60 protein-coding genes and 4 tRNA genes (1 of these 64 running past the window's edge) are annotated in these 57,671 nt (G+C 28.8%); 31 read left to right on the forward strand and 33 right to left on the reverse strand.

What is annotated here, in order from left to right; translation table 11 throughout:
* Positions 1 to 55 precede the first annotated feature (55 nt).
* Positions 56 to 286: a hypothetical protein gene (locus tag L8X27_RS05205; protein ID WP_133319264.1), complete on the forward strand. Its 231-nt coding sequence runs from the start codon at positions 56 to 58 to the stop codon at positions 284 to 286.
* A gap of 2,427 nt (positions 287 to 2,713) precedes the next feature.
* Here the strand turns inward: L8X27_RS05205 and L8X27_RS05210 are convergent.
* Together L8X27_RS05210 and L8X27_RS05215 are read right to left on the reverse strand one after the other, a co-directional pair.
* A tRNA-Met gene (locus L8X27_RS05210) sits at positions 2,714 to 2,789 on the reverse strand.
* 13 nt (positions 2,790 to 2,802) lie between these two features.
* Positions 2,803 to 2,877 (reverse strand) — tRNA-Gln (locus L8X27_RS05215).
* A 105-nt stretch (positions 2,878 to 2,982) separates the two neighbouring features.
* On the opposite strand from L8X27_RS05215, the gene L8X27_RS05220 reads away from it, so the two are divergent.
* Entirely contained in the window at positions 2,983 to 4,005 is a 1,023-nt protein-coding gene (locus tag L8X27_RS05220; RefSeq protein ID WP_263671488.1) for a bifunctional 3,4-dihydroxy-2-butanone 4-phosphate synthase/GTP cyclohydrolase II, read from the forward strand.
* Here L8X27_RS05220 and L8X27_RS05225 read toward each other — a convergent pair.
* The 5 genes from L8X27_RS05225 to L8X27_RS05245 are packed head-to-tail and all read right to left on the reverse strand — an operon-like array spanning position 3,995 to position 9,362.
* Positions 3,995 to 4,945 carry an SAM-dependent methyltransferase gene (locus L8X27_RS05225; RefSeq protein WP_318529409.1) on the reverse strand — a complete coding sequence of 317 codons (951 nt, stop codon included), beginning with the start codon at positions 4,943 to 4,945 and terminating at the stop codon, positions 3,995 to 3,997. The two genes, L8X27_RS05220 and L8X27_RS05225, sit on opposite strands and share 11 nt — an antisense overlap.
* A gap of 2 nt (positions 4,946 to 4,947) precedes the next feature.
* Complete coding sequence (locus L8X27_RS05230; protein ID WP_220566771.1) at positions 4,948 to 5,754, reverse strand: M23 family metallopeptidase; 807 nt, start codon at positions 5,752 to 5,754, stop codon at positions 4,948 to 4,950.
* Entirely contained in the window at positions 5,751 to 7,745 is a 1,995-nt protein-coding gene (glyS, locus tag L8X27_RS05235; protein WP_263662175.1) for a glycine--tRNA ligase subunit beta, read from the reverse strand. The genes L8X27_RS05230 and glyS overlap by 4 nt, the downstream gene beginning before the upstream one ends.
* A 34-nt stretch (positions 7,746 to 7,779) precedes the next feature.
* Positions 7,780 to 7,920 carry a hypothetical protein gene (locus L8X27_RS05240; protein ID WP_164717489.1) on the reverse strand — a complete coding sequence of 47 codons (141 nt, stop codon included), beginning with the start codon at positions 7,918 to 7,920 and terminating at the stop codon, positions 7,780 to 7,782.
* A complete protein-coding gene (locus L8X27_RS05245; RefSeq protein ID WP_133319269.1) occupies positions 7,920 to 9,362 on the reverse strand; it encodes an alanine/glycine:cation symporter family protein in 1,443 nt (480 codons plus the stop codon). Before L8X27_RS05245 ends, L8X27_RS05240 begins: the two co-directional genes overlap by 1 nt.
* A 223-nt stretch (positions 9,363 to 9,585) precedes the next feature.
* Between L8X27_RS05245 and L8X27_RS05250 the strand changes: the two genes are divergently transcribed.
* Together L8X27_RS05250 and L8X27_RS05255 are read left to right on the forward strand one after the other, a co-directional pair.
* Positions 9,586 to 10,338 (forward strand): amino acid ABC transporter permease, encoded by a 753-nt coding sequence (locus L8X27_RS05250; RefSeq protein ID WP_133319270.1) that lies wholly within the window; start codon positions 9,586 to 9,588, stop codon positions 10,336 to 10,338.
* The gene (locus tag L8X27_RS05255) at positions 10,331 to 11,059 is read left to right on the forward strand and encodes an amino acid ABC transporter ATP-binding protein (protein ID WP_263681116.1); all 729 of its coding nucleotides are present in this window, start codon (positions 10,331 to 10,333) and stop codon (positions 11,057 to 11,059) included. Before L8X27_RS05250 ends, L8X27_RS05255 begins: the two co-directional genes overlap by 8 nt.
* Here L8X27_RS05255 and L8X27_RS05260 read toward each other — a convergent pair.
* The 4 genes from L8X27_RS05260 to L8X27_RS05275 all read right to left on the reverse strand — a co-directional run bounded on the left by L8X27_RS05260 (position 11,056) and on the right by L8X27_RS05275 (position 13,527).
* Positions 11,056 to 11,523, reverse strand: a complete 468-nt coding sequence (locus L8X27_RS05260) for a tRNA (cytidine(34)-2'-O)-methyltransferase (RefSeq protein ID WP_257928077.1) — start codon at positions 11,521 to 11,523, stop codon at positions 11,056 to 11,058. The genes L8X27_RS05255 and L8X27_RS05260 overlap by 4 nt on opposite strands.
* Positions 11,524 to 11,537: 14 nt before the next feature.
* Positions 11,538 to 11,614, reverse strand: a tRNA-Arg gene (locus tag L8X27_RS05265).
* 42 nt (positions 11,615 to 11,656) lie between these two features.
* A complete protein-coding gene (locus L8X27_RS05270; RefSeq protein ID WP_220566766.1) occupies positions 11,657 to 12,673 on the reverse strand; it encodes a sensor histidine kinase in 1,017 nt (338 codons plus the stop codon).
* Between the two features lie 2 nt (positions 12,674 to 12,675).
* Positions 12,676 to 13,527: a DUF234 domain-containing protein gene (locus tag L8X27_RS05275; protein ID WP_263660601.1), complete on the reverse strand. Its 852-nt coding sequence runs from the start codon at positions 13,525 to 13,527 to the stop codon at positions 12,676 to 12,678.
* A 58-nt stretch (positions 13,528 to 13,585) separates the two neighbouring features.
* Between L8X27_RS05275 and L8X27_RS05280 the strand changes: the two genes are divergently transcribed.
* Positions 13,586 to 14,851 (forward strand): aminotransferase class V-fold PLP-dependent enzyme, encoded by a 1,266-nt coding sequence (locus tag L8X27_RS05280; protein ID WP_263681118.1) that lies wholly within the window; start codon positions 13,586 to 13,588, stop codon positions 14,849 to 14,851.
* Here L8X27_RS05280 and L8X27_RS05285 read toward each other — a convergent pair whose 3' ends face one another.
* The 6 genes from L8X27_RS05285 to L8X27_RS05310 form a co-directional block, all read right to left on the reverse strand.
* On the reverse strand, positions 14,852 to 15,610 hold the full coding sequence (locus L8X27_RS05285) for a basic amino acid ABC transporter substrate-binding protein (RefSeq protein WP_133319276.1): 759 nt from the start codon (positions 15,608 to 15,610) through the stop codon (positions 14,852 to 14,854).
* Positions 15,611 to 15,800: 190 nt separating this feature from the next.
* Complete coding sequence (gene ftsW / locus L8X27_RS05290) at positions 15,801 to 16,964, reverse strand: putative lipid II flippase FtsW (RefSeq protein ID WP_220566762.1); 1,164 nt, start codon at positions 16,962 to 16,964, stop codon at positions 15,801 to 15,803.
* Between the two features lie 69 nt (positions 16,965 to 17,033).
* The gene (locus tag L8X27_RS05295) at positions 17,034 to 17,840 is read right to left on the reverse strand and encodes an adenylosuccinate lyase (protein WP_263664728.1); all 807 of its coding nucleotides are present in this window, start codon (positions 17,838 to 17,840) and stop codon (positions 17,034 to 17,036) included.
* An 18-nt stretch (positions 17,841 to 17,858) separates the two neighbouring features.
* A complete protein-coding gene (locus L8X27_RS05300) occupies positions 17,859 to 18,578 on the reverse strand; it encodes an arginyltransferase (protein ID WP_263671482.1) in 720 nt (239 codons plus the stop codon).
* Positions 18,575 to 18,838 (reverse strand): hypothetical protein, encoded by a 264-nt coding sequence (locus L8X27_RS05305; RefSeq protein ID WP_263671481.1) that lies wholly within the window; start codon positions 18,836 to 18,838, stop codon positions 18,575 to 18,577. The genes L8X27_RS05300 and L8X27_RS05305 overlap by 4 nt, the downstream gene beginning before the upstream one ends.
* The gene (locus L8X27_RS05310) at positions 18,835 to 20,277 is read right to left on the reverse strand and encodes an acetyl-CoA carboxylase subunit A (protein WP_220566761.1); all 1,443 of its coding nucleotides are present in this window, start codon (positions 20,275 to 20,277) and stop codon (positions 18,835 to 18,837) included. Before L8X27_RS05310 ends, L8X27_RS05305 begins: the two co-directional genes overlap by 4 nt.
* Before the next feature lie 118 nt (positions 20,278 to 20,395).
* Here L8X27_RS05310 and L8X27_RS05315 point away from each other — a divergent pair.
* Positions 20,396 to 20,472, forward strand: a tRNA-Arg gene (locus tag L8X27_RS05315).
* Between the two features lies 1 nt (position 20,473).
* Here the strand turns inward: L8X27_RS05315 and L8X27_RS05320 are convergent.
* From L8X27_RS05320 to folD, 5 genes are all read right to left on the reverse strand, one after another.
* The gene (locus L8X27_RS05320) at positions 20,474 to 21,232 is read right to left on the reverse strand and encodes a CorA family divalent cation transporter (RefSeq protein WP_263671480.1); all 759 of its coding nucleotides are present in this window, start codon (positions 21,230 to 21,232) and stop codon (positions 20,474 to 20,476) included.
* Positions 21,226 to 22,347, reverse strand: a complete 1,122-nt coding sequence (tgt, locus tag L8X27_RS05325) for a tRNA guanosine(34) transglycosylase Tgt (protein WP_220566759.1) — start codon at positions 22,345 to 22,347, stop codon at positions 21,226 to 21,228. The genes L8X27_RS05320 and tgt overlap by 7 nt, the downstream gene beginning before the upstream one ends.
* Positions 22,348 to 22,437: 90 nt before the next feature.
* A complete protein-coding gene (locus L8X27_RS05330; RefSeq protein WP_263671479.1) occupies positions 22,438 to 23,604 on the reverse strand; it encodes a pyridoxal phosphate-dependent aminotransferase in 1,167 nt (388 codons plus the stop codon).
* Between the two features lie 162 nt (positions 23,605 to 23,766).
* Positions 23,767 to 24,615 (reverse strand): signal peptidase I, encoded by an 849-nt coding sequence (lepB, locus tag L8X27_RS05335; RefSeq protein ID WP_220566758.1) that lies wholly within the window; start codon positions 24,613 to 24,615, stop codon positions 23,767 to 23,769.
* Positions 24,612 to 25,460, reverse strand: a complete 849-nt coding sequence (gene folD / locus L8X27_RS05340; RefSeq protein WP_263671478.1) for a bifunctional methylenetetrahydrofolate dehydrogenase/methenyltetrahydrofolate cyclohydrolase FolD — start codon at positions 25,458 to 25,460, stop codon at positions 24,612 to 24,614. Before folD ends, lepB begins: the two co-directional genes overlap by 4 nt.
* An 81-nt stretch (positions 25,461 to 25,541) precedes the next feature.
* Here folD and L8X27_RS05345 point away from each other — a divergent pair, with 81 nt between their 5' ends.
* Genes L8X27_RS05345 through L8X27_RS05375 form a run of 7 tightly spaced genes read left to right on the forward strand, consistent with a single transcriptional unit; the run spans position 25,542 to position 31,386 of the window.
* Complete coding sequence (locus L8X27_RS05345; RefSeq protein ID WP_263665624.1) at positions 25,542 to 25,886, forward strand: c-type cytochrome; 345 nt, start codon at positions 25,542 to 25,544, stop codon at positions 25,884 to 25,886.
* The gene (gene hemL, locus L8X27_RS05350; protein ID WP_263671477.1) at positions 25,883 to 27,160 is read left to right on the forward strand and encodes a glutamate-1-semialdehyde 2,1-aminomutase; all 1,278 of its coding nucleotides are present in this window, start codon (positions 25,883 to 25,885) and stop codon (positions 27,158 to 27,160) included. The genes L8X27_RS05345 and hemL overlap by 4 nt, the downstream gene beginning before the upstream one ends.
* On the forward strand, positions 27,157 to 27,435 hold the full coding sequence (locus L8X27_RS05355; RefSeq protein ID WP_039641170.1) for an AtpZ/AtpI family protein: 279 nt from the start codon (positions 27,157 to 27,159) through the stop codon (positions 27,433 to 27,435). The genes hemL and L8X27_RS05355 overlap by 4 nt, the downstream gene beginning before the upstream one ends.
* On the forward strand, positions 27,419 to 27,904 hold the full coding sequence (locus tag L8X27_RS05360) for a hypothetical protein (protein ID WP_263671476.1): 486 nt from the start codon (positions 27,419 to 27,421) through the stop codon (positions 27,902 to 27,904). The genes L8X27_RS05355 and L8X27_RS05360 overlap by 17 nt, the downstream gene beginning before the upstream one ends.
* Positions 27,898 to 29,094, forward strand: a complete 1,197-nt coding sequence (locus L8X27_RS05365) for an MFS transporter (protein WP_133319290.1) — start codon at positions 27,898 to 27,900, stop codon at positions 29,092 to 29,094. Before L8X27_RS05360 ends, L8X27_RS05365 begins: the two co-directional genes overlap by 7 nt.
* Positions 29,084 to 31,093: a flagellar hook-length control protein FliK gene (locus L8X27_RS05370; protein WP_263671475.1), complete on the forward strand. Its 2,010-nt coding sequence runs from the start codon at positions 29,084 to 29,086 to the stop codon at positions 31,091 to 31,093. The genes L8X27_RS05365 and L8X27_RS05370 overlap by 11 nt, the downstream gene beginning before the upstream one ends.
* A 2-nt stretch (positions 31,094 to 31,095) precedes the next feature.
* Complete coding sequence (locus tag L8X27_RS05375; protein ID WP_263681120.1) at positions 31,096 to 31,386, forward strand: FlhB-like flagellar biosynthesis protein; 291 nt, start codon at positions 31,096 to 31,098, stop codon at positions 31,384 to 31,386.
* Here L8X27_RS05375 and L8X27_RS05380 read toward each other — a convergent pair.
* Positions 31,361 to 32,170, reverse strand: a complete 810-nt coding sequence (locus L8X27_RS05380) for a phosphatidylserine decarboxylase (RefSeq protein WP_263660591.1) — start codon at positions 32,168 to 32,170, stop codon at positions 31,361 to 31,363. The two genes, L8X27_RS05375 and L8X27_RS05380, sit on opposite strands and share 26 nt — an antisense overlap.
* Positions 32,171 to 33,301, reverse strand: coding sequence for a metallophosphoesterase (locus L8X27_RS05385; RefSeq protein WP_263681123.1), 1,131 nt, complete (start codon positions 33,299 to 33,301; stop codon positions 32,171 to 32,173). It lies immediately after the preceding gene.
* Positions 33,302 to 33,371: 70 nt separating this feature from the next.
* Here L8X27_RS05385 and abc-f point away from each other — a divergent pair, with 70 nt between their 5' ends.
* From abc-f to L8X27_RS05425, 8 genes are all read left to right on the forward strand, one after another.
* Positions 33,372 to 35,309: a ribosomal protection-like ABC-F family protein gene (abc-f, locus tag L8X27_RS05390; protein ID WP_263681125.1), complete on the forward strand. Its 1,938-nt coding sequence runs from the start codon at positions 33,372 to 33,374 to the stop codon at positions 35,307 to 35,309.
* A 514-nt stretch (positions 35,310 to 35,823) separates the two neighbouring features.
* Complete coding sequence (locus tag L8X27_RS05395; RefSeq protein ID WP_263681127.1) at positions 35,824 to 37,578, forward strand: autotransporter outer membrane beta-barrel domain-containing protein; 1,755 nt, start codon at positions 35,824 to 35,826, stop codon at positions 37,576 to 37,578.
* Between the two features lie 101 nt (positions 37,579 to 37,679).
* Entirely contained in the window at positions 37,680 to 38,867 is a 1,188-nt protein-coding gene (locus L8X27_RS05400) for a M48 family metallopeptidase (protein WP_263671470.1), read from the forward strand.
* A complete protein-coding gene (locus tag L8X27_RS05405; RefSeq protein WP_263664770.1) occupies positions 38,867 to 39,667 on the forward strand; it encodes a HemK/PrmC family methyltransferase in 801 nt (266 codons plus the stop codon). The genes L8X27_RS05400 and L8X27_RS05405 overlap by 1 nt, the downstream gene beginning before the upstream one ends.
* Before the next feature lie 30 nt (positions 39,668 to 39,697).
* Entirely contained in the window at positions 39,698 to 40,177 is a 480-nt protein-coding gene (locus L8X27_RS05410) for a DUF4149 domain-containing protein (RefSeq protein ID WP_263671469.1), read from the forward strand.
* Between the two features lie 20 nt (positions 40,178 to 40,197).
* Positions 40,198 to 40,947, forward strand: a complete 750-nt coding sequence (locus L8X27_RS05415; RefSeq protein WP_263660586.1) for a flagellin — start codon at positions 40,198 to 40,200, stop codon at positions 40,945 to 40,947.
* Between the two features lie 38 nt (positions 40,948 to 40,985).
* Positions 40,986 to 41,861, forward strand: coding sequence for a tRNA 5-methoxyuridine(34)/uridine 5-oxyacetic acid(34) synthase CmoB (gene cmoB / locus L8X27_RS05420; RefSeq protein WP_263671468.1), 876 nt, complete (start codon positions 40,986 to 40,988; stop codon positions 41,859 to 41,861).
* Between the two features lie 2 nt (positions 41,862 to 41,863).
* Positions 41,864 to 42,427 carry a hypothetical protein gene (locus tag L8X27_RS05425; RefSeq protein WP_133319302.1) on the forward strand — a complete coding sequence of 188 codons (564 nt, stop codon included), beginning with the start codon at positions 41,864 to 41,866 and terminating at the stop codon, positions 42,425 to 42,427.
* Here L8X27_RS05425 and L8X27_RS05430 read toward each other — a convergent pair.
* The gene (locus L8X27_RS05430; protein ID WP_133319303.1) at positions 42,407 to 42,592 is read right to left on the reverse strand and encodes a hypothetical protein; all 186 of its coding nucleotides are present in this window, start codon (positions 42,590 to 42,592) and stop codon (positions 42,407 to 42,409) included. The genes L8X27_RS05425 and L8X27_RS05430 overlap by 21 nt on opposite strands.
* Positions 42,593 to 42,600: 8 nt before the next feature.
* Complete coding sequence (locus tag L8X27_RS05435; protein ID WP_133319304.1) at positions 42,601 to 43,125, reverse strand: thermonuclease family protein; 525 nt, start codon at positions 43,123 to 43,125, stop codon at positions 42,601 to 42,603.
* Between the two features lie 53 nt (positions 43,126 to 43,178).
* Here L8X27_RS05435 and L8X27_RS05440 point away from each other — a divergent pair, with 53 nt between their 5' ends.
* Both L8X27_RS05440 and L8X27_RS05445 read left to right on the forward strand, forming a co-directional pair.
* Positions 43,179 to 44,447, forward strand: a complete 1,269-nt coding sequence (locus tag L8X27_RS05440; protein ID WP_263671467.1) for a M20/M25/M40 family metallo-hydrolase — start codon at positions 43,179 to 43,181, stop codon at positions 44,445 to 44,447.
* Between the two features lie 133 nt (positions 44,448 to 44,580).
* Positions 44,581 to 45,975 (forward strand): anaerobic C4-dicarboxylate transporter, encoded by a 1,395-nt coding sequence (locus L8X27_RS05445; RefSeq protein ID WP_263660582.1) that lies wholly within the window; start codon positions 44,581 to 44,583, stop codon positions 45,973 to 45,975.
* A gap of 33 nt (positions 45,976 to 46,008) precedes the next feature.
* On the opposite strand, the gene L8X27_RS05450 is transcribed toward L8X27_RS05445, so the two are convergent.
* The 4 genes from L8X27_RS05450 to L8X27_RS05465 form a co-directional block, all read right to left on the reverse strand.
* On the reverse strand, positions 46,009 to 47,865 hold the full coding sequence (locus tag L8X27_RS05450; protein ID WP_263671466.1) for an aryl-sulfate sulfotransferase: 1,857 nt from the start codon (positions 47,863 to 47,865) through the stop codon (positions 46,009 to 46,011).
* 21 nt (positions 47,866 to 47,886) lie between these two features.
* Positions 47,887 to 48,624, reverse strand: a complete 738-nt coding sequence (dsbI, locus tag L8X27_RS05455; protein WP_263671491.1) for a protein-disulfide oxidoreductase DsbI — start codon at positions 48,622 to 48,624, stop codon at positions 47,887 to 47,889.
* Positions 48,625 to 48,637: 13 nt separating this feature from the next.
* The gene (locus L8X27_RS05460; protein WP_220566743.1) at positions 48,638 to 49,300 is read right to left on the reverse strand and encodes a thiol:disulfide interchange protein DsbA/DsbL; all 663 of its coding nucleotides are present in this window, start codon (positions 49,298 to 49,300) and stop codon (positions 48,638 to 48,640) included.
* A gap of 196 nt (positions 49,301 to 49,496) precedes the next feature.
* Positions 49,497 to 50,147 (reverse strand): thiol:disulfide interchange protein DsbA/DsbL, encoded by a 651-nt coding sequence (locus L8X27_RS05465; protein ID WP_220566742.1) that lies wholly within the window; start codon positions 50,145 to 50,147, stop codon positions 49,497 to 49,499.
* A gap of 169 nt (positions 50,148 to 50,316) precedes the next feature.
* On the opposite strand from L8X27_RS05465, the gene L8X27_RS05470 reads away from it, so the two are divergent.
* Entirely contained in the window at positions 50,317 to 50,697 is a 381-nt protein-coding gene (locus L8X27_RS05470) for a YbgC/FadM family acyl-CoA thioesterase (protein ID WP_087699453.1), read from the forward strand.
* Here L8X27_RS05470 and L8X27_RS05475 read toward each other — a convergent pair.
* Genes L8X27_RS05475 through L8X27_RS05485 form a run of 3 tightly spaced genes read right to left on the reverse strand, consistent with a single transcriptional unit; the run spans position 50,675 to position 52,973 of the window.
* Positions 50,675 to 51,892 carry a hypothetical protein gene (locus L8X27_RS05475; RefSeq protein WP_263660577.1) on the reverse strand — a complete coding sequence of 406 codons (1,218 nt, stop codon included), beginning with the start codon at positions 51,890 to 51,892 and terminating at the stop codon, positions 50,675 to 50,677. The two genes, L8X27_RS05470 and L8X27_RS05475, sit on opposite strands and share 23 nt — an antisense overlap.
* On the reverse strand, positions 51,889 to 52,500 hold the full coding sequence (locus tag L8X27_RS05480; protein ID WP_263662357.1) for a uracil-DNA glycosylase family protein: 612 nt from the start codon (positions 52,498 to 52,500) through the stop codon (positions 51,889 to 51,891). Before L8X27_RS05480 ends, L8X27_RS05475 begins: the two co-directional genes overlap by 4 nt.
* Positions 52,500 to 52,973, reverse strand: a complete 474-nt coding sequence (locus L8X27_RS05485; RefSeq protein ID WP_263671490.1) for a GNAT family N-acetyltransferase — start codon at positions 52,971 to 52,973, stop codon at positions 52,500 to 52,502. The genes L8X27_RS05480 and L8X27_RS05485 overlap by 1 nt, the downstream gene beginning before the upstream one ends.
* Positions 52,974 to 53,114: 141 nt before the next feature.
* Between L8X27_RS05485 and rpmH the strand changes: the two genes are divergently transcribed.
* The 7 genes in view from rpmH to purL are tightly spaced (at most 13 nt apart) and all read left to right on the forward strand, a layout consistent with a single transcriptional unit that may run on beyond the window.
* Complete coding sequence (gene rpmH, locus L8X27_RS05490) at positions 53,115 to 53,249, forward strand: 50S ribosomal protein L34 (RefSeq protein WP_012661270.1); 135 nt, start codon at positions 53,115 to 53,117, stop codon at positions 53,247 to 53,249.
* The gene (gene rnpA, locus L8X27_RS05495) at positions 53,246 to 53,572 is read left to right on the forward strand and encodes a ribonuclease P protein component (RefSeq protein ID WP_082018444.1); all 327 of its coding nucleotides are present in this window, start codon (positions 53,246 to 53,248) and stop codon (positions 53,570 to 53,572) included. Before rpmH ends, rnpA begins: the two co-directional genes overlap by 4 nt.
* Positions 53,560 to 53,943 carry a membrane protein insertion efficiency factor YidD gene (yidD, locus tag L8X27_RS05500; RefSeq protein ID WP_220566776.1) on the forward strand — a complete coding sequence of 128 codons (384 nt, stop codon included), beginning with the start codon at positions 53,560 to 53,562 and terminating at the stop codon, positions 53,941 to 53,943. The genes rnpA and yidD overlap by 13 nt, the downstream gene beginning before the upstream one ends.
* Positions 53,907 to 55,490: a membrane protein insertase YidC gene (gene yidC, locus L8X27_RS05505; RefSeq protein ID WP_263662157.1), complete on the forward strand. Its 1,584-nt coding sequence runs from the start codon at positions 53,907 to 53,909 to the stop codon at positions 55,488 to 55,490. The genes yidD and yidC overlap by 37 nt, the downstream gene beginning before the upstream one ends.
* Entirely contained in the window at positions 55,474 to 56,319 is an 846-nt protein-coding gene (locus tag L8X27_RS05510) for a Jag N-terminal domain-containing protein (RefSeq protein WP_133319314.1), read from the forward strand. The genes yidC and L8X27_RS05510 overlap by 17 nt, the downstream gene beginning before the upstream one ends.
* Positions 56,316 to 57,644: a tRNA uridine-5-carboxymethylaminomethyl(34) synthesis GTPase MnmE gene (gene mnmE / locus L8X27_RS05515; RefSeq protein WP_263671465.1), complete on the forward strand. Its 1,329-nt coding sequence runs from the start codon at positions 56,316 to 56,318 to the stop codon at positions 57,642 to 57,644. The genes L8X27_RS05510 and mnmE overlap by 4 nt, the downstream gene beginning before the upstream one ends.
* A gap of 13 nt (positions 57,645 to 57,657) precedes the next feature.
* Positions 57,658 to 57,671, forward strand: the 5' end (the start) of a protein-coding gene (gene purL, locus L8X27_RS05520) for a phosphoribosylformylglycinamidine synthase subunit PurL (protein WP_263666749.1). It continues 2,164 nt past the right edge of the window; only the first 14 of its 2,178 coding nucleotides appear in the window; the start codon lies at positions 57,658 to 57,660; its stop codon lies beyond the right edge, outside the window.

Here is a 57,671-nt window from a genome sequence, read left to right on the forward strand (position 1 = left end):
TCAGCATCAAGCTTGTGCTAAATTAGGTATTTGTATAAATCACTAAAGGATAATGATGGGATTAGTATATTCTCAATGTTGTAATCAAGTTATTGATACAAGCTTGCGTTATACAGCAAAACCACTATTAAAACTTGAAGAAGCTAAATTTGAACAAGAAAAAAAAGCTGAGAATGATAATACAAAAAAAGTAGAAGCTGAAGCTAAAAAAGAAGAACAAAGTAATTCTACAAATACAGATAAAGCAGACAATAAAAAAGATCAGCTTTTAGATATATCTGTTTAATCTCAATATTAAGCGGCAGACTTTATCCGCTTTCCGTACTACACACTTAGACAACCCTAGCACCCATTTTAGCACAAAACATATGGCACCTATAAGGTGTATTTTATTTAGAGAAGAAAAGGTGCTTCTTTTGAAAACCTTATCTTGCTTCTTCTCTTCTTCATCACGGTGATTGCTATTTAATGGCATTAAAAGCCGTATTTTTAAAAGTGTTTAAAAAAGATTTTCTAAATCATTCATTGGTGTAGTTTCTTTGATATTTACAACCGCACTCCATTTATAGTTTTTTACTTAAAAATTTTATCCTATAAGTTTGATATATTTTTCATAGCATTATTTATGATTTCATTTTTTAACGCAATTGTTTGCTTAAAATAACTAAGTGATGAAAATCTTTATTATGTTGGATTTGTATAAAATTGGATTTTAAAATTAATACTATATATTTATCTCATTGTCATGTTTATCTATAATTATTTTAAAATAATTGATAATTTTTTCAGGATTTTTATTCCATTTCTTCAAATGTTTAAAAATCAAAACTGCTATATTTATTTTAAGCTTCATTGTAGTTGGTTTTAACAAGATCAAATCAGTGATTTACATATAAATATGGCTTAGTTATATCAATCAAGCAATGAAGAAGATTATATTTTTTAAAAAAGAAAGAATTTTACTTGTAGTTCATACTATATAGAAGGCAGTACGGCATACATTATTTCAACATCAAACTTAATCAATATTTTTTAAAGATTATTGCAGTGGTTAGATGTTTATTATCTTTAATATTCAAGAAGAGTATAAAATAAATTTTATTTCATGTTATCAACTTAGAAAACAAGAGTATAATTTATTCTTATATCATTTAATGACTCATAAAAAAAGAGAGAGTAATCATTAAATAAATCTTGATTATTATTACAATAACATAATAATTGCTACAATATACCTTAGAATAATTATACAAAATATTTTAAAATTAATTTCTTATACTTATTTTGTATTGCTTCAATGTGAAGATTAAAAACATCAAGATAAAATATTATCACACAAGTTCGAACACATTTGGCACTTTCTTAGTTAATAAAACTACTATCTTTTATTTACCAATCAAGAAATATTTGATTAATAAAACTAACTAAGGAATATTTATCCAAACAGATTATTTATTTAGATGTATAAAAGGATTTGCTAAATTAAGAGAATATAGTTATATTTTTGAAATAAAACATAAAATAATAGAACAAAAAATAAAAATTTAAAAGCTACTTTAGAAGCTTTTAATATAGATAAAAAGATACTTTAGAAAACAAGAAATTTATCACAAAAAATAATGATAATTTAAATACCCTAAATACAAAATACACTAAAGTAAAAAATATAAGAAAAGCTCTTTTAGTTTGGAAATTACTTTAAAGATTAAAAGACTTAGGCATATTTATATAAATTTAGATAAAAAAAGATTGTATTATTTTTTAAAGCCTACCTCCTAGTGTTTCCACCATAAGAAGAATCATCTCTAAAGATAAAATGAGAATAACACTTACAAGAATTAATTATCTAGGCCAAAATAAAAGCTACAAGAGAGAGTTAAAAATAGATAACTAAAAAAATCTTAAAACAACTCCTATGAATACTTGGGCAATAGATACTATAAAATATGTCGATAATAAAATAAAAATATATACTTACTATGATAAATTTAGTTACAAGAATTGATTATACTGTAGCTTTATCTCCTAAAAAGACAAGATATACTAGCATATCTTAAAAGTTTTGTTATTATCTTAAAAACTAATAATACTCATAAAAGAATTTAGCATACTCACAGATAATGGCTGTGAATTTAAAAAACTATGAATGTTTTATTAAAGAACTTAACACTACTCGTTATTATACTTATCTAAAGAATCTTAGAATGAATATTCATAATGAAATATTTAATAAAACCTTAAAAGAAGCATTTGCTAATCATTATAAAGATTTATTATTTATAGATCTTAAAAAATTTAATCAAGAAATGATTAAGTAGTTAGCAGCTTATAATACTATCTTGTTATATCCGGCTTTAAAATATAAAGTCTCCTCATTTGCACTTCATCAATTAAGAAATATTTTTATTTGTTAGACTTTAAATCAATATTGTTTTTTTCTTGCACTCTAAAAATTTTAATACATTACCTATTTAGCAAAAAATATCATTTTTTTACATTTTTACAATAAAATACAAAGCATGTGCAATAATTTAATTAATAAATCATACGCCTATTAAACTCGCCATTTATTCTTGTTAAATATTATTTTATCTATTTTATTCTTTGTATTGTATTTTTAAAATTTCAATAATTTTAGAAATTTTAAATTAATTTGATTTCAATATTGCTAAAAAACATCTGTTGAAATAGATTATAAGTTATTTTTATATAATGGTTGCGAAGGGGAGATTTGAACTCCCGACCTTCGGGTTATGAGCCCGACGAGCTAACCACTGCTCTACTTCGCGGCATCATATGAAGTGGATGGGGTAAAGGGATTCGAACCCCTGAATGACAGGACCAAAACCTGTTGCCTTACCGCTTGGCGATACCCCAATAGAAATTTTTTATTTAAATTAAAAGTGATATTATATATTATTTTTTATACAATGTCAAGAAAAATGCTATAATATTTTTAAAATATTTTCAAGGAATGATTTTATGGGATATATAAGTATAGAACAAGCTATAAAAGAACTTCAAGATGGTAAGATGTTGGTAATGGTGGATGCAGAAGATAGGGAAAATGAAGGGGATTTGATTTTCCCTGCACAATTTAGCTCACAAGAAAAAGTAAATTTTACCATCACTCACGCAAGAGGTGTGGTATGTGTAGCATTAAGTGAGAACTTAGCTAAAAAATTTGAACTACCTTTAATGGTACCTAAAAACACATCAAATCACGAAACAGCTTTTACCATCACTGTCGATGCAAAAAATGCAACAACAGGAGTAAGTGCCTACGAAAGAGATATGACTATACAAATTTTTGCTGATGATAATGCAAAGGCGAGTGATTTTGTGCGTCCTGGACATATTAATCCTTTGATAGCAAAAAAAGGTGGAGTTTTAGAAAGAACGGGCCATACAGAAGGAACAGTGGATTTATGTCGTTTGGCAGGATTAAAAGAAGCATGCGTAATATGTGAAATTGTTAAAGATAATGGAGATATGGCTAGAAGAAGCGATTTGCTTGAGTTTTGCAAAAAACATGATATTAATATGATTACTATTTCAGATTTAATCGAGTATCGTTTAAAAAATGAAAGTTTGATTTCTTTAATTAAAGAAGAAGAAAGTATTTTAGCAGGTTTTAAAGCTAAAAAAATGACTTTTAAAGATCACAATGAAAATGAACACATAGCTTTTAGTTTTGGCACTTTGAAAGAATGCGAGAATGTTAAATTTTATCTTAGTGGAAGCGACTTTGAGCTTCTAACTTCTAATAAATTTAATGAATTATTAAAACAAATTGAATTTTTAAGTCAAAAAGGTGGTGTAATCATTTTCATGAAAAATGAAAAACAAGAAAACATACAATTTAAAAATTATGGCATAGGAGCGCAAATTTTAAGGTATTTAAAAATTTCAAAAATCAAACTTCTAAGTCAAAATACCGATAAAGAATTTATAGGCTTAAAAGGCTTTGGGCTTGATATTACAAGCAGTAATTTTAAAGCTTAAATTCTAAAAACTTAAACTTATCACCAAAGTTAAACATCAAATTTTTACTTTGGTTGATAAAGTTTCTATAAATTTGGAGATTAGCATTTTTAGCTTGCTCGATAATTTCTTCCAAACCAAAGTCAATTAAGGCTTGATTTTGATTTTTATATTCTAACACCTCAAAGCCCTCTTCTTTTAAAACTTGTAAAAAATGATCAAAATTTACATTATATGTAATATCGCTTTTAGCAAAAAAATCTTTTAAGTTTTCTTCAAAAAGATTATACACTTGGTGATTTTTATACATTCTAATACTAATTTTTTCTTCTTTTTTTGCATAATCAAAACATGCAAAAGTTAGTTTTTCACAGGTTTGTTTTAATTTGGATAAAAAGGGTTTATAAGAAATACAAAGCTCGCTATTAGTGATAGAATATTTTTCACATTCTTTTAAAAGATCCTCATTCATAGCTTTAAAAACAATGTTTAAATCATCATCAACATATGCCATTGTTCTATCTTTTATAAGCTCACACGCAAAACAATCAAATAATTCATTAGCGTAAAAAAAGGCGTTTTTAAAATGACATTCTTCCAAAGAATTATAAATTTTTACATCCAAATCATACTCATCAAAAAGTTTTTTTTGAACACATTTTAATTTTTCATGTGGCTCTATGATAAAACACTCAATCTGCTCTAAAATATCAGCCCTAAGAGTGTATAGAGCTTGTATAAAATCAAGCATTAAATGCCCTTCATTTGCCCCTATTTCTACAACTTCAACCGGTAAAATTAGCTTTTTATCATCTATAAGTTTTAAAAAATGATTAGCTAAAAGTGTTCCAAACAGATTTCCCACGCTAACTGCGGTATAAAAATCTCCATTTTTACCAACACTCACAGCTTGGGAGTAATATTTATCAATCCAATTTTGAAAAAACTCACTAAAAGCTATCATTATAAAGCATTAAATTTAGCTATAAAATCAAGTGGATCAACTTGCACACCATTAACTAAAATTCCAAAATGCAAATGTGGCCCTGTAACTCTACCGCTAGCTCCACTCAAACCTATAAGCTCACCCTTTTTTACCTTTTGTCCTACTTTTACATTAAGTTTTGATAGATGATAATACTGAGAATAAATCCCATATCCATGATCAATTACCACTGAATTTCCTGCATAATAACGATTTGAAGCAATCCTTACAATACCATCATTGCTAGCATAAATTTTTGTCCCACTTGCTGCTCTAAAATCAGTTCCACTATGATAACTTTTAAGAGTATCATTAAACAATCTTGCCTTTCCAAAATCACTTGTAATTTTACTTTCTAAAGGATATGCAAAATTGCCTTCAAATAAAGCCATATTAGTATAAGTATTATAAACCTTAATAGCTTCTTGATATTCTTTGCTAATGCGATCAAGTGTTTCTTTAGGTGGATTAACCTTAGAAGCACTAACTTTTAAAAATTCTTTTTTATAGTTTCCTTCGCTAAATTTTATGTTAATTTCTTCTTTAGAATTATCTTTAAATTCAGCTATTAATTTTCTATCTTTAGGATTTTTATAAGGTATGGCTATACTAACAATGACTTTATTTTTATACTCAAAAAAAGGAAGTTTTTTAGAATTTGAGCTAATTTGTAAAAAATTATTTTTATCAAATTCTAAAAAAACTACTTGCCCTTTTACAAGCTCAATCTCTCTAGCTTCTAATGCAAATACCAAAAAACAAAGTAAAAAAAGAATTTTTCTCATATACTAAGCTCTTTAATATCAGCTATTTTTAAAAACTCACGATAAATTGCACATACTAAAGCTTGACGATTGTTTTTAATATTTTCATCTTTGTCATTAATCATTACTTTATCAAAAAAAGCATCAATTTGTGGTTTTAGTGCAAAAAGGCTTTCTAAAAGCTCTTGGGTGTTATTTTCTTTTGTTTTACACTGCATAAAAGCTTGGTATAAATCTTTTTCCTCTTGAGTGTTAAACAAATTTTCATTAATTTGAACTTCGCTTAATATTGCAATATTTGCCAAACGCTTAAAAGTAGCAAAATTTTGACCAAAATCTGCCTTATTTGCACTTTGTATTAAAGCTTTAATACAAGAATCAATATAAATAACATCATAAGTTTTAGAGCTAAGCACAGCTTTAACAAAAGAAGCATTTACTTCATAAAAAGTATATAAACGCTCTAAGATAAAGTCTAGTAAAATTTTCAAATCAAAGCTTTTATACTCACTAGCTATTGTGTCTAAAAATATCTTAAGATCAAAATTTTTATTTAAAGCTAGAATAATTTTTAAAACACCATTTGCTGCTCTTCTTAAAGCATAAGGATCTTTTGTACCACTTGGTATTTTCCCCATTGAAAAAAGCCCCAAGAGTGTATCAAATTTATAAGCTAAAGCTACAATAGAACTAAATTCATTACTTGGCATAGCTGAATTATCGCCATTTGGAAGATATTGTTCTTTAATCGCTAAAGCAAGCTCATCACTCATACCCATAGCTTTAGCATAATAAGATCCCATAATACCTTGAAGATCAGTAAATTCATACACCATTTGAGTGCTTAGATCAGCTTTTGAGTATTCTATGGCTTTTAAGATTTCATCTTTTTGAGTATTAGCAAAAACTTCACAAAGCTTAGTAGCGATTTTTTGCTCTCTAATAATTTTATCTTTTAAGGTTCCAAGTCCTTCAAGATATACCATTTGGCTTATTTTATCATTATTTAAGCCCTGTGCTAAGTCATTTTTCCAAAAAAACATCGCATCACTTAATCTTGCCCTTAAAACTCTTTCATTTCCATTAATGATTTTAGAATAATCCTCACAAACCGCATTAGAAACTACAATAAAATGATTGCTTAAAGTGTTGTTTTTAAATACTGCAAAATAGCGTTGATTTTCTCTCATAGAAGTAATTATCACTTCGCTTGGGATTTCTAAATACTCTTTCTCAAAATACCCTAATAATGCTTTTGGATACTCTGTGATAGCTACAACTTCGGCTAAAAGCTCATCATCTTTTGCAATAGTAATATCATTTTCTTTTTCGAGTATTTTTAACTGCTCAATAATAAGTTTTTTTCTTTGTTCTTGATCTAAAATAATATAATTTTGCTCTAGAGTTTTAAGATACTCATCAATATTTGAAAAAGGTATTAAATCATAACTAACACTTCTATGAACAAAAGTACTTTTTGCGCTTTTAACGCCATAACTTTCAAACTCAATCAATTCATCATTTAAAATACAGCAAAGCGAGCGGATAGCTCTAATAAATTCAAAGCTACCATCACCCCATCTCATAGTTTTACCAAAACTCAAGCTTTTTAAAAAAGCCTCGATCATTTGAGCTAAAACTGCTTTGCTTTGCAAGCCTTGTACTTGTTTTTGACAATACAATACTTCTTTACCCTTAATTTCTTTAAATTCAAGCTCTTCTTCTTTTAAACCACTTTTTTCTAAAAAGCTAAATCCTGCTTGAGTAAGCTTTCCATCTTTATAAGCTATCGCCTTAGGTGCACCTATAAATTCCACAAAAGAATCATCTTGTTTTTCTTTAAAATTTTCATGGATAAAAACCAATCTTCTAGGAGTATAGAAAAATTTAAATTCAGATTCTAAATGATACTCTTGTAAAATCTTTTCCCATTTTTTAGTAATATTTGGAAGTTCTTTTAATAAAGGAATAGCAGGAAGTTCTTCTGTGCCTATTTCTATTAACAATTTCATTTTACACTCTTTTTTAAAAATTTTTTAGTGTATTTTACCTATTTTTTTTAAAATCTTTCTTTGTTTTTAATTTTTCTTCTCTTTGTTTAGCTTTTTCTTGCATTTGGCGGTTAAAGCCAAACACAAGAAAAACCATAAAAGCTATAAACAAAGCAATAATAATATAATCTATCATTAGTCCCAACACTCTGCGTTTTTAATACCAAGCTTTGAAGCGCTAAACACTGGATCTCTACCTTGTCTTTTTTGCTCGCTAAAATCTTTTAATACCTTTTTCACTATACCACCAAGCAATAAAATAGAAATGATATTAATCGTAGCCATAAACGCCATAGTAGTATCAGCTAAATCCCATGCAAATTTTAAATCCATATTTGCACCAATAAAAATCATAAGCACGGCACTTGCTTTAAAAAGATTAATAATAATAGGATTTTGAGTAAGGTATTTAATATTTGCTTGAGCATAATAGTAATTTCCTATCAAAGAAGTAATAGCAAATAAAACTATACTAACAGTAGTAAAATGTACACCTAGATTTCCATAATATTCTTTCATGGATTCTTGTACTAAAGGTAGTGCTGTTAAAATAGGCTTACCGTCTACACCAATATTATTAGCATAAGCAAGTGAAAATAACACTAAAAATCCTGAACTTGTACAAATAATCACATCAATTAATACAGAAAATGCTTGAATAACCCCTTGTTTTGCAGGGTGAGTTGTAAGAGCAGAAGCTGCTGCATTTGGTGCTGAACCCATACCTGCTTCATTAGAAAACAATCCTCTTTTTATACCTATAACCAAAGCAGAACCTGCAAATCCACCAAAAATAGCTTCAAAATCAAAAGCGCTTTTAAAAATCATAGAAAACACTTCAGGAATTTTATCAAAATTCATAAACATCGCTATAATAGATAAACCAACATAAATCATCGCCATAATAGGAACGATGACCGAGCTTACTTTACCTATTTTAGTATGATCACCAAAAAACATATAAGCAGCAAAAATAGCCAAAATAGCCCCTATTACAATAGGCCACCAACTTTGCGAAAAACTTACTTCGCTAGCATCAACCATACCTTTATAATAAAACTCAAATGCTGAAGTCATAGTTTGACTTTGAAGTCCATTAAATCCATAAGCATAAGTAATGATTAAAATCACCGCAAATATAGCACCAAGCCATTTTAAATTTAAAGCTTTACTAATATAATAAGCAGGGCCACCTTTAAAACTTTTTCCATCACGACTTTTATAAACTTGTGCTAAAGTGCTTTCTGCAAAAGCCGAAGCGCCGCCAAAAAATGCCATAGCCCACATCCAAAACAAAGCACCAGGTCCGCCCAAAACAACCGCTACTGCAATACCTGCAATATTTCCTATACCAACTCTTGAAGCTGTTGAAATCATCAAAGCCTGAAAAGGAGTAATATGGTGTTTTTCATGTTTTTCTTGCTTTTCTGTCAAAATGTCAAACACATAAGGAAGCATTCGAAATTGCACAAAACCTGTCAAATAACTATAATAAAACCCTACAATAATAAGCAAAATAACCAAAATGGAATAATACTGATTATTTACAAAGCCAACAAATTGGGATATTAAATCCATATTTATCTCCTTTTTATAATTTAATCGAGTGTAAATTTATCATAAAAAAATGAATTTGCTACAAAAAAATATAATTTTATATTAATTTTATTTTATTTTTTACAGCTATGTGAAAATTTAACTCACGATATTTACCAAAAAAACACATAAAAATGCTTTTAAGTAAAAAGAAAACTTAATTTTTATACACTTAGTTTTTTTAAAATTTTATAAGGTGTTTAAATTGAAACAAAATACGATGAAAATTTTTGTATTTTTTGCCATTATTGTTTTTTGGGCTTATTTTTCATTTCCTATTGAAATTTTACAAGTTAAAGATCAAAATGGCTTAGCTACAGGAGAATATGCTTATACTATAGAAGCCAAAGCTTATGTTCATAGTTACTTCACAACACTTGGCTTAACAGTGGGTGGAATTTTAATAGGAATAGCACTTGGTTTTTTCCTAGCATTTTTAAGATTTTTAGAAATTCAAAGTTTAAATTTCATCATAGATGAATACATAGACATTATACGCGGAACCCCTCTGCTTTTACAGCTTTTGATTTTCTCAGTAGTGATTTTTGCTACTTGGAGTGATAATTTTTATGTAGCTATTATTGCACTTGGACTTAATAGTTCTGCTTATGTAGCTGAAATCGTAAGAAGTGGAATTCAAAGTGTAGACAAAGGACAAATGGAAGCATCAAGAGCAATGGGGCTTAATTATTCTGCTTCTATGAGACTAATCATCTTTCCGCAAGCGATTAAAAATATCTTACCTTCTTTAATGAATGAATTTATTTCTTTATTTAAAGAAACTTCAATAGTGGGCTATATTAGCGTTATGGATATTACCATGCAAAGTAAAAGCTTACAAGCAATTTATTACAACCCTAAACCTATTATTTTTACAGGGCTTGTATATTATGTAAGCGTTAAAATTTTAACACTGATTGCAAGATTTATAGAAATGAGATTAAACAAACATGATTAAAATAGAAAATTTGATTAAAAAATATGGAGATTTAGAAGTTTTAAAAGATATTAGCATTGAAGTACATAAAGGTGATATTATTGCTATTATAGGGCCTAGCGGAGGTGGAAAAAGTACTTTTTTACGCTGTTTAAATAAACTTGAAACACCAGATAGTGGTAATATTTATATCAATAATATCAATATACTTGATAAAAAAACAGATATCAATAAAATTCGACAAAAAGTAAGCATGGTATTTCAACATTTTAATCTTTTTAATAATAAAAATGTTTTGGAAAATTTATGCCTAGTGCCAGTACAAACAAAAATCATGAGTAAAGATGAAGCAGTAAAAAAAGCACGAGAATTACTCAAAAAAGTTGGCCTAAGTGATAAAGAAAATTATTTTCCTCATAAGCTTTCAGGTGGACAAAAACAGCGTATTGCCATAGCAAGATCATTAATGATGAATCCTGATGTGATTTTATTTGATGAGCCAACTTCAGCTTTAGATCCTGAAATGATAGGTGAGGTTTTAAATATCATGAAAGAAGTGGCTAAAGAAGGTTTAACTATGCTTGTAGTTACACATGAAATGGGATTTGCAAGAAATGTAGCTAATAGAATTTTTTTCATGGATAAAGGCATTATAGCAGTAGATGAATGTCCTAAAATAGCATTTGAAAATCCAAAAAATGAAAGATTGAAAGAATTTTTAAATCAAGTTTTAAATCATTAAAATTTTTCAAAAGAGGCAAAATTTTGCCTCAAAGCCTCATAACTCACTATGCCTACACTTGTAGCTAAATTTAAACTTCTACCGCAATCTTTCATCGGTATAGTAATAGCATTTTCCCATTTTTTTTGCATTAAATCCATAGGCAAACCAAAACTTTCACTTCCAAAAAATAAAAAATCACCTTTTTGATAATTTACATCAAAATAAGCTTGAGTAGTTTTAGTTGTCGCAAAGAAAAATCTATCTTGAAATTTTTCATACTCTTTTAAAAAATCTTCTAAATTATCCCATAAAAAAGGATTTAATTTTTTCCAATAATCAAGCCCTGCTCTTTTAACTGCCTTTTCATCAATACTAAAAAGCGGATTGATAATATGTAAAGCAAAACCTGCATTAAAACACATTCTGCCTATACTTCCTGTATTTTGTGGTATGCGAGGCTCAACTAAGACTATATGAAACATCTTTTTCCTTGAAATGGTGTCCCCAGCAAGGTTTGAACTTGCGGCCTCAGAATTAGGAATTCTGCGCTCTATCCAGCTGAGCTATGAGGACAAATATTTTTATTATTTTAAGAAAAAATTTATTTTATAGAGCTTAAATTTTAAGCTCTATAAAAAAACATTTTGGATTTTCATCAAAACCTAAAACTCCATTATGCGCATCAATAATTTGTTTTGATAAAGAAAGACCTAAACCATTACCTTTTAACTTAGTTGTTTTAAAAGCCTCAAAAACCATTTTTTTATCTTTGATACTTACGCCATTATCATAAACTTTAATAAAAACCCTATCTTCTTTTTGTTCGCACTTAACCTTTATATAACCATCATCATTTTCGCTTTCTTCAATAGCATCTATGGCATTATAAAGTAAATTTTGCAAAACTAAAGCAAGTAAAGATTTATCTGCATTGATTTTTAAATCTAAAAAATCAAATTTAAAATCGATGTTAGCTAGATAATTATAAGCTCCAATAGCTTGCTCACACTCATCTTGTAACTCCTGTAAATTAAACTCATTTAAATTAACATGTACTCCTTTTGTAAAAAGTAAAGTAGAATTTACAATACGCTCTACTCTTGAAATTGCTTTTTGGATTTCTAAAACTATATGCTTATTTTTTAACTCACTTCTTTCAAACAAAGTAGAGCTTAATAAAGAAATAGAACCTATAGGGTTGCGTATTTCATGCGCTAGGTGTGCTGCAACTGTTCCCATGCTAGCTAACCTTTCATTTCTTTTTTCATCACTAATATCTGTTGCATTTACTATAAGTTTATCAGTATGAGAGGTGATTTTGATTAGATAAAATTTATGATCAAACTCAAGCTCATAATGTGTTTTATCAAGATCAATGCATTCTAAAAGCTTTGGCTTTTGTGTAGCTAGGTTGTTTTGCAAAATAATATTTTTATTTGCGTCTAAAATCCACAAAGCCATAGGCAAAACCTCTATAATCTCACTTACCATTTGTCTTAATGCAGTGTAGTTTTCATTAAGTTGCTTATATTCATTTTCTATAACATAGGTTTGCTCTATTAAGGCTTTTAATCCTTGTTGTAAGTTTTCTTTTTCACTAGAATCTAAACTTTTTAAAATATTCTCATCCACACTTAATCCTTAATTAAAAATTGAAAATCTTCTAAAGTATATAAAAGCAAATTACGCTCCTTATTTAAAATAAGCTCTTTACTAAAGCCACTCTTTGAAAAAAGCACATATAAATTAGGTTGAATTTGCAACTGTTTTGCTTTACTTTTTAAAATATTTAAAACATTTTTACATATTTTTCTTTCTTTAAATTTAACTTCACCTAAAACACAAAAATTGTTTTCATGATAATACAAGTCTATTTCATGATAATAATTCCAAAAACTATACACTTGATCCACTTTAAGTTTTTTTGCTAAAAATTCTTTACATAAAAGTTCAAAAGTAAAACTTTGGTATTTTTCCAAATTTTCTTGGATAAGTTCCATTAATTCATTATATTTTTTCATCGCGATTAAATTAAGTTTAGGATATATAAAATAAAAGAAAAATCTTAATCCTTGATTTTTAAAAACAACCTTATCTTGTATATTATAAGAGCGTAACTCTTTTTTAACTTTCTGTCTTTTGTTTTTTATGATTGGCTTTTCTTGACTTTTTTCTAAGATCAAAATATTTTTCTCTAAAAGTTTATTAATAAGTCCTAGAGCCTGAAAATGCGGAATAGATTTATTAATAGAATAGCGTTTTCTATCGTTTTTACTTAAAACACTCAAAGCTTTTAAAGCATTCTCATCTAAATTTAAAGAAGCTAAAATATCAAAGGCTTTCAAAATAAAAACATTTAAGATATTTTCATATAAACTTAATTTCAAATCAAATTCAAACTCATCAAAAATACTATAAAAATCAAAAATACTTTCAAGCTCCAAAGTTTCACAGCGTTTTGAAAAATCACCAAATTTTATAATCACATCCTTAAAATAAATATTTTGTATGTTATAATTTTAACAAAAAATTAGAGGATTTTTTTTGGATATTGAAAAACTAAAACAAGATATTATTTTAAAAAAAGGAATATATTATTTTGATTTTACAGCTAGCGCTTTAGCACTAAAAAGCATAGAAAAAGAAATTAAAAAAATTCTTACTACCTATGCAAATACACATTCAGATAGCTCTTTAAATTCTTTTATCACACAACAGCATTATGAAAACGCAAGAATAAATTTAAAAAAATACCTTGAATTAGATGATAGTTTTGCTCTTATAGCTTGTGGGAGTGGATCTTCAGCAGCTATAAAAAAATTTCAAGAACTTTTAGGTCTATATATACCACCACTTATTAAAGAAAAATATTTTAAAAATACAGACAAAAATACCTTACCTTTGGTTATAGTTGGACCCTATGAACACCATTCTAATGAACTTTCATTTAGAGAAGCTTTGTGTGAATGCGTTCGAGTGCCCTTAGATAAAAATGGAGAATTAGATTTTAATTTTTTAGAAAGATTATTACAAAAATCCAAAAACAGACAAATCATAGCAAGCTTTAATGCAGCTTCTAATGTTACAGGAATTTTAAGTGATTATAAAAAAATTTACACTTTAATCAAACAACACAACGGTATAGTTGCTTTTGATATTTCCACTTTAGCTCCTTATGCTAATTTAGATCCTAAATTTTACGATGCAGTGTTTATTAGCTCTCATAAACTACTTGGAGGTGTAGGATCTTGTGGCTTACTTGTTATCAAAAAAAATCTATGTGGCAATACCCCTAGCTTTGCAGCAGGTGGAACCGTGGGCTATGTTTCAAGAACATCTCAACAATATTTATGCGAAGTTGAAAATTTAGAAGAAGGTGGCACACCTGGAATTATTCAGCTTATTAGAGCAAGTTTGGCTTTTAAAATACGCAATGAAATAGGTTTAAAAAATATAGAAAAAAAAGAAAAAGAACTTTGTGAATATTTTTTCAAACAATGTACAAATTTTCCAAAAATGATCTTATATGCAAAAAATATCACTAATAGATTACCTATTTTTGCTTTTAATATAGAAGGAATTTCTCCTTTTGATTTAGCTTATAAACTAAGTAAAACTTATAAGATAGAAACAAGAGCAGGTTGTGCTTGTGCAGGACCTTATGGGCATGATTTACTCAATCTAAAAGACAATCAAGAATTAAAATCTAAACCAGGTTGGCTAAGAGTGGGTTTTCATTATACGCATACAAAAGAAGATATGGAATATTTTTTTAAAGCCTTGAATATAAGTATCAAGGCTTTAAGTTAATTATTGTAAATCGTATTTTTCTACGATTTTTTGGTAAGTACCATCAGCTTTAACTTTTTCTAAACCTGCATTAATTTTTTGAACAAGCTCACTTTGTTTTCCTTTATCAAAAGCTATACAAAACCCTGAACTTCCATCATTTTCTTCTAAAAATGCTTCTAGCTCTTCATTAGTTTTTAAATAACCTTTACCAATATCTTTATCCGTTAAAACTGCATCTACTTTGCCAGCTTTTAAAGCTAAAATTGCTGCTAACATTTCTTCACTTGCAACTACTTGAGCATTTGGAATAGTCTTAGCAGCACTTTCTTGAATAGTTCCAAGTTGAACACCTATTTTTTTACCTTCCAAACTTTGTTTATCGCTAATACTAGAATCTGTTTTTAATTTTAAATATAAATTTTTAGTATTGAAATAAGTATCACTGAAATCCATACTTGCTAATCTTTGAGGAGTTGAACTCATAGCAGAAGCTATCATATCAATCTTTCCAGCTTTTAAGGCAGGAATTAAACCATCAAAACTCATATTTACCCATTCAAGTTTTAAATTTTCTCTTTTAGCAATTTCTTCCAATAAATCAACATCAAAGCCGGTAATTTTTGCATCTTTAATAAAATCAAAAGGAGGATAATTTGCAGCTATACCTACTTTATAAACTTTTTCACCAGAAGCACTAGCTTGATTTTTATCGCTTGAACAAGCACCTAAAGCTAATATACCAAATAACGCTAAAACAACATATAATATTTTTTTCATTTTTTTCCTTTGTTAAAATTAAAATAAAATTGATAAATGATTATAATGTGTTTAAACGCCTGTATTTCTTCATATCCGCCTCCTTTATAATAAATGTGAGCATAATTATAGCAGAAAAAAGTTTTTTGTAAAGAGTTGTTATAGAATATTTTTTATTTAAGTTAATTTTTATATATTTTAATTAATGAGTTTAAATTTTTACCTTCTTGCTAATCATTAAAACATAACCTATTCCAAGACAAATAGACCACATAGAACTGCCACCATAACTTAAAAGCGGCACAGCAACCCCTTTTAATGGAGTTAAAGAAATAATTCCAAAAGCATTCATAAAAAATGAAAACAATAAAAGTAAAGCTACACCTGAACAAAATAAAAAATGGACCTTATTTTCACAACGCCCAGCAATTCTAAAAATTCTAAGTATGACCATCAAATAAATCAAACATATAATGCTCAATCCCAACAATCCTATTTCCTCAGTAATCCCTGATAAAACAAAATCCGTATGCACCTCACTTAAAAATCCCAATTTAAAAGTTCCAAGACCCAACCCTTCTCCAAAAAATCCACCATGAGCTATAGCATTTAAACTATGTGAAATTTGATAAGGTTCTGAGTTATGGCTTACTCTTAAAGCACTTGCTAGCCAATCAGGAAAAAAAGGTAAAAACGCATCTTGGATATTTCCCCACCAAGCAGAAATACGCTGAATTCTTCTTTGATTACTTAAAATCACCAAAACCCCAATCATTCCAACAATAACCACGCCAAAAGCAAAAAGTCTTTTACTAGCTCCTGCAAAAAATGCTAAAGCAAAAACCAAGAAAAAAGAGATAACACTTTGGCCTAAATCATTTTGTGTCATATAAATATAGCCAATAACAAAAGCAGCTAAAATAAAATAAGGAATTAAAATTAAAACTTCGTGTTTGATTGCTTTTTTGCTATCATCAATTCTTCTTGTATAAGACCAAGCAAGGAAATAAATCAAACCTATCTTAAAAAATTCAACAGGAGAAATAGATAAAGGACCAAGCCTGATCCACCTTTTAGCACCACCTGCTGCAGTAGCAAGAAAGGTCGGTAAAAAAGGCAAAATAAGTATAAATAAAAAAGAGATTAACAAAACACTTATCATTAAATAATGTGCCATTTTACTATCAGGATTTAATCTTGAAACAAAATAAATAATAGCTATACCACTAAGTCCAAAAAAAAGCTGTCTGATAAAAAAATGAAATTCATTATATTCTAAATAAAGCACAGTAAAAGCACTTAAAGAATATGAAAAAAGTATCCCTATAGTTATTAGAATGCAACTTAAAAAAAATAATTTTCTATCAGCAACCAAAATTTCTTCCTAGAATTTTATAAAAATTAATTTTAATAAATTGCAACTTAAAATGATGTTATTTGGAGATTATGTATTGTTTTTATATAAAGATTTTAAACTCTCATAAGCAAGCTGAATTTTTTCAAATTCCTCACGACAATAAGCTTGTTCGATTTTGCTTTTACCTTGATGGCGATCAGGATGATAAATTTTAACCAAATTAAGATAATTTTGTCTAATAGTAGCAAAATCATCATTAGAATTACATCCTAAAGTTTGGAAATAATTCTCAAAAAGTTTAGCCAAAGCATTAAATTTCCAATTAGTATTGGCTTTATTTTTCATTTTATTTCTAAATTCTAAAAGTTGAGTTTCATTGATTGTAAAATCCACACAATATTTTAAATGCTCATTTACGCTTGCTAAAATTTCTAAAAGATTTAAAGTATTATCATCTTTGTATTCTACTGAAAAAATACAATTTTTCTCATCATACATGCTTTTATGATCTTTAAAATATTGCTCTAAATATACAGCAAACATTTTTTCATTAGAACTTAAAGTTATTAAGATATTTTTTTGTGCAAAACCTATTTTAGCAAAGATTACAGGCTTTAAAGTATTTGCTTGAGCAAGATTTAATTTAAAGGTCTTATAATGCGCAAAAGCAAGATTATCGATTTGGTTTCCAGTATTTTTTTTATACTTGTGATTAACAAGTTTTAAAAAATATCTTCTTTGAGGAATTTCATTTTCCACAAAAAAAGATAGGGTTTTATTTTTATTACCTATAACTTTAGAAAAATTTTTACGGATAAGATCTTGAAAATATTTAAACATTAAAAAATCATCAGTATTAACACTAACAGATTCTAAAGTTTGCACTACTTGCATAAAATCCTCTCTATAAACCTAACTCCACAAAAATGCCTGTTCATCTAAAGCACTAGTGTGTTTTAAAATTTCATTTGGACTATAATCGGCTTTATACGATAAAGATTGACACCCTTTTACAAAATATCCTAAATAAATATATTTTAATTTTTTTAATTGTGCAAGCTTGATTTCTGTTAAAAGCGAGTATTTTCCAAGACTTAGATGTGAAAAATCAGGATCATAAAAACAATATATACTAGAAATTCCATCTTCTAAAATATCAATCAAATCAACACACACTAACTTATTATCTATATAAAAATCAAGTTCATATCCAAAAGTACCTGCATTATCTACATAAAGATTGTAATATTTTCTAAAATTTAAATCATAAATTTTCCAATTTCTTTTATCTTTTTGATAATGGTGGTATTTTTCATAAAGCAATAAATGCTCATCACTTAAAGAAGGTTTTTGTAAGATTATTTTAGTAGCTATATTTTTTTTTAAAACCCTACGATAGCTTTTGCTAAAATGGAAATTTTCTACCAAAATACGCAAATTTTGACATTCATTACAATCATTACATATTGGTCTTGAAAAATATGATCCAAAGCGACGCCAACCTCTTGAAACTAATTCTTGATTTTGTGCTTTGTTAATAAAAGATATATAATTATACTCATTTCTACAACATCTATTTTCAAGATAAGGACATTCTTCTTCTAAAGTACAAAAACCAATAATATTATTCATTGGATCTTTTTAATATCACTATTTTTTACAAATTCCATAAATTCATTAGCTAAACGCTCTTCTTTTAAAAACATATCTTCAAATTCTTGTTCTTGCTTTTTATCTTCATTTTGCTTAGCTAAGTCTTTTTGTATAGCATCTAAGTCAGCATTTTTCATACTAACTCCGCTTTTACTCGCTTTAACCTTTTCTTTTTTTGTTTGACCTTGTTCTTTTTGGAGTGCTTTTTTTATATCTTTTAATTCATCTAAAAAACTCATGATTGCCTACTTTCTTTTATCTTTTGTAAGGCTGCAGCTATAGCAGCAATTACTTCTTCTTTATTTTCTTGGTGTCTATCTTCTGTCTTTTCCAAAAGCTCTTCCATATGTGTTTCTATGAAAGAAGTATCAAAATACCCTCTTCTAAATTCTCTTATTTTGGTAATTGCAATCAAAAATGGAACAGTTGTTCTAATATCATCAATCACAAATTCTTTCAAAGCTCTCTCAAGTCTATTAACTGCACTATCATAACTTGAGCCCTTAACAATTAATTTTGCAAGTAAAGAATCATAATAAGGTGGTACAGTATAGTCTTTATATAAATGACTATCCACTCTCACAGATGGCCCTAAAGCTGGAAAATACTCTGTAATTTTGCCTGGACTTGGAATGAAATTTTTCCATACATTTTCTGCTGTAATCCTAGCTTCTATCGCAAAACCTCTTGGTTTTATATCGCTTTGCTCAAGATCTAAAATTTCCCCATTTGCTATACGAATTTGTCTTGTGATAAGGTCAATCCCCGTGATTTCTTCAGTAATTGGGTGTTCTACTTGAATTCTTGTATTCATTTCCATAAAATAAAATCTATTATAATCATCAAGTAAAAACTCAACCGTCCCAACATTCGTATAGCCCACAGCTTTTGCAGCAGCTACTGCAGTAACTCCTATGGTTTTTCTTAGTTTTTCTGAAATACTTGGGCAAGGTGCTATTTCAATGATTTTTTGATGTCTTCTTTGTATTGAGCAATCTCTTTCACAAAGATGAATGATATTACCATAATTATCTGCTAAAATTTGAAATTCAATATGCCTTGGATTAATAACATATTTTTCCATAAAAACTTCATCATTTTTAAAAAAACTTAGTGCTTCTCTTTTGCATGCTTCAAAAGATTTTTCCAAATCCTCTTCTTTATGTACTACGCGTATGCCTCTACCGCCGCCACCACCACTAGCTTTTAAAATTACAGGATAGCCTATTTTTAAAGCTTGAAGTTTGATTTCTTCTAATGTGCAATGATTTAATTTTTCAGTACCTGGAACTACAGGGATTCCATTTTTTTTCATTAAATATCTTGCTATGTTTTTATTGCCCATTTTGCGGATAACATCTGATTTTGGACCTATAAAGATAATCCCTGCTTCTTCGCATTCTTTTGCAAATTCATAATTTTCACTTAAAAAACCATATCCAGGATGTATAGCATCAGCTCCACAAGCTTTAGCAATCTCAACTATTCTTTTACCATCTAAATACCCTCTTATGGCATCAGTTCCTATTCTATATGCTTCATCAGCAACTTTTACATGCAAACACTCATAATCAGGTTCAGTATAAACAGCAACACTTTGTATATGCAAATCTCTACAAGCACGGATCACCCTTACTGCAATCTCACCTCTATTGGCTATTAAAATCTTATGTATCATGACTTTGCCTTAAGCTAAAATATTAAAAAGAAGATTAGCATAAAAATATAAAAATTCTATAAAAATATTTATTTTTGCTAATTTTAAGAATTTTTTGATAGAATTACTCTTTGTTTTTGCGCCCATAGCTCAGCTGGATAGAGCATTTGATTGCGGTTCAAAAGGTCAGAGGTTCGAATCCTCTTGGGCGTACCACTTACTTCTTTTTTACAGAAAATTCATCCAAATCTAATTCTTTTTTATCTTTAAATTGATACCATAAAAATAAAATAAAAAATATCGTTAAAATCACAGCCAAAACATAGTAAGTTCCATATTCATTTTCAGATAAAAATAAATTTTTGGTATTCATACCAAAAAATCCAACGATTAAATTTAAAGGTAAAAAAATTGCAGACATAATACTTAAAAAATAAATATTTTTATTTATTTTTTCATTTCTTGCGGTATTAATATAAGTGTAAATCCCTTCTAATCTTGATATATTTTCTTTAATATTTTTTTCCAAAACAGCTAAATTTAAAATAATTGTTTTTAAACTTTTCTTTATAAAATGATGCTTACTATAACAAATTTTACAAGCCTCTAAAACAGAAGAAACCATGTTATAACTTTTACTAAGCTTGACTTTTAATATAAAATATTTTGTCAAGAAATTCTTTACTTTTTTATTTTCTAAAATCAACTCCTCTCTTTTTTCTATAGAAAGGTTAATGGTATTATTTTTTTCTTTTTCATTTTGCAAAATTTCTTTTAATATAGCTATAAATTCCGTATTAGAAAATAAAATCAAATTTTCATCTTTATACTCAAAAATTTGATTTTCTTTAAAAACAAATACACTTTTAGAATTTTTAGTTATATCTAGAGTGAAAATATCAAAATCATCAAATTCATAATAAGCATTTGATATATTAATATTGCTAATAATTTGTTTTAAAGTATCATTTAACACATTCTTTGCCTATAAAATTCTTTTCTAAAATTTTCAAATTCATCTTTAATAATAGCTTCACGCATTTGCTTGACCAAATTTAAATAATAATGTAAATTATGAATACTTGCAAGTCTAAAAAAGGTTAATTCTTTGGCTTTAAATAAATGATTTAAATAGGCCCTTGAAAAATTCTTACATGTATAGCAAGAACATTTGCCGTCTATAGGAGCATGATCAGTGATAAATTCTGCTTTTTTGATATTAAATTTTCCAAAGCTAGTAAATAAAGTACCATTTCTTGCATTTCTTGTTGGCATCACACAATCAAACATATCCACACCTCTTGCTACATTTTCTACTAAATCTTCAGGCGTGCCAACTCCCATTAAATATCTAGGGCGATTGTTATCCACATAAGGCATCATAGCTTCAACCGTATCATACATAGCCTCATTTTCTTCTCCCACGCTTAATCCACCTATAGCAAGTCCATCAAAATCCATCTCGCAAAGTGCTTGAGAGCAAATTTTTCTAGCTTCAAAATCAGTCCCACCTTGGATAATACCAAAGATATTTTGCCCTATTCCCACACCTTGACTTTGTTTTAACTTATGATAATCAATAGCTTCTTTTGCCCATTTTATAGTGCGTTTTAGAGAAAGTTCTATCCTTTCTTTACTTGCAGGTAAGGCCACTAAATCATCTAAAATCATCATAATATCTGAATTAAAATCATATTGTGCATCTAAAACACTTTGCGGGGTAAAATAGTGCAAACTTCCATCGATATGACTTTTAAATTGAATACCTTTTTCATCAGGTTTTGAATTTTTACTTAAAGAAAAAGCTTGAAAACCTCCACTATCTGTTAAAAAAGAGCCTTCAAATTTACTAAAACCGTGCAGGCCACCCATTTGCTTAATCACTTTAGAACCAGGCCTTAAATACAAATGATAAGTATTTGCTAAAATAATTTTTGCATTTAAAATCTCACTCATATCAACAGCATCTAAACTTTTAATCGCAGCCAAAGTTCCAACGGGCATAAAAATAGGAGTTAAAATTTCACTATGTGTAGTTTTTATACGACAAGCTCTAGCATTTGCACTTTTATATTGAACTTCAAATTCCATTATTTTTCCTGTATTTTTTTGTATAATCATACCAAAGACTTGCTTATAAGTTTTTTTGAAAGAAAGCCTGTTTTTAACAGGCTTAAGAAATTAGTAGTTTTTTACAAATTCAACGATTTTTTCACAACCTTCAATAATATCTTTTTCATTAGTTGCATAAGAGAGCCTAAAATACCCTTCCATGCCAAAACCAATACCTGGCACCAAAGCTACTTTTTGCTCTTCTAGCAGTCTTTTACAAAATCTCATAGAATCATTATCAACTTCTTTGCAAGATATAAATAAATAAAAAGCTCCTTGTGGAATTTGTTCTAATTTTAACTTATCGCTTTTGGCTAAAATTTCACAAGCTAATTCTCTACGCTTTAAAAAGGCTTGTCTCATCATTTCAATATCATTATCTGCTTTTCCAAGTAAGGCTGGTAAAGCTGCGTGTTGGATGATTGAACAAATATTTGATGTACTTTGCCCTTGTAGTTTTTTAACAGCATTATTAAACTCGCTCATTTTACTTGCAATGTATCCAAAACGCCACCCTGGCATAGCACCACATTTGCTAAGACCATTAATACTTACAGTTCTATTTAAAGCATCTTCACTAACTTGTGCAAAAGCACAAAATTCTCCATCATAAACTAATTTTTCATAAATTTCATCACTTAAAACTACTATTTTAGTTCCTTCTAAAACCTTAGCTAAAACACTTATTTCTTCTTTAGAATATATAGCTCCTGTAGGATTTGATGGAGAATTAAACATCAAAACCTTAGTTTTTGAAGTAATAGCTTGTTTTAATTGTTCTGGGGTGATTTTAAATCCATTTTTTGCTTCACCTTCTATAAACACAGGAGTTGCGCCTGCAAATTTTACCATTTCAGGATAACTCACCCAATAAGGACTTGGAATGATAACCTCATCACCTTCTTCAACTAAACACTCAATCGCCATAAACAAAGAATGTTTAGCACCAACATTGGTAATGATTTCACTTGTTTTATAATCTAAATTATTATCATTTTTAAATTTATATTGTATAGCCTCTATAACTTCTTTTATACCCACAACTGGCGTATAAGCTCCACAACCTTTTTCAATAGCTTCAATTGCTGCTTTTTTAATGATTTCTGGAGTATCAAAATCAGGCTCACCTGCCGAAAAACTAATAACTTTCTCACCATTTGCTTTTAAAGTTTTGGCTATATCAGTCATTACTAAAGTTAAGGATTCTCCTAAATTTTGAGATCTTTGGCTTAGCATTTTCTATCCTTTTATCTTATACTAATTTTAATTTTTGTAATTGTTACAACTTGGAGCTTAAAAAATTCTACGAGTAAAATCAAGATTGTATATTTTTAAAAAATTTTGTGTAGAAACTATACATTTTCTACACAAACTATTTTTATTTGTTTCTTTGGGTAATTATTCTAAAGCTTCTATGTCGCTTTCATTATGATGAATAAAGCGTTCATCTTTTTCTATAGTTTCAACTAAACGCCCTACTCTTTCCCATCTAACTTTTTTATTTTCATCCCATGAAAAATAAATAAACCAAGGTTGTCCAACTATATATTTATAATCTACACTTCCCCAAAATCGACTATCGCTAGAATGATCACGGTTATCGCCCATCATAAAATATTCATTTTCAGGTACTTTATAATAATAAGCATTAAAACCATAAATATTATTAGCACCTAATTCATCAAAAGAAGCAGGCTTCATAGCAAATTGCCCCAAATTTAAATAGCGAAAAAATACACTGTCTATATCCACTCTAGAATCATAATGTATCCCTTTTTCCACAAAAGGCTCTTTTACAAAAAGTCTTCCACCTATGATTTTTGTTTTATTAGGATAATAATCTTTCATATATTCATCACCCTCAACCATACGCACATATAAGGTTTTATTTGCAAAAACTACTTCATCTCCACCTTTGGCCACACATCTTTTTACATAGTGAATTTTTGGCTCATGCGGATATCTAAATACCACAATATCCCCTCTTTTAGGACCTTCACCACTTACTAAATGTCCATTTTTATTAAAATCAGGTAAAACAGGAATTTCCACCCAAGGAATATGCGGGGTTGGAATACCATAAGAAAATTTTTTTACAAATAAAAAATCCCCTACTAATAAAGTATTTTTCATAGAACCGCTTGGTATAGTAAAAGCTTGTATAAAGAAAAATATAATCAATAAAACAACTACTAAAGTTCCCGTCCAAGATTGTGTAAATTTATAAATTTTCTTCAAAAATTTCATTTTTTTATCCTATTTTTAGCTGATTTTATAGTATTTTCTAAAAGCATAGCAATAGTCATAGGCCCTACTCCACCTGGTACAGGAGTGATATAACTAGCTTTTCTACTAACATTTTCAAAATCGACATCGCCTACTATTTTTCCATCAACTCTATTAATCCCAACATCAATTACCACCACACCTTCTTTAACCATATCTTCTTTTAAAAGATTTGGACAACCTGCTGCTACGATAACAATATCAGCATTTTTTGTATAAGCTTTTAAATCTTTTGTATAAATGTGACAAATACTCACACTAGCATTAGCATTTAACAAAAGAGTAGCCATAGGACGGCCTACTATATTTGAAGCTCCTATTACAACTACACTAGCTCCTTGTAATTTTATATCATAATGTTCTAAAATTTTCATAACGCCTAAAGGTGTACATGGTAAAAAACCACCTTTTAAATTAAGATTTAAATTTCCGACATTAAAGGGGTGAAAGCCGTCTACATCTTTATTAAAGTTAATACTTTCTAAGATTATATCTTTATTAATATGCGATGGCAATGGAAGTTGAACTAAAATTCCATCTATACTATCATCATGATTTAAAGTATTAATCAAAGCCAAAAGCTCATTTTGGGTTGTATTTACATCAAGTTTATAAACTAAAGACTTAATTTCACATTGCTCGCAAGCTTTTGCTTTAGAACCCACATAAGTAGCACTAGCAGGATCCTCGCCTACTAAAATTACAGCCAAACAAGGCTCTATACTTTGAGCTTTAAGTTCTAATACTTCTTGTTTTAAATTTTCTTTTAACTTATCACTTAGCTTTTTACCATCTAAAAGTGTCATTTCTTTCCTTAAATTTTATAGCTTTCTTTAACTTAAAAAATTGTATCATAACAAAACTTCTTTTTTTGTTAAAGGCAATGAATGAAAATTGTATTATTTTTATTTTTTATAATTTATGGTGCTTGGGCTGAAGATTTTATCTCTCCTAAAGAATACCAAGAGTCCCTTTACAAAAATCCAAGAGGCATAAGTTGTGCTAAATGTCATGGCAATGGAGGTCAACAAATACTAGGTTATTACACTAAAAATGGAGAAAAAATTCCTTTTATTGTGCCAAGTATTAAAAACATTCCTTATACGCGTTTTAGAAAAATTCTAAATCAACCTCAAGAGGCAAAAAGCATTATGCCAACTTACTCGCTAACAGAAGATGAAATAAAATCACTTTATGATTATATTACTAGCAATAAAAGGAGTAAAAAATGAAAAACAATAAAAAAGCCTTTGAGGAAGCTTGTGAGCATATAGCAGGTGGGGTAGATTCCCCAGTGCGTGCTTTTGCAAGTGTAGGTAGCAATCCTTTATTTATCAAACAAGGCAAAGGTGCTTATATTAGCGATATAGAAGAAAATACTTATATAGATTATGTGCAAAGTTGGGGACCTTTACTTTTTGGACATTGTGATGAGGATATTGAAAAAGCTTGTAAAAAAGCATTAGAGCATGGCTCAAGCTTTGGTGCGCCAACTTTAGCTGAAACTAAATTGGCCAAATTTATCTTAAAAGATTGGCCACATTTGGATAAAATCCGTTTTGTAAGTAGTGGCACTGAAGCTACTATGAGTGCTATTCGTCTTGCAAGAGGATTTAGTAAAAAAGATAAAATCATCAAATTTGAAGGATGTTATCATGGGCATTCTGATTCTTTATTAGTAAGTGCTGGAAGCGGTGCAGCTACTTTTAATACCCCAAGCTCACTAGGAGTTTTAGCCGATGTAGCTAAAAATACTCTAGTAGCTGTTTATAATGATATTGATAGTGTTAAAAACTTAATCAATAATGATGATAATATAGCTTGTATCATCATAGAGCCAATTGCAGGAAATATGGGTTTAGTACCTGCTAAAATAGAATTTTTACAAGAGCTAAGAAAACTATGTGATGAGTATCAAATTCTTTTAATTTTTGATGAAGTTATGAGTGGCTTTAGAGCTTCATATCTTGGCTCTTTTGGGATTAATAATATAAAAGCTGATATAGTAACTTTTGGTAAGGTTATAGGCGGAGGTATTCCTGCAGCTGCTTTTGCTGCAAGAGCTGAAATCATGGATTTATTAAGTCCTTTGGGCGGGGTATATCAAGCAGGAACACTAAGTGGCAATCCTCTTGCTATGGCTGCAGGTTATGCGAGCTTAAAAAAAGCAAGAAATTATGAAGGCTTATATGAAAAATTAGAAAAACTAGGCAAAAGACTTACTCAAGGCTTTAAAGAAGCTGCAAATGATTGCAAAATTCCTTTGCAAGTTAATTGCGTTGGTTCTATGTTTGGATTTTTCTTTTGTGAAAACCCTGTTAATAATTATCAAGACGCTTTAAAATCAGATACTAAATTATTTGCCAAATTTCATGCACAGATGCTAAGCAAAGGTGTATATTTAGCACCATCTCAATTTGAAACAGGTTTTATATGTGAATGTATGGATAAAAAAATCATTGATAAAACTATACAAGCAGCACAAGAAAGTTTTAAAGCATTATGAATAAAAGACAAAAAATCATTCGCAAAGGTATAGAAGCTGCAGATGGATTAAGCCTTGGTATATCCATGGTTGTGGCTGTTTTAATCGGAGTTGGTATAGGCTATTTTTTAAAAAACTTAACCGGTATTGTTTGGCTTTTTTGGGTAGGAGTGTTTATAGGGGTAGCTGCGGCGATTTTAAATGTTTACAAAGCCTATAAAGCACAAGTAAAAAGTTACGAAGAATTTAAAGAAGAAAATCGCTATAAAGATTTAAAAAATGATCCTAAAGCCTAAAATTTTATTAAAACTCTTGCTAGGATTAAATTTACTTTTCTTAGCAGGAGTTTTTTTTTACAAAGAATTAAGCTTTAAAACCTTTATAAGCTTTGAATTTGGCTTTTTAGCTCAAAATTTAATCATTCTAATATCTTTTTTAAATTATAAAAATTCTATTTTTAAAGCAGCTAAAAATTATGATTTTACGCAAAGACCTTTACAAATTTTTGCTAAAAAACAATATTCTTTGCCAAAAATTATAAAATTTATCTATATAGATGACGATTTAAAACCAAAATTTAAAAGTATTTTTAAAAACGCGTTAGCTTTTTTTTCTTTATTTAAAATTTTTGCTTATGTGTTTTTAATAGCAGGATTTTTATTTTTAGAGTTTCAAGGTTTAATGAGTATTTTTGCCTTGTTTTGTGCAATGTTTGTCACACCCATAGCGGTATTAATATATAATTTTTTAATAAGAAAATGTTAAGCTCAAAAAGAACGATTAGATCACTAACAGCATTATTTCTTGGTATGATTTTTGTTTTCATAGGAAGTGCTTTAACAGTAAATTCCATAGCTATTATTTTAAAACATAATAATGTTAGTAATTTTTATATAGGCGTAATAGGAAGTTGTTATTTTCTTGGTGCTATGGTAAGTACAATTAGTGCCCATAGAATAGTTTCTAAAGTAGGACATATAAGATCATTTGGAATTTTTGCTATTATTTTTGGTATAGCCACCATGCTTCATAGCTTAAATTCTAATCTTTATTTTTGGATGTTTTTAAGATTTTTGCTAGGTTTTTGCTATTATGCACTTTTAATGGTAATAGAATCATGGCTTAATGAAAAAGCAAAAAACACTATTCGCTCAAGAGTGATAGCCTTTTATGAGGTTGTATTTTACTCATCATCAGGTTTTGGAATTTTACTTATGTCTTTTGACTTTCCAAGTAATACAGTATTTATTTTAAGCGCTAGTTTTATTATGTTTGCTTCCATTCCTTTATTTTTAATCCGCATTAAAGAGCCTATTTTGCCACAAAAAACAAAAATTTCCATTCCTAAGGTTTTTGATATAGTGCCTTTAGCCTTAGTAACAAGTTTTATAGCGGGCATGCTTTTAAATGGCTTTTTTTCCATGGCTTCTTTATTTGTGCTTATACAAGGATTTGGTGCAAAAGAAGCTTCTATTTTTATTTTCTCTACTATGGTAGGTGGCTTTATTTCGCAACTTTATATCGGAACTCTTTCTGATAAAATTAGCAGAAAATTTGCCATTATATTGTGTGCTTTTATTGCTTTAAGCGCTATGCTTTGCATACTACTTTTAGAATATAATATTTATCTAAAATACTTTTTTGGATTTTTGCTAGGCATGGGTATGTGTTGTTTATACGCTCTTTCTTTAGCAAGAGCAAATGATATGCTTGATAATCCTAGCAAAAGAGTTGAACTTGGCAGAGCAGTTCTTTTTACCTATTCTTTTGGTGCTTTATTCGCGCCTGCAGTTTTGGGAACTTTGATGTATTATTTTCAAGCTTATGGCTTTATGTATTTTTATATAGTTTTATTAAGTATTTTGATACTATTTGCCATCGATAAACCAAAATTTAAAAAACTTACCAAATTTAAAAGAAAACCTGGTAATATGGTAATGCTAGATGATAACTAATATCTCTAATAATCAAAATCAGTTTGCAAAAAATGAAACAAATAAAGAAAATAAAAGTGAAAAATCAGACAAAAAAACCTCGCTCAATGAAGCGTTAAAAAATCCTTTATTTTCCAAAAGCGATTCTGAAGTTAAATTACCCAAAGATTATATTAGCAAAATTGATCAAAAACTACAAGAATTACTTAATAAACTTTTAGATCAAATCAAAACCAATAAAGATCCTGATTTGGCAGTATTAAAAAATCATAAAGATTTAAATTTTGCACCTAATTTTGCCAATGAAGTAAAAAAACTCCAAGTAGAGCTTTCAAAAAATCCTGAATTTGAAAAACTGCTTAAAATTTTAGAAGATTTAGTCAAGCCTGCTAAAGATATTAATAATAAAAATCTTTCATCTTTAGTGAAAAATTCAGGCATATTTTTAGAAGCAAAGCTCAATCATTCTTTAAAAGAACAAAATTTACCACAGAGTTTTTTTAATCTTTTAAGTACTATAAAAGGCGCTACAAGTGAAAATTTAAAACACGATATAAGTAATTTAGATCTTAAAAATCTTGATACTACAAGCACCTTAAAAGAGCTTATTCACATCTTACAAAATCACAAAAAAGATAATAAAATTTCTTTGGAAAATACAAACTACAAAACACTTTTTAAGCTATTTGATAAAATAGAAAATTTTAAAAATTATATCAATAAAAACCCAAGTTCTATTAGTCAAGAAAAACTCCAAAATATTGCGGATAATTTTATCAAAAATCTTAATAAAAATTTAACACTTATCAACAAAGAACTAGCTAAACCCGAAAACATAAAAATTCAAAACACTCATATACTAAAAGAGCTTAGCCAAAATATAAAAGATTTTATAATACTTTTAAAAGATATAAAAAATCACAAAAACAAAACCGAAACAACACAAGAAAATTTAAATAAAACTCCACACACTAAAGACATCAAAGAAGAGTTAAAAGAAGAAATAAAAACTCCACAAAAAAGCACAGAGGATAAAAAAGAAACTCAACAAAAACAAGAAAGCATAGCAAAAGATAAAGAAATTCAAAACACAAAAGAAGAAAAAATACCACAAAGTAAAGATATCAAAGAAAACCCCAAAGAAGAGCCAAAAACACCACAAAAAAATACTGAAGATTTAAGTAAAAATGATAATAAAAGTCAAAATTTACAAACAAATAATACTAAGTTAGAGGATATATTTAAAAGCACTTCAGGCAAAATTTTACTAGAAGATATTTTCAAACAAAATGTAAGCAAAAATCTTAATTTTAGCCAAAATTTACAAGAAGAGCTTTTAAACAATCTAAACAAAGAACTAGGCTTAATAGGAAGAAAACTCAATGAAGTTTTAAAAGCTTTAGATCCTAAAAATTATGAGGCAAAAAATTCTTTAGATGATATAAAAAATATAGAAAAAAAATTAGAACTTTCTATAAAAGATCTTGGAAAAATCACCCAAAAAGATAGCACAGAAATTTCTTCAGAATTACAAAAAGATATTAAATCCACTCTTTTGCAAGTTTCTAATCTAGCCAAAAATTTAGACAATGAAAGCATACTAAATCAAGCAAATCGTCTTATAGCTCAGCTTGAATTTAACCAACTTTTATCTTTAGCCAATAATAGCATTCATACTTTTTTACCTTTTTTTTGGGATGATTTAGAAAAATCTAATGTAGTTTTTAAACGCGGTAAAAAAGATAAATTTTATGCACAAATTAATCTTGAATTTGAAAAATTAGGAAAAATCAATGTATTTTTATCTCTAAGTAATGATAAATACATCGATATAAATATGATGATAGAAAATGCTAATTTTAGAAAAAAACTTTATGAAAGAGCACATGAACTAAAAAAAGCCTTAGTTAAAGTAGGACTTCTAAGCTCTAATTTTTTCATCAGCGATATAATTAAAAGTAAATTTCACAATCAAGAAGAATATAATGACTTTAATATGGGTTTTGACACAAGGGCTTAAAAATGGCTAAAAAAACAAAAAAAGCCGTTGCGCTAGGCTATAACAAAGAAGAACAAAATGCACCAAAAATCCTAGCTAATACCAAAGGTGAAAACGCTGCTAAAATCATCTCTTTAGCCAAAGAAAATGGCATACCCATAAAAGAAGACAAAGACTTAGTAGAAGTGCTTAGCAAACTTGATCTAGGCGATGAAATCCCACCTAATATGTATAAAGCAGTGGCTGAAATTTTTGCCTTTTTATATAAAGTTGCTAATGAAGATGAGACTAAGCAAAGTCCGCAATCTTCTTAGAAAATTCAACTTGCTCATAAGCATTTTTACTAAATTTTAAAAACCCTTTTTGAGCGATTAAAACTATAGTTGAACCTAGCTCAAAATTTCCAAGTCTTTGGCCTTTTTTTACAAAAAGATCTTCATAGGTATGAGTAAAATCAAAATTTGCTGCATTAGTTTGTATGCTAGTATCAAAGCTAAAGTGCATTTTACCGACATTTAGCGCACCCACAAATACCATCCAAAGTATAAATTTTCCTTCCACTAAGCACTTTAAAACTACTCTTTCATTTTTAGTATAAAGGTTTATAATTTTAGCTAACTTTGCCTCACTCACACTAAATAAGGCCCCGCTCATATAAGTAGCACTTAAAATTTGCATATTACAAGGTGCATGATAATGATGATAATCTTTTGGAGACAAATAAATATTTGCATAATCTATGCCATTTTCCAATTCTTCTTTACTAGCTGAGTTTTTTAAAAGCTCTTCTATACTATAACTTGAACCTTTAATGCTAAAGGCTAAATTTTCTTTTAAATCATTTTGAAAGCTACTTCCAAGTTCTAAAATTTTACCATCACTTGGACTTATAAAGCCATCTTCCAATTCTCGCTCATTTAATAAAGTTCTTGTAAATAAAGCATTTAAACTCTCATATTCTTCTAAAGGTTTAAATTCACTCATATTGATATTAAAAGCATTTACATAAGCTTTATTAATATTTTTTTGTATGATTTTTGGAAATTTATATTTTGCTATGATTCCAAACATTTTTGAAGCACTATTGCTAAATCCCACTCATTCTCCTTTTAATCTAATCAAAGCTATCTCACTAGGGGCTAAAAATCTCACAGCAGGCCCCCAAAATCCAGCTCCACTACTTACATAAAGCAAACTATCTTTGCTTAATTTATAAAGCCCATACACAAAACCTTGTTCTAAATATACTAGCAAAGAAAAAGGGAAAATTTGTCCTGCATGAGTATGTCCTGATAAAATCAAATCAAACCCACTTATATCATAAGTTTTTACATACTTTGGTTGATGAGTGATTAAAATATTAACCTTTTCTTGATTGATTTGAGTTTTGATTTTTTCTATATTGCTTTCTTTAAAACCCAAACGCTTGGCAGCCAAATCCAAAGTCCCACTTAAAGTAAAATCCCCAAAATCAATACTTTCATCTTCCAAAACTTTGAAATTTTTAAGAGTTTTAAGCTTTTTGCTTATTGCATTTATATCATTATAATACTCATGATTTCCATAAACAAAATAAGTACCATATTTTGATTTAAAATTTTCTAATAAATTAATATAAGGCATACTAGCAATATCTGCATCGATTAAATCCCCAGCTATAATGACCATATCAGCATTTAAAATATTAACTTCATCGATTAAAGTTTTTAAAAAATCTTCTCCTAAATTTTTTCCCAAATGCACATCAGAAAGTAAAACTATATTTAAATCTTCTTTTAAATTTTTAACTTTAATATCTACCTCATTAACCTTAGGTGTGCTAATAGCATTTACAAAACCTTTAAATACCATACTAACGCTAAGTATAATAAGCCAAGAATCAAAAATTAATTTTAAAAACTTTCTTCTTTGGACACTGAAAATTTGCTCTTTTTTATTTTCATTAAAAAAAATCCAAGAGCCAAATTCAAAAATCACTCCAAAAAGCAAGAAAAAGCAAGTAACAGTAGGAAAAATAGCTAAAATATAATAAAACTTTTCATGTAAAAAGTCCCCGCGCATATTTATAAAAAAGATTAATTCACATGCAAAAACTATTAAAACAAAAGCTAATACAAACTTTTTATAAGGTTTTAAAAAATCAACCCTACTTAAAAATCTTTTATAAATATACCAATTTGCCAAAGCAAAAAATAAAACTAATAAAGTAAAAAAAACAAATGCTCTCATGGCGTAATTTTATTTAAGCAAAATTAATACTTTTTAAAGTAAAATCGTAAAAAACATTTGGGAAAGAAATTTGGCTTTAATAGATTTAATCGATGCAAATAAGAAATTTAATACAAAAATAGTTTTAGAAAATGCAAATTTTAGTGCAAATTTAGGAGAAAAAATCGCCATTATAGGCAAAAATGGCGAAGGAAAATCAAGCTTTTTAAAAGCCCTTATGGGAACTTTAAAACTAGATAGCGGTAGAGTAATTAAACAAAATAACGCTAGTATAGGTATGTTAAACCAACAAGTAAGCTTTGAAAGCACCTTAAGCGTAAGCGAAGCCATCAAAAAAGAACTTGAAGAAATTTACCAAGCCTTGAAAGAATTTGAAAGCTATAATGAAAAACTAGCTTTTGATCCTGAAAATAAAGAATATTTAAAAAAAGTAGATGAATTAAGTTTATTTATAGATTCAAAAGACGCATGGAATTTAGACCAAAAAATACAAAGAATATTAGAAGAATTTAAACTATTAGAATACAAAGACAGAACACTTTGCTCTTTAAGTGGGGGCGAAATAAGACGCGTAGGGCTTTGCACACTTTTGCTAAAAAATCCTGATATATTATTGCTTGATGAACCAACTAATCATCTAGATGTATATATGAGTAACTTTTTAGAAGAAAGATTAAAAGCCTCTAAAATGTGTGTTATTTTCATCTCTCATGATAGGTATTTTATCGATGCTATAGCGCAAAAATGCGTAGAAATAGAAGCGGGAAAATTAAGCATTTTTGAGGGTGGATATACGCAATATCTAGAAAAAAAAGCAGCTATTTTAGCTTCCTTAGCTAAAAACCATGAAACCTTGCTTAAGCAACTAAAAAGTGAGGAAGAATGGCTAAGAAGAGGAGTCAAAGCTAGGCTTAAACGCAACGAAGGACGCAAAGAACGCATTTTTAAAATGCGTGAAGAAGCTAAGAAAAACCCAGGAGCTATCAAACGCTTACAACTTGAAATCAAAAGAGCAAGTAAAAATTTTAACCAAACTCAAAGCCAAAACCGCAAAAAAATGCTTTTTGAACTTAAAAATATCTCAAAGTCTATTACCAACAAGACACTTTTTAAAGACTTTAATGCACGAATTTTACAAGGTGAACGCATAGCCATAGTAGGTAAAAATGGCTGTGGGAAATCTACTTTCTTAAAGATTTTACTTGATCAAATTCCGCTTGATAGCGGAGAGATTAAAAGAGGTGAAGTTAAAATAGGCTATTTTGATCAAAGCAGAAGTTTATTAAACACTGATAAAAAACTTTTAGAAATTTTTTGCCCAAATGGCGGCGATCACATTCAAGTGCGTGGTAAAAATATGCATGTTTATGGGTATTTAAAACAATTTTTATTTCCAAAAGAATTTTTAGAGCAAAGCGTGAGTGTGCTAAGTGGGGGTGAGAAAAACAGAGTTGCTTTAGCCTTGCTTTTTACCAAAGAATATGATGTATTAATCTTAGATGAACCAACAAATGATTTAGACATAGCTACGATTAATATCTTAGAAGAATACTTACTTTCTTTTGAAGGCGCGATTTTGCTTGTCTCACATGATAGATATTTTGTTGATAAAATAGCAACTAAACTTTATGCTTTTGAAGATAATGCAAATATTAATATAGAAGTTCTTTCTTATAGTGAATATTTAGAAAATGAAAAAGAATACAAAGATTTTGAAGAATTTTCTAAAAGCTTAGAAACAAACACCACCACAAGTGTAAAAATAAAAGAAAAATCGAGTAAAAAACTAAGCTATAAAGAAAATGAAATTTTAAACTCATATCCTGATAAAATTCATAAATTAGAAGAAGAAATAAAAGAAATAAAAAATGCTCTAAGTAATCCTACAATCTATCAAGAGCTAGGTATAAACACCCTTTATGAAAAGCTAAATTCCTTAGAAAGTGAACTTAGTATTTTAGAAGAAGCTTATTTTGAGATTTTAGAAAAAAGTGAGGATAATTTATAATAATTTTTTATTATTTTATTTATTCTATATTAACAATCGTAAATTTTATTTGTTTTTAATTGACTTTTTTTGTTATTGTTGTTATAATGTTTTTTCATCATAAAAATTTATTAAGGAGTTTCAAAAACAATGAAAAAGTTGAATAGAAAAATTTTTCTTTCCGCTTGCGTTGCTACTATGGTAGCTAGTTCAGCTCATGCTGTTATAGGGGGGGGGGATATCGTTTACAGATTCTAACCTAAAAGATGAAAATAAAAACGGAAATTACTCTTTCATAGTAGATAAAGATACAGGTTCTATCTACAATATCTCTTCTGTCATTGGATCTAGTTTTGATGGCAAAACAAACAAATTTATCAATCACCTAAATATAGATGCAGCTAAAAGCACATTTAATGTTGGTGCCAATGGCCAAGATGCGGAAATCGGTCATTATTTTGATGGAGAAAAAGATAAATTTTATTCTTTTAATATAAAAGCAAAAGAAATAATTTTTGATGGCAAAAATAATGCTTTGGGTCAAGATACTTCATTAAATGTAGGCAATACTGGGGTTATAGAAGGAAATCTAGCTCTACTTAATGGTGCTGATCTTTTCATTAGCAATGGTACCTTAGGAAGTCAAAGTGCAAATGGTTCTTTACTAGTAAAAGGTAATTTTGCTGCAACAAATGCAAATCTTGACTTTTATGGTAACCATAGCTTTCATATAACTGGAAAAGCAAATATAACAAACTCAACATTTAGCGCTACCAATGCTCCAGTAAGTGAAAACGGTATCTTTTTGCTAAGTGCTGATGGTGGTTTTAATAAAAACATTACAACTTCAAATACAGCAGGTGTTTATACAGCTATATCAACAGCAGATGCTCTTGGACTAAGTGCAGAAGAAGCTAAAAAATATAACGAAAGTTTTGACTCAATAAAGGTAAATATAAAAGATGTAGATCATGAAATAAAAGTAGTAGGAAATTCTCTATATATCAGTGCTAATGTTGATACAAAAGCTTGGAATGAGAGTATTAAAAAAGGTCTTGCTAAGTCTTTAAAAGATGCTCAAAAATTAGCTTTAGAATCAATGATTGCCGAATATACAAGATTGATGAATGAAGCACCTGGTGTTCAACCAAAGGCGGACGCAAAACAAGATTTCACTAAAGCAGACTACCAACAAATAATTAAAGATTTAACAGGCAAAATGAATGCAATCAATGTAGATGATAAATCACCTGCATTTAATAGTCAAATTGATGCTGTATTAGGTTCAATCTTAACATCAAACAGACAACAAGCAGCAGGTAGTGCTTTAACCGATGCTATGGTAGGAAATGCACAACAGGCTAAAAATGTAGTAAACTCAGCTAGAGAAAGTGCAAATAACTCTAATCGCCAAGGTGCTATCCAAGTTATCAACCTAGCTAATGAAATGGCTATTTCAACTAGAATGATGCAAGATAGAAATCAAGGCGAAAACAGTGTTTGGTCTAATGCATTTGGTGGAGCAAATATGATAGGTAGCGAAAGCGACTCTGTATATGGTATTACACTAGGTATAGATAGACAATTTAGTGATTCAGTATTATTTGGAGCATATTTAACTTATGCTGACTCTAAATTAAACTACAATTCTATCAGTCAAGATGCAGACAATTTACAATTTGGTGCGTATTCAAGAATAACAAATGGGCAACATGAATTTGACATCAAAACATATGCACAATTTAGCTATACAGATCAAGAAAGATTTTTAAATGGAACCAGCAATAAATCTGACTACACTCAAACTTTCTTAGGTGCAAGTGGTGCATATGGATATGTATTTAATATGGGTGATAAATTTGATATTAAACCATTGATTGGATTAAATGTTTACTATGGAAAAACTCCAGATTATACAGAAAATGGTCTTTGGGCTCAAAAAGTTTACTCAATGGATAGTTTTGCAGCGAGTGCTGAAATTGGAGCAGAATTTAGAAAATTCTTTGATGGTGGTAGCTATTTCTATGTAACTCCAAAAATCGAACAATTTTTTGCTATGAGTGGGGATGATTTTAAAGGTCGTTTTACAGGAAGTGATTTTAGCTACAATGTAGCTGGTGCTGAAAAAGATAAAACTTTCGGTAAAATCCTTATCGGAAGCAATATTAGCGTTACAGATAGATTTTCTATTGATCTAAGTGTAGGCGCTAAACAAATCTTAGGCAATAAAGATGATAACACTGATGAAACTTACCTAACTGGTAATATTGGCGTTAAATACTCATTCTAATTGACATAAACAAGAATTCTTCTTATACAGCATAGGTAATTTACCTATGCCTATTTACTTTCTTATTGCATACTTTCACAAAAAAATTACATGGAAAAACTATGACTTTGATAACTATTTTATGTATTTACACAGCTTTTTTGGTTTTTATATCTTATGTGCAAATTTCTTTTTTAAAAAAAGAAAGAGAAAAACAAGCAATTATTTTAAATGAACAAGATTATAAAAATGCTGCAAATATCGCCATAGAAAACGAAAAATACAAAATCTTTTCTAATCTTTATAATCTGATGGTTAACATTTCTTGGATTAGCTTTGGCTTTTTGTATTTAAAAGAAATTTTTATAAAAGAAAATTCTACCTTAGAAAATACTTTATTTTTGCTTGTATTTTTATTGATTATTAGTATTTTAAATTTACCACTTAGCTATTATGAAAGCTTTATAAAAGATAAAAAACACGGCTTTTCAAATATGACTTTAGCACTTTTTGTTAAAGACAGCATTAAATCTTTAGCTCTAATGCTTGTTTTTGGCTTTTTAATCATCTATGCCTTAGTATTTTGCTTTGAATTTTTTAACACATACTGGTGGGTAGTGGCTTTTGCTCTAAGCTTTATAATTATACTTATTATAAATCTCATCTACCCTACACTTATTGCACCTATGTTTAACAAAATGAAAAAACTTGAAGATGAAAATTTATTAGAAAAAATCACTAATTTAATGCAAAAATGTGGCTTTAGTGCAAATGGTGTTTATGTTATCGATGCAAGCAAAAGAGATAAAAGATTAAATGCTTATTTTGGTGGCTTATTTAAAAGCAAAAGAGTAGTACTTTTTGATACACTTTTAAATGCTTTAAAAGAAAAAGAACTCATTGCTGTTTTGGGTCATGAGCTAGGACATTTTGTGCATAAAGATTTGCTAAAAATGTTATTTGCTAGTGCTTTGATGCTTTTTGCTTTATTTTTCATCTTTGCACATTTACCAAACTTTTTTTATATTGAAAGTCATTTAGATGGAGTGAATGCTGGAGTTTTTGCACTTTTATTGATTTTTGGAAATATTTTTACTTTTATTATTTCTCCACTGCTTAATAAAATGAGTCAAAAAAATGAATTTAATGCTGACTTACACGGAGCAAAACTAAGCTCTAAAGAAGATATAAAAAATGCTCTCATAGCTTTAGCAAAAGAAAACAAAGCCTTTGTTAAAACAAGTAAAATTTATACTTTCTTTCATCTAAGTCATCCTTGCATTTATGATAGAATCAAAGCTTTGCAATGATTTCAATCAAACAAGCTTTAAAGCAAGCTTACGCAAAAGATCCTACTCACAAAGAATATATACTTTTTATTCTTTGTGAGCTTTTGCAAAAAGATAAGGCTTGGATTTTTTTAAATCCTGAATTTCAAATTGATGAAAAAGTTTTTTTAGAATATGTAGATAGATTTTTAAATGGTGAGCCTTTTGAGTATTTATTTCAAAAAACACAATTTTATGGTTTTGATTTTTTTACTAAAAAAGGGGTTTTGATACCGCGTTTTGATAGTGAAATATTACTTGAAAGATGTTTAGAAATTTTAGATCATAACTCTTTTAAAAATATACTTGAAATTGGCTTTGGAAGTGGAATTTTAAGTATTTGCTTAGCAAAGTTAAAACAAATTTTTATACAAGCTTGTGATATCAATCCAAAAGCATTAGAGCTTGCTAAAAAAAATGCAGATTTTCATAATGTTTCAAATTTAATCAATTTTCAACTTTGTGATTTTAAAAATATACAAGGAAATTTTGACTTTATTTTTTCTAATCCTCCTTACATAAAAAATGACTATCCTTTAGATAAATGGGTTCAAAACGAACCACACAATGCTTTGTTTGGTGGAGATAAAGGTTGGGAAATTTTACATGAAATTATTCTTTTTGCCAAAAATCACAACACAAAAGTCTTAGCATGTGAGTTTGGCTATGATCAAAAAACAATTTTAAATAAAATTTTAAAAGAAAATGATTTCAAGGCTACTTTTTATCAAGATTATAATGGATTTGATAGAGCCTTTGTTGCATGGAATTTAAAAAATTAGACTATAATTATCTTTATTATAGGAGAAAATATGAAATCAATATATTTATTTTTACTAGCAAGCTTAATTGGGATTGAAATTAGCATAGGTGTGTTTTTAGCTCCGACTATATTTTATCCTGCTAAATTCATAGGTGAAGGGGTTTTAACTCATTTTCAAAGTGGGCTTTTAATGACACACATTTTTGTGCAATTTGGCTATGTTTTGTTAGGTGTGAGTGTTTTGTCTATTTTAATAGAAATTTTTTCATTTAAAGACAAAAATTTAACTTTTAAAATAAATTTTTCAAAATTTATGCTTTCTTTGATCATTTTGGCACTAAGTTTGCTTTTTGTATTTTACTTCACTGCTTATGTTTTAGAAGCACAAAGTTTAGGAGAAGAAGCAACTAAAACTCAAGAATTTATAAAAATTCATGGTGCAAGTGAAGTTGTGATGAAAATTATCATGTTATCACAAGTAATTTTGTTTTTCTTAAATTTTAAAACAAAAAATGATATAATAAAATAAGTCTTTAAAAGGAGTCAAAGATGAAAATAGGCGATATAGGAACAACTCAACAAAATCACTACTTAAATCAAGCTCAAAAAAGCCAAGAAAAAGCTTTAGAAAACATAGCTGCAATCCGTGCTATAGATGGGAGCGATGGAGCAAATTTAGCCATAGCTGATTCTTTAAGAAGTCAATATAGCACTATAGATCAAGGTATTTTAAATGCCTATGATTCCATAGGAGTTTTACAAATTGCTGATTCAACTTTAAATAACATTTCAGCTACTGCAGATAAACTTAATGAACTTTCAGTGCGCTCAAACAATGCTGCTTTAAATGACAGACAAAAAAGTATGCTAAATTCTGAAGCAAGCAAACTTGTAACTTCAATCAATGATGCTTTTTCTAATGCGACTTTTAATGGAAAAAATGTATTTCAGAGTATGGATTTTGTTGTTGGTACTGGGGTTGAAAGTATTAATTTAAATCAACCAAGCACAGCAAATTTAAGCCTTGAAAATCAAGACGGAATTCGTGATTTTCAAGATCAAGTAGGTTCTTTACGCGCAGATATTGGTGCTGGAATTAACGCTATCCATTCTAATATCAACTCATCTTTGCAAACTAGTATTAACACTAAAGAAGCTGAAAGCAAATTACAAAATAATGACTTAGCTCAAAATATCAATGATTTTAATGCAAATTACCTAAAAGAAAATGCATTTTTATTTGCAAATGCTCATTCAAATGTAATGTTACAAACTAAACTAGCAAGCCTACTTCAATAATAAAAACTCCCAAATAAGGGAGTTTTTCAAGGAAAAATATGCAAAATAATGCTTTATTTAAGCAAGTTTTAAAACATCCTTTATATGAAAAAATTCAAAAACTTAGTGAAAAAAATCAAAATTCAAATTACCTTATAAATGAAAGTTTTGATATTTTTTGTGATAAAAGTTTAGATGATGAGATTAAGAATATCACTTTAGAATTAAAACCTTGGCGTAAAGGACCTTTTAAAATTAATGATTTATTTATAGATACAGAATGGCAAAGTTTTATCAAATTTAATATTTTAAAGCCTTATATGCAAGAAATAAAAGGCAAAATAGTAGCAGATATTGGCTGCAACAATGGTTATTATATGTTTAAAATGCTTGAATTTAATCCTTCAAAGCTCATTGGTTTTGATCCTTCTATTAAGTATTATTTGCAATTTTTACTTTTAAACTCCATTGCAAAAACTCCTATACAATATGAGCTTTTAGGCGTAGCTGATGTACCAAATTATGGCATAAAATTTGATGTGATTTTTTGTCTTGGAGTGATTTATCATCGTAGTGATCCTATAGCCATGCTAAAACAACTCAAACAATCTTTAAATAAAGACGGCATAGTCTTTTTAGACACTATGTATATAGAAGATGAAAGAGAAATAGCACTTATTCCTCAAAAAACTTACTCAAAAATACCAAATATTTTTTTCATTCCGTCGATATTAGGTTTAAGAAATTGGTGTTATAGAGCTGGATTTAGTGAATTTGAAGTTATAACAACTAAACAAACCGATCTTTTAGAACAAAGAAAAACACAATGGATTGATTCTTATTCTTTAGATCAATTTTTAGATAAAAATGATTCAAATTTAACTTGCGAAGGCTATGAAGCACCAAAAAGAGTTTATGTTAAATTAAAGGTGTAAAAATGGCAAGAACAGTAAGTGCTGTTACCATAGAAGAATTAATAGATCCAGAAGAGTTAAATCGTATCAAATCAGAACTTATCACTTGTCCAGGGATAAACAATACTTTAGCAGGAAGTATTTCTCATATAGAAAAAAATTTCGCCAAAGGTATTTTAATCACAACCCATGATATGGCAGTAGATGAACTAGGATTAGTGCATAGTGGCTTTGTATTTAATGCAGCAAATTACATAGCGCAAGCTGCAATTAATAAAGAATTTAGCGTCTTAATAGGCTCAAGAAGCTTTTTTTATGCTCCTTTAAAAGTGGGAGATATTTTAAATCTTGAAGCGAGTGCTTTATTTAGCGATGACTCAAGAAAAAGAGAGGTTAAAGTAGCTGGTTTTGTAAATGAGATTAAAATTTTTGACGCATCTTTTCAAGTTATTACTACAGATGATCATATATTTAAACTTAAACAAAATCAAGCCGCTACAAATAATAATCAAAATCAGCAAGAAACAACTAAACAAGAATCAATGCAAGAAGAACTTAATGCAGTCTTAAAAGGAATCGGGGGTTAAAGGTAAATCCACCCAATTCTTTGGACATTCTTTATGATAAGTCCCACTTGCATCATAATATTCCTTACAATCATCGTAAAATCGATTTGAGATCCCTCTTTCATTGACAAAACAACCACTAAAAAATAATACTAAAAATCCAAACAATAATATTTTTTTAAACATCTTATATCCTATTTTAATCTTATTTGCTTACGCCATTTATAAGGCTCTATAGGATTTTCACTTTCCCATAATCCTTTTTTATTTATCTTGGCATAATTTTGCTCATTTATATATAAATCACTATAATGCTCATACGCCCAAGCAAAACCATTTTTAACCATAACTTGATTAATATCTTTATCATTTAAATATACAATGGCTAAAATTCTACCATATTTATCCTCATCTTTTACATTTAAAACTACTTCTTTATTTAATACAATAGCTTTTAGAAATTGCGTAGCCATCTTTCCATAAGCTTGATCACTCTCAGGCGCATCTATACCAAAAAGTCTGATTTTAAGCTTTTCATTTTCGAATTTAGCCTCAATAGTATCTCCATCTACTACACGACTTACTTTAGCATTGATATATGAACCACTATCATAGTTTAAAACATAAGCAAAAGCAACTAAAAAAAGTGCGATTAAAAATTTCTTCGGATCTTTTAATAAGTTTATAAATAATTTAATTTGTTTCCTAGAAAATTTCATTTAAACCTCATCTATATAAAAATATGCCATAATTACAATAAAAAGGAGAATTTATGCAAGAAATTATACAAAATTTTAAACAAATTGCTCAAATACCTCATTGTAGTTTCAAAACCGAAGAATTGAAAAATTTTCTCATTGATTTTGCTAAAAGTCAAAATTGCCAAGTAAGCGTTGATGAAGCAGGTAATATCCACGCACACAAAGGAAATCCTAAAATTTGTTTACAAAGTCATTATGATATGGTTTGCATGGGAGAAGCTCCAAGTATACAAATATATGAAGAAAACGGATATTTAAAGGCTAAAAATTCAAGCTTAGGTGCAGATAATGGCATAGGAGTATCACTAATGATGCAAGCTTTAAAAGATTTTGAAAATATAGAATGTCTTTTTACTAATGATGAAGAAGTTGGACTTTGTGGAGCAAACAATCTCACCCATACTTTGATCTCAAGCAAGCTTTTAAATTTAGACCACGAAAGCGATGATGAAGTTGTTATAGGTTGTGCTGGTGGGGTAGATATTTTTGCTAGTTTAAACTTAGAAATAGATGAAAAAGAAGAAGATTGTTATGAGATAGAAGCAATTGATTTTAAAGGTGGGCACTCGGGAATTGATATTGTTAAAAATATTAAATCTTCTATTAAAGAAGTGAGCTATTTTATCACTCAAAATCAAGGAGAACTTTGCGAATTTAAAGCAGGTGAAAGAATAAATTCTATACCAAAACATGCTAAAGTTATAGCATTTTTTAAAAATCCTCCAAAAGAAAATGATCATTTTAAAGTAAATTATATAGGTAAAATCAAAAGAACATATTATAAAAATTCTCAAGTTATTTTAAATCTCATTAATGCTTTTGCACAAGGAGTTAGAACTTTCAATCATCAATTAAATTTAGTTCAAACAAGTATCAATCTTTCACTAGCTTATGAAAAAGATAGCAAATTTCATTTTGAGCTTTTTGCAAGATCTAATGATTTACAAGAACTTAAAAACATAGAATTTGAAACCTTAACTTATTTTAAGATGCAAAACTGCGAAGTTTCAAGTGCAAATTTTTATCCACCGTGGGCTAATAAAGATACTAAATTTGGAGAAGAAATTCTAAGTTATTTTAAAAAAGAAAACCCAAACGCCAAGCTTTACACTATACATGCTGGTTTAGAATGTGGCATTATAAGTGAAAAACAACCTTTAGAATGTTGCTCAATAGGACCAAATATCCATAACCCTCATTCAACAGATGAAAAATGTGAAATAGCTTCTATTGAAAAAATCAGTAAAATTCTTTATGTAATCTTAAAATATTATCAATAAATATAAAATAACTAATATTTTGATAAATAAATTCAAAATATTGGTAAATATTTATTTAAATAATAAAAAATTTTATTTACTATTAATAAAACTTGGATTATACTCTCACATATTTCAAAAATAAGGAGAGAGTATGGAAATACTAACTAGCCTTAGCGAAGGTGTTCAATTTAGTATTCAACTAATTGTTGTTCTTATTTGTCTTTTTTATGGGGCAAAAAAAGGCGGTATCGCTCTAGGCTTATTAGGCGGTATAGGTTTATTAGTTTTAAGTTTTGGTTTTGCTGTAGCACCTGGAAAACCTTCTATTGATGTTATGCTTACCATTTTAGCTGTTGTTGTTGCTAGTGCAACTTTGCAAGCTAGTGGTGGTTTGGATGTAATGTTGCAAATTGCAGAAAAAGTTCTAAGAAAAAATCCTAAATTCTTAACTATTTTAGCGCCATTTGTAACTTGCATTCTTACCATGCTTTGTGGAACTGGGCATGTTGTCTATACTATGATGCCTATTATTTATGACATTGCTATTAAAAATGGTATTCGCCCAGAAAGACCAATGGCTGCTTCTAGTATTTCTTCACAACTTGGTATTATCGCAAGTCCTGTTTCAGTTGCAGTTGTAAGCTTAACAGCTCTACTTTTAAATCCAGAAATTAATAAACATCCTTTAGCAGGATTTGATGGCTATGTAGATTTACTTGCTATTACTATACCTTCTACCTTAGTAGGTGTTTTGGCTATAGGAATTTTTTCTTGGTTTAGAGGAAAAGATCTTAATAAAGATGAGGATTTTCAAGCTAAGATTAAAAATCCAGAACAAAGAGAATATATCTATGGCGATAGTAAAACTCTTCTTGGACAAAAACTTCCAACTATCCAATGGGTAGCTATGTGGATTTTCCTAGGTGCTATTGCTATAGTAGCTATACTTGGAGCTTTTCCAGAGCTTAGACCACAATTTACCTCAAAAGGCGTTACCAAACCTATGAATATGGTAGCAACTATTCAAATGTTTATGCTTTTAGCAGGTGCAGCGCTAATCATTTTTACCAAACTTGATGCAAGCAAAATTGCAAAAAATGAAATTTTTAAATCCGGTATGATAGCCTTAGTAGCTGTTTTTGGAATTTCTTGGATGGCAGATACAATGTTTGCAGTGCATACTCCTATGATGAAAGAATCTTTAGGTAATATCGTTATAGAACATCCTTGGACTTATGCTATTATGCTTTTACTTATTTCTAAATTTGTTAATTCTCAAGCAGCAGCAATTGCAGCTTTTGTGCCACTTGCACTAGGAATTGGTGTTGAACCAGGTATTATCATTGCTTTTGCAGCAGCTTGCTATGGATACTACATTTTACCAACTTATCCAAGCGATCTTGCAACTATACAATTTGATAGATCAGGTACTACAAAAATAGGTAAATTTGTTATCAATCATAGCTTTATCTTACCAGGATTAATTGGTGTGATTGTTTCTTGTATAGTAGGTTATTTTTTAGCTTTAGGTGCAGGATATTTATAAAAATTAAAAGGGCTTTAAAAAAGCCCTTTTTTCTTATTTAAATGCTTTTTCTAAATCAATAGGCATAGCTTGATAACCAGTACTTGCTCCGCTAAAGCGAATTTGTACTGAAGGTTCTTTAGCTCCCCATTTAAATTCATCTATTTCAGGTTTTGGCTCACCTACAGCAGCACCCTTACTTAAGTCAAATGACATTCCAGCAGTAGCACTATAAACCATGATGGAATTTTTATCTTTATGGTATTCTGCTAAAGAAGTGACAGGTGAAAACCATTCATTGCCTCTTTGCTTTCCATACTCCCAAATTTGTTCTACGGTTTTATTTTTTTGATCTATTTTATACACAACTGCTCTTGAGTATTTCATTGAAGCAAAAGCAGGTTGCTCTATACCTCTTGCATCGCCATTATCAAAAGCTGTGATATAAATATATCTTTTGTCAGATTTTTCATCTATTCTAAAAGCAGTATGCTGTGTCCATGTAAAATCAAAACCACCTTCTTCGTTTTCATATCCTGGACATTTGCTATACTCATCTTCACAAACTATCTTTTTGCCATTTTTATCAACAGGTTGCAAAAGTGTTTTTTTATATTTTTCTCCCCATCCTTTGTGTGCTCCTAATATCCATTTTACTTTTTTATCGCGTCCTATTTTTATAATAGCACTTTGATGACGACTTGAAATAATAATACTATCATCACTTGGATCATAATCTACGCTATTTACATGAGCCCAGTTACGCCCTACCCCAGTGCCTGCTATATCGCCAAAAGAATCACTTGCATCCATTTTAGCTAAATCCTCATCACTTAAAGTAACCCCTGCTTTACTCGCATCAATATTTAAACAAACAGCACCTTGATCTAATGCTTTGATTACATTTGCTCTATATGGATCTAAAATTTCAAACAATCTCCACTCATCTACTACATTACCATTTTTATCAACTTCTACTATCACATCGCGTACTGAACGCACATTTTTACCATCAGGACGCTTAACATTAGCAGAAGCCACCCTTAAAAGATAATTTCCATTTTGCATATTATCCATAGAATGAGAAAAATCTATATAAGAAGAAGGTAAAAGACGATTAAAAATTTCTCTACCCATTAAATCATATTTAACATATCTTTGTCCAAAACCCCAAGTTAAAGCTCCATCAGTATTTTGCCTAAATCCCATCATAATACCACGGTTGTAAATATTATTCCAATCCATTAATTTATCATTGTCAAAATACCAACGAATTTCACCTTTTGTATCAATGATAAATGCATTTGAATTCTCATCCCATTCCATTGCACCACCTGCTGGGTTATTCCAAACAGATTGAGAGCCTTTTCCACTTTGTTTCCCTGGAGCATTATTAACCAAATACAACCTATCTTCAAAACCTTTATCTACTTTAATCACTTCTACTTTTTCAAAAGGCACACCTCTTTGCATAATACTTCCACTTGGCTCTATATTAACTCCACCAGTTGCTATTTTATATACCTCATCTACTACTTTTTCACTCTTTCCAAAAGCAGTTTTAGTATAACTTACTTTTACTGTATTAAAATATGATGGATAAAGTCCAAAAACAGGAATTCCTCCATAAGTTTTAATTTTATTAGGGCTAACCTTATAAGATATAGTCTGTCCATTTGGCTTTGGAACTATAGTTACGCTTACATCACTTAGTTTGTATCCACCATCCATAATTACAGCACTAAGCGGAGATAAACCATAAGGATTCATCTTTACTGCGCCAATTTTGCCTTGAATTTCCCAATCAATTTTAGCACCACTAGGTCCACCCATAGCCAAAGAAACACTAGGCACTACCATAACAACACTGCTAGCAAGCAAAATACTACTTACAATTTTACTAATCTTCATTTTTTCTCCTTTTTTATATTATTAAGCTATTTGCACACTTGGCTCACCTAAAATTTTTAGCAAAACTACTAATATTAAAACAATCAAAGCATAAAATTTAGCCTTAGAATGTGAAAATGTATAAGAAACAAACATGCTTCCTAAAATCACCAAACAAACAACAAAAGCCAACAAACAACAAATTGCCATATTCATAAATTCCATACTAGGAATCAAATACCAACCATTACTATACAACCCATCTTCAAAATTTGGAGGATTTCCAACAAAAAATTTCTGAAAAGCATTTAAACTACCATAAACATCTTCAGGCACTATAGGTGTATCCATACCACACTCACCTGTTGGTAAAAACCATCCTGGTGCCCATTCATGCAATGGTAAATTAAAAGGATATATAGGAATTTCTCTACACCCATCAACACCAGCAAAAGGATTTTCTGAATGTACTACCTCGTGGATATGATTAAGAGTAATACAATACTCTATACCAAGCCATATACCCCAAAATACAAAAGTATAAGCAAAAATTTTTAGATAATCATTTTTAGGATCTATCAAGGCTAAAATACCACCAAAAGCCATAGTTAACATAGCAAATCTTATATAAACACACTGCTCACAAGGCTCCATATAAAGGTATTCTTGAAACAAAAAGTGTGCTATAAAAGTTAAGCCTACCATAGCTATAACCATTATCAACCAAGGAACTCTTGTATTTTGCCAAGTAGTGATTTTACTAATAGGACAAGGACTCATAAAATACCTCAAATCACATCTTGCTTAATTCTTCTGTTATTTCCATCAAAGCTTGTGGAGATGTGATAGCTTGTGGTATGATTTGGTATTTACCATTTACTACAAATGCAGGCGTACCATAGTTTTTAGAGATATCATTAGCATATTCATAAGATTTTAAAATTTCACTAGCTTCAGGAGTTTTTAAAAAGTTATCTAAATCTTCTTTGCTTGCTGAAATTGCTTTTAATCCTACTTCATAAAACGCTTCAGGATTGGCTCCATTTCCCCATCTTTGTTTTTTCTTAAAATAAGCATTAAAATATGCTTCAGAAGCTTTATGAGTTAAACTATTTTTATCGCTTTGACTTACTTTATTTTGCTCATCTTTAAAAGCAGCAAAAGCAAAAATTTCATTAGCTTGCTTACCATAATCACCCATAGAACTAACAGGATAAAATTTATAAGTTAATTGTGGTAATTTTTCTTTGACTTTTGACATGGTATTAAACTTATGATGATCATAACAATGTGTACAACGATAAGAAAATACTTCTATTAAAGAATTTTGAGCATTTGGGATAGGTGTTTTTAAAACCACATACTCTTTACCCTCACTAAGTGCATTTGCACTCACACCAAGAACAAAAGCAGCTGCCGCCATTGCTTTTGACAAATTATTTAAGTTGAATTTCATTTTATTTCTCCTATTTGTATTTTATATATAATAAATATTTGCAATTTATTATAAACATGCTAAAGTTATATTAATATAACTTAAATATTAATTAAACAATAAGAAAAAATTTCAAAATGAAAATATAATTATTAAAAAAATAAAAAATAATAATACTTTATCGCAAAAATTACAAAAAGCAATGCTTAAAAAAGCATTACTTGGTAGAAAGTTCTTTAACTATACGGATTAGTTCTTCTAAAGAAGTGATATACTCAGGATTGATTTGATATTTGCCATTTACTACAAAAGCAGGCGTGCCATAATTTCTTGAAATTTCATTAGCTACATCATAAGCAACTAAAAGCTCTTTGGCTTCTTTAGTTTGTAAAAATTTTTGCAATTCTTCTTTACTAGCACCAATAGCATTTAAACCTATTTTATAAAATAAATCAAGATTATTTAAATTTATTTTTTTTTCAAAATGACTTACAAAATACACATCAGCAAGCTTATAAGTAAGACTTTTTTCACTAGTAACATCTAAACCTAAAGCTTTTTCTTTAAAAGAAGCTAAAGCAAACATCTCATTTAAAGCACCACCGTACTCGAGCATAGAACTTACCGAGAAAAGATCATATTTTAAATTTGGTAAAGCTTGTTTAACTTTTGCTAGAGTGTGAAATTGATGATGATTATAGCAATGAATACAACGATAAGAAAATACCTCTATTAGAGAATTTTGTGCATTTGGGATAGGTGTTTTTAAAGTAATATACTCTTTACCCTCACTAAGTGCATTTGCACTCACACTAAAAACAAAAGCCATAATAGCTAGCAATTTAAACATTTTTTGCAAAACTTGCATGATTTTCCTTTTTTCAATGATATAAAATACAATTTTAACATAAGATATAAAATCAAGAATATTTTATGCTTTTCTTATGACATTTTAAGTAGAATTTCAACAAATTTATCAATAAAAAAAGTTGATTGTAAGCGATATTTTCCGATCAATATAAAATAAAAGGTCTAAAATGCAAATACGAATTTATTATGAAGATACCGATGCAGGTGGAGTGGTATACCATAGCAACTACTTAAAATTTTGCGAAAGAGCAAGAAGTGAGATATTTTTTCAAAAAAATGCAAAAATTTTTGATAAAAATACAGGACATTTCCTACTTACTAAAGCAAATTGTAACTTTTTAAAACCCGCTAAACTTGGAGATCTTATAGAAGTAAAAACATTTATCACAAAGCTTAAAAAAGCCTCAGTTTGTATAAAACAAGAGATTTATAAAGAAAATACCAAGCTTTTTGAAGCTGAATTTACCCTAGCTTTTTTAAAAAATGAAAAAGTAGCCCCTATAGATGAGACTATAACTAAGGTTTTTACTGATCTTGCAAAGGAGTAAAACCTAAGCCTTGCGAGCGAATGATTTTAACCTTATAGTCAAATTGATTATCATTTAAACCCTCATCAAAAATTCTTTGAGAATCTTTATCTAAAAACTGCGTATAAAAATAATCAAGGCCCACGCTAGTTGCATAAGCTATCCAGTTATAGTTAATATTTTGCGAAAAAAGCTCATTAAGATAGCTTAGAGTTTGATCCTCATTAGAAATGGAATTTGCTAGCAAAAGTTTTTTTCTATCATTAATTTGCGTTAAACTTAGCAAGATAGGATTATAATTAATCTGAGTTGATAATAATACAAAAGGCTCTATATCATAAGTTCTTATTTGTGAGCTTATGAGTGCTGTTTTAATCAAAGAAGTATTTAAAATAATACTAGAATCTTGAAAACTTCTATTTTGATTTAAAATGCTTCTAAAATCAAATTTAGAACTATTAATAGTATAAATTTTCTCACTACCATTACCTGCGTTTAAAACATTCTCATCTAAGCGATTAGCTAAGGCTGTTCCATCTGAAAAAATAATATTTTTACCATTGGAGTATTCCAAAAGTTTTTGGATTTGTTTTTGATAATCTATACTTCCAAAATACACATTTTCATTTTGCGTATCAAAATTTCTTTTATGTGCAGTAGGAATAAAAACCTTTACATTAGAATCAAGGCTTTCTTTTAATAAATTTTTCACACCTTTATCTGTAAAACCTGCGATAATATAATTAAATTTCTCATCTTGAGCTTGTTTAAAAGCTTTAGTTATCTTGCTCTCATCTTCTGTGCCTATTAAAAACACCTTTACTTTTATTTGCGCTCTTTGTCTTAATAAATACGCTATGCTTGAATTTATAATAGTATTAGAATAACTTTTAATCGTTTGTTCAGGTATAACAATAGCTAGTTTTATGCTAGCATTTTTTTGAATTCTTTTTTCAAAATCTATAATAGAATTTAAAAGTTTGGTATAGATATTAACTAAAAGCTCATTTGCATTATCATTATTAAATCTTGATAAAAAATTAAAATAAAGTCCTGTTTCTAACAAAGTAAATAAGCAATCATTATCACAATTTTGAAATTCTAAATTAGGATAAAAAGACTCACTAGGTTCTATGGGCGATGGTTTTTGCTCTTTCGCAAAGACATTTAAAGTTAAAACAAAACTCATCATCAAACAAACTAAACTTTTTCTCATAAATAACCTTTTATTTTTTTAATATCTTCTATAAATTCAGCATAAAAGCTAGGATTTTTACTCAAAAAATTCAAATCATAGCTTGGCAAAAATAAGGCATTATTATAATACATACATTGTCCTTTATATTTTTGAAAATTCTCAAAACCCAAACTTGCAAAAGCTTCTTGGCCAAGACATAAAATAATCTTTGCTTTTATAAAATCAAGCTCATTATAAAAATACGGCAAGCATAATTTTAATGCTTGATCGTCTATTTTAAAATTACTAAAACATTTAAACATATAAGAAAAATATATCTCATCATCTTTTAAATTTAAAAGCTCCTTGCATAATTTCAAAAGTTCTTGTTTATTTTTAGAAGCAAAAAACTTTCCACTTTCATTCTCTTCCTTGTCAATAAAGGCCTGATAAATCAAAATTTTAGCATTTTTGGCTTCTTTTTCCATTAAACTATGCTTTCTTAGTCTAGAAAAATGACAAAGATTGCAGGTTTTTACCCTTTCGTTTAATTCTTTAAAACTTAAATTAAAATGCCTAATTTGTTTTTGCTCGTTAAAATATTCATAACCAAAAGCTTTTAAATAATACAAATTACGCTTATTCATTACATCAATGCTTCTAAATTTTTACCCTCTAAACGATAAGTTCTCCACTCATTCATATGCTTTGCATTTAATTTAGTATAAAACTCAACCCCTAAATCATTATCGTTCAAACATACCCATTCTAATCTTTTAAGATTTTTTTCTTTACAAATTTGTGCTAAATATTTAAAAACAGCTTTTGCATAGCCTTTTTTTCTATGTTTTGCTTGTATATAAATATCTTCTAGATATAACCCACCTAAACCCCAAAAAGACGAAAAAGTAAAATAATACATTGCATAACCTATGATTTTACCATCAACTTTTAGACTTAAAGCCTTAGCATATTTATTTTCAAAAAAAGATTCTTCAAGTTCTTTAGTTGTGCATTTTACATCTTCAAGCATATTTTCATGGATAGCAAGCTCTTTAATTAATTCTAAAATTTTTTCTAAATCTTCTTTTTTACTCTCACAAATTTCAAAACTCATGATTTTTCCTTAAAATACATAAAAATAAAACAAAAATTTAGCAAAAACTTTTAAAATAACTCTTAATTAAAAGCAGATTTAAGTAAGATTTTGATAAAATACACGCTTATTATTTTGTTTTTTATTTTAAGTTAAGGAAAGAATATGAAAAGAACATATCAACCACACAAAACTCCTAAAAAAAGAACTCATGGCTTCCGCGTGCGTATGAAAAGCAAAAATGGTCGCAAGGTAATCAATGCTAGACGCGCTAAAGGTAGAAAAAGATTAGCGGTATAAAAGATTTTCTAAGTATTAACGACTTAGGAGAGTTTGCAACAATTTATAAAGAAGGTAAAAAGTGGCACTGTGAAGGTGTAATCATCTTTTATACTTTAAGTAAAGAAAAAAAATTTGCTGTTGTTGCTAGTAAAAAAGTTGGAAAAGCTGTCGTTAGAAATAGAGCCAAAAGGCTCTTAAGATCAGCTTTTTTTCAGGTTAAAAATCAAGTCGAAAACGGGAAATACATACTTGTAGCTAAGACAAGTATTACTGAAATTCCTTTTTTAAAATTAGAAAAAAACTTGAAATGGGGTTTGAAAAAAATAGGATGTATAAAATAGCTTGTTTAAAACTTATTAGATTTTACCAGCTCTTTATCAGCCCTTTTAAGCCACAATGCTGCAGGTATTATCCAAGTTGTTCTGAATATGCCTTATGGCAATTTAAAAAAAATAATATTTTTAAAGCATTTGGTGCAGTTTTTTTAAGAATTTTAAAATGCAATCCGTTTTTTAAAGGTGGTATTGATTATCCTAAAATACGCAAGAATACTCTAAACTCAGGTGTATGTTTTAAACCTAGTTTTAATGCTTTAAAACAACTCAATTATTTTTATATCCCTTGCAATGATAATCAATTTTTTTTAATTAAGATTATATTTCCAAAGGACAATCCGTGTCAGAAAATTTATCCCAACAAAAACGCATATTAATTGCCGTTGTATTATCATTTTTATTTTTTGTAGTTTATGATTATTTTTTTATCCCAAAAGCACCACAAAATGAGCAAAATATCACTCATATAGAACAAAACAATTCAGCTCCACAAACTACAACCGCAAATACAAATACACAAGCTCCAAAGACAGAACTTAGTGTTAATCAAAAAGAAGAAATAGCAGTTGTTAAAAGTGAGCATTTTGAAGCACATATTGACTCTTTAGGTAGAATAGCTAAATTTTATCTAAGCGATGAAAAATATAAAGATGAAAATGGTAAAAGCATTAATCTAGTAGATACTTCTTTATCACCTTTGCCACTAGAAATAAGATTTAGTGATGCAAAGATAAATCAAGAGGCATTCAATACAGTATATACAGCTAGTCAAAAAACTATCAATGTAAATGATGAAAATACAACATTAATTCTTACTCAAAATTTAAATGATCTAATAATAACTAAAAAAATCACTTTTCACAAGTATGGAAATTATGATTTAGAAGTAAATCTAAGCAAAGATACAGCTTATTTTATCACTCCAGGTTATCGTCCAAATATAGCAGTTGATAGTTATACAGTACATGGGGTTTTAATCTTAGATAAAGATGATAAAATAACAATGTTAGAAGATGGTGATGTAGAAAATGATGAAAGTTTTTCTAATGTAACCCTTATGGCAGCTTCAGATCGCTATTATAGTGCTTTCTTTTATAATTTCGAAAAACCTTTAAATGCAGTAGTTACTAAAGATAATCACGAAAATTCTATCGTTTTTGCAAGCGCAACTAACAATTTTAAAGCAACCGGATATATAGGTTCAAAAGAGCATGAAATTTTAAGAAGCATTCATGCGGATTTAGATGATGTGGTAGAATATGGTTGGTTTACTTTTATAGCTAAACCTATGTTTGAATTTTTAAATTTCTTACATGGTTATTTGGGTAATTGGGGTTGGGCTATCGTAGTGATGACTTTAATTGTGCGTATTATTCTTTTCCCACTTACTTACAAATCAATGATTTCTATGAATAAACTCAAAGATTTAGCACCAAAAATGAAAGAAATTAGAGAACGCTACAAAGGTGATCCACAAAAAATGAATTTACATATGATGGAACTTTATAAAAAACATGGTGCAAACCCAATGAGCGGATGTTTACCTATACTCATTCAAATTCCAATTTTCTTTGCAATTTATAGAGTTTTACTAAATGCCATAGAACTTAAAGCTGCACCTTGGGCTTTTTGGATTACAGATTTATCTGTGATGGATCCATGGTTTATTTTACCTATATTTATGGGTCTAACTATGTTTATCCAACAACTTATTACACCAATGGCTATACAAGATCCTATGCAAGAAAAGATTATGAAATTCTTACCATTAATTTTCACTTTCTTTTTCTTAACATTCCCAGCAGGTTTAACTTTGTATTGGTGTGTAAATAATATATGCTCACTTATCCAACAAGTAATTGTTAATAAGCTTTTCAAAAACCATAAAAAAGAGGAAATAGCTAAACATGAACATAGAAGCTAAAGACTTACAAACTGCACTCATAGAAGCTTCAAAACAACTTGAGTGCTCTGTGATTGACTTAGAATACGAAGTTATTCAACATGCTAAAGCAGGATTTTTTGGCCTTTTTAAAAAAAATGCGATAATCTGTATTAAAGGACATAAAAAAACTCAAAAAGTCCATAATGAAAAACCTAAAAAAAATCAAAATGAGAAATTTAACAAATATTCTCAAAAAAATTTTGAAAAAAATGAATATAAAAAAGAATATAAAGAAAATTTTCAAAAACCAATTGAAAATATTGCTCAACCTAAAGAACATTACAAAGTAAAAAATGATGCTATTTTTGATTCTTTTCATAAGGAGTCTTCAGAAGAAAAAAACATTGTTTCTTATATTGATGAGATAAAAATTTCACTAGAAAATTTACTAGCAACTTTTGATTTTGATATTAAAGTTGTGCAAGTTAGCGTTTGGGATGAAACCTGTGTTTTAATTAAACTTGATGGAGAAGATGCAGCCTTGCTTATAGGCAAAGAAGCTCACAGATATAAAGCTTTTTCATATTTACTTTATAATTGGCTTAATGCTAAATATAAAATTCAACCAAGACTAGAAATAGCACAATTTTTGGAAAACCAAACCCAAGCTATTGATAGTTATTTAAAAATTCTCATAGAAAAAGTAGAGAACACTGGAAGAGTTCAAACAAAACCACTAGATGGAATTTGGCTAAAACTTGCTTTAGAAAAATTAAGAGAACGCTTTCCTGATAAGTATGTAGCTATCAAACAAAATGACGATCAAAGATATATCGTTGTGAATGATTTTTTGAAGAAAAATGAATGAATGACACGATAGCTGCTATTGCTACAGCTCACGGAGTGGGCTCTATAAGCATCATTAGAGTAAGTGGAAAAAAAGCTTTAGAACTTGCATTAAAAATTACCCACAAAAAAGAACTCACACCACGCTATGCGCACTTATGCAAACTTTATAAAAACAATAGTGACTTTTTAGACGAGGCCTTAGTAATTTATTTTAAAGCACCCTACTCTTTTACAGGAGAAGATATTGTGGAATTTCAACTTCATGGCGGTTTTTCTTTGAGTGAAATTTTACTCGATGAGCTTGTTTTAGCAGGCGCGCGCCTTGCCAATCCTGGAGAATTTAGCAAAAGAGCTTGCTTAAATGGCAAAATGGATCTTTTAAAAGCTTTAAGCATACAAGATGCTATCATGTCAAAATCAACAAGTGCTGCAAATATCATAGCAAAAAATATTAAAGGTGATTTAAGTAAATTTTTAAACACCATTCGAATAGACCTTGTTCAAACTCTTGCTTTTGTAGAAACTAGCATTGACTATGCAGATGATGATTTACCGCAAGATCTACTTGATCAAATCATTACTATGTGTGAAAAAAATTCAAAACTTTTAAGCGATATAGTAGATATTTCCTTAAGTAAAAAAGGTCTTATAAATGGCTTTAAAGTTGCTATTATCGGCAAGCCAAATGCCGGAAAAAGTTCATTGTTAAATTCGCTTTTAGCATTTGATAGAGCTATTGTATCTAATATTGCAGGCACCACAAGAGATCGTATCGAGGAAAGTTTAAAAATAGGCTCACATTTAATTAAAATCATCGACACAGCAGGTATAAGAAACGCAGATGATGAGATAGAAAAAATCGGAGTCAACTTAAGTTATGAAAGCATTAAAGAAGCAGATATTATTATAGCTGTTTTTGACGGATCTAAAGAATTTGAAGAAGAAGATAAACATATTTTACAAGCTTTAAAAGATTGTGATAAAAAAATCATTTATGTTTTAAATAAAAGCGATTTGGCTACCAAATTTAAACATGAAATTAGCACTTCTTGTATACGCATTTGCGCCCAAAAAAACACTCAAGCCATTAAGGAAAGTTTAAATGAATACTTAAATACTTTAGATGGCGATGGAATGCTAATTAGCAATACCTTAATACTCAATGCTTGTAAAAATGCTAGTGAAGCTATTTTGCGTGCAAGAGATTTATTAAAGGAAAGTTCTTTAGAACTTTTTGCTTTTGAATTAAATTTAGCCATAGGAGAAATAGCTCAATTTACCAAAAATTTTGAAAGAGATGAAATTTTAGATGCAATGTTTAGTAATTTTTGTTTAGGAAAATAAAAAGGAGATAATTATGGATAAAGAAGT

It is taken from the genome of Campylobacter sp. CNRCH_2015_1657 (assembly GCF_025772685.1).
Taxonomy (GTDB): Bacteria; Campylobacterota; Campylobacteria; order Campylobacterales; family Campylobacteraceae; genus Campylobacter_D; species Campylobacter_D lari_D.

What these genes read in the sequence shown, in the direction of transcription:
- L8X27_RS05205 (WP_133319264.1), top strand. Translation starts at nt 56, where the DNA reads ATGGGATTAGTATATTCTCAATGTTGTAATCAAGTTATTGATACAAGC.
- L8X27_RS05220 (WP_263671488.1), top strand. Translation starts at nt 2,983, where the DNA reads ATGGGATATATAAGTATAGAACAAGCTATAAAAGAACTTCAAGATGGT.
- L8X27_RS05230 (WP_220566771.1), bottom strand. Translation starts at nt 5,754, where the DNA reads ATGAGAAAAATTCTTTTTTTACTTTGTTTTTTGGTATTTGCATTAGAA.
- glyS (WP_263662175.1), bottom strand. Translation starts at nt 7,745, where the DNA reads ATGAAATTGTTAATAGAAATAGGCACAGAAGAACTTCCTGCTATTCCT.
- L8X27_RS05240 (WP_164717489.1), bottom strand. Translation starts at nt 7,920, where the DNA reads ATGATAGATTATATTATTATTGCTTTGTTTATAGCTTTTATGGTTTTT.
- L8X27_RS05245 (WP_133319269.1), bottom strand. Translation starts at nt 9,362, where the DNA reads ATGGATTTAATATCCCAATTTGTTGGCTTTGTAAATAATCAGTATTAT.
- L8X27_RS05255 (WP_263681116.1), top strand. Translation starts at nt 10,331, where the DNA reads ATGATTAAAATAGAAAATTTGATTAAAAAATATGGAGATTTAGAAGTT.
- L8X27_RS05260 (WP_257928077.1), bottom strand. Translation starts at nt 11,523, where the DNA reads ATGTTTCATATAGTCTTAGTTGAGCCTCGCATACCACAAAATACAGGA.
- L8X27_RS05285 (WP_133319276.1), bottom strand. Translation starts at nt 15,610, where the DNA reads ATGAAAAAAATATTATATGTTGTTTTAGCGTTATTTGGTATATTAGCT.
- L8X27_RS05295 (WP_263664728.1), bottom strand. Translation starts at nt 17,840, where the DNA reads ATGCAAGTAGTGCAAACTTTAGAATCTGTTAGTGTTAATACTGATGAT.
- L8X27_RS05300 (WP_263671482.1), bottom strand. Translation starts at nt 18,578, where the DNA reads ATGAATAATATTATTGGTTTTTGTACTTTAGAAGAAGAATGTCCTTAT.
- L8X27_RS05305 (WP_263671481.1), bottom strand. Translation starts at nt 18,838, where the DNA reads ATGAGTTTTTTAGATGAATTAAAAGATATAAAAAAAGCACTCCAAAAA.
- L8X27_RS05310 (WP_220566761.1), bottom strand. Translation starts at nt 20,277, where the DNA reads ATGATACATAAGATTTTAATAGCCAATAGAGGTGAGATTGCAGTAAGG.
- tgt (WP_220566759.1), bottom strand. Translation starts at nt 22,347, where the DNA reads ATGGAATTTGAAGTTCAATATAAAAGTGCAAATGCTAGAGCTTGTCGT.
- L8X27_RS05330 (WP_263671479.1), bottom strand. Translation starts at nt 23,604, where the DNA reads ATGCTAAGCCAAAGATCTCAAAATTTAGGAGAATCCTTAACTTTAGTA.
- lepB (WP_220566758.1), bottom strand. Translation starts at nt 24,615, where the DNA reads ATGAAATTTTTGAAGAAAATTTATAAATTTACACAATCTTGGACGGGA.
- folD (WP_263671478.1), bottom strand. Translation starts at nt 25,460, where the DNA reads ATGACACTTTTAGATGGTAAAAAGCTAAGTGATAAGTTAAAAGAAAAT.
- L8X27_RS05345 (WP_263665624.1), top strand. Translation starts at nt 25,542, where the DNA reads ATGAAAATTGTATTATTTTTATTTTTTATAATTTATGGTGCTTGGGCT.
- hemL (WP_263671477.1), top strand. Translation starts at nt 25,883, where the DNA reads ATGAAAAACAATAAAAAAGCCTTTGAGGAAGCTTGTGAGCATATAGCA.
- L8X27_RS05355 (WP_039641170.1), top strand. Translation starts at nt 27,157, where the DNA reads ATGAATAAAAGACAAAAAATCATTCGCAAAGGTATAGAAGCTGCAGAT.
- L8X27_RS05360 (WP_263671476.1), top strand. Translation starts at nt 27,419, where the DNA reads ATGATCCTAAAGCCTAAAATTTTATTAAAACTCTTGCTAGGATTAAAT.
- L8X27_RS05365 (WP_133319290.1), top strand. Translation starts at nt 27,898, where the DNA reads ATGTTAAGCTCAAAAAGAACGATTAGATCACTAACAGCATTATTTCTT.
- L8X27_RS05370 (WP_263671475.1), top strand. Translation starts at nt 29,084, where the DNA reads ATGATAACTAATATCTCTAATAATCAAAATCAGTTTGCAAAAAATGAA.
- L8X27_RS05375 (WP_263681120.1), top strand. Translation starts at nt 31,096, where the DNA reads ATGGCTAAAAAAACAAAAAAAGCCGTTGCGCTAGGCTATAACAAAGAA.
- L8X27_RS05385 (WP_263681123.1), bottom strand. Translation starts at nt 33,301, where the DNA reads ATGAGAGCATTTGTTTTTTTTACTTTATTAGTTTTATTTTTTGCTTTG.
- L8X27_RS05400 (WP_263671470.1), top strand. Translation starts at nt 37,680, where the DNA reads ATGACTTTGATAACTATTTTATGTATTTACACAGCTTTTTTGGTTTTT.
- L8X27_RS05410 (WP_263671469.1), top strand. Translation starts at nt 39,698, where the DNA reads ATGAAATCAATATATTTATTTTTACTAGCAAGCTTAATTGGGATTGAA.
- L8X27_RS05415 (WP_263660586.1), top strand. Translation starts at nt 40,198, where the DNA reads ATGAAAATAGGCGATATAGGAACAACTCAACAAAATCACTACTTAAAT.
- cmoB (WP_263671468.1), top strand. Translation starts at nt 40,986, where the DNA reads ATGCAAAATAATGCTTTATTTAAGCAAGTTTTAAAACATCCTTTATAT.
- L8X27_RS05425 (WP_133319302.1), top strand. Translation starts at nt 41,864, where the DNA reads ATGGCAAGAACAGTAAGTGCTGTTACCATAGAAGAATTAATAGATCCA.
- L8X27_RS05430 (WP_133319303.1), bottom strand. Translation starts at nt 42,592, where the DNA reads ATGTTTAAAAAAATATTATTGTTTGGATTTTTAGTATTATTTTTTAGT.
- L8X27_RS05435 (WP_133319304.1), bottom strand. Translation starts at nt 43,125, where the DNA reads ATGAAATTTTCTAGGAAACAAATTAAATTATTTATAAACTTATTAAAA.
- L8X27_RS05440 (WP_263671467.1), top strand. Translation starts at nt 43,179, where the DNA reads ATGCAAGAAATTATACAAAATTTTAAACAAATTGCTCAAATACCTCAT.
- L8X27_RS05445 (WP_263660582.1), top strand. Translation starts at nt 44,581, where the DNA reads ATGGAAATACTAACTAGCCTTAGCGAAGGTGTTCAATTTAGTATTCAA.
- L8X27_RS05450 (WP_263671466.1), bottom strand. Translation starts at nt 47,865, where the DNA reads ATGAAGATTAGTAAAATTGTAAGTAGTATTTTGCTTGCTAGCAGTGTT.
- dsbI (WP_263671491.1), bottom strand. Translation starts at nt 48,624, where the DNA reads ATGAGTCCTTGTCCTATTAGTAAAATCACTACTTGGCAAAATACAAGA.
- L8X27_RS05460 (WP_220566743.1), bottom strand. Translation starts at nt 49,300, where the DNA reads ATGAAATTCAACTTAAATAATTTGTCAAAAGCAATGGCGGCAGCTGCT.
- L8X27_RS05465 (WP_220566742.1), bottom strand. Translation starts at nt 50,147, where the DNA reads ATGCAAGTTTTGCAAAAAATGTTTAAATTGCTAGCTATTATGGCTTTT.
- L8X27_RS05470 (WP_087699453.1), top strand. Translation starts at nt 50,317, where the DNA reads ATGCAAATACGAATTTATTATGAAGATACCGATGCAGGTGGAGTGGTA.
- L8X27_RS05475 (WP_263660577.1), bottom strand. Translation starts at nt 51,892, where the DNA reads ATGAGAAAAAGTTTAGTTTGTTTGATGATGAGTTTTGTTTTAACTTTA.
- L8X27_RS05480 (WP_263662357.1), bottom strand. Translation starts at nt 52,500, where the DNA reads ATGAATAAGCGTAATTTGTATTATTTAAAAGCTTTTGGTTATGAATAT.
- rpmH (WP_012661270.1), top strand. Translation starts at nt 53,115, where the DNA reads ATGAAAAGAACATATCAACCACACAAAACTCCTAAAAAAAGAACTCAT.
- yidD (WP_220566776.1), top strand. Translation starts at nt 53,560, where the DNA reads ATGTATAAAATAGCTTGTTTAAAACTTATTAGATTTTACCAGCTCTTT.
- L8X27_RS05510 (WP_133319314.1), top strand. Translation starts at nt 55,474, where the DNA reads ATGAACATAGAAGCTAAAGACTTACAAACTGCACTCATAGAAGCTTCA.
- mnmE (WP_263671465.1), top strand. Translation starts at nt 56,316, where the DNA reads ATGAATGACACGATAGCTGCTATTGCTACAGCTCACGGAGTGGGCTCT.